Raw genomic sequence first — 53,759 nt, 5'->3', positions numbered from 1 at the left:
GGCCGACTTCGCGACGTTCAGCGAGCCGTCGAACGTCCGTGAGTACCTGAGCCTGCACCGAGCCGTTGGCCTCGAGGCGGGCGACAGCGTCCTGGACCTCGCCTGCGGTGCGGGCCTGGCGCTGGAGCTGGCGTCGCTGCGCGGCGCCGACGTCGCCGGCATCGACGCCTCGCCCCGGCTGGTCGCGATCGCGCGCGACCGCAACCCCGACGGCGACCTCCGCGTGGGCGACATGAACCACCTGCCGTGGCCTGAGGCGAGCTTCGACGTCGTGACCAGCTTCCGTGGCGTATGGGCCACGACGCCAGATGCGCTCACCGAGGCGCTGCGCGTGCTGCGACCCGGTGGTCGGTTCGCGATGACCGTGTGGGGTCATATCAAGGCCTCGCCCGGCGCGTGGTCGCTCGCGCCGTTCGCCCTGGCCGCGGCGCCCACGGTGAGCAACCAGGCCGCGATGAACCAGATGGGCCGGCCGGGGGTGGGGGAGCGGTTGTTGGTCGAGGCCGGGTTCGCCGACGTCGAGCGCATCAGCATCCCGTTCGCCTGGGAGTTCGCCGACCCCGAAGCGTACGCGCGGGCGCTCGCCTCGACCGGACCCGCGTACGAGGCGATCGGTGAGGTCGGCGCCGAGGAGTTTCACCGACGCTGCGTCGAGCTGGCGAGCGAGCGAGTGCGCGAGGGACTGCCGCTGCGCGCGGAGATCGACGTCGCCGGCTTCACCGCCCGCCGCCGGCTCGACCTCCCGGAGTCCTACGACGACGCCTTCACCGGCAGCTTCTTGTCCGCGTACCCGCCGAACGAGACCGCCGAGCAGATGCGCCGAGAAGACCTGGACGACGACGGCTACGTCTCCACGGTCACCAAGCTCTGGGCCCGGATGCCGGGTGCGTTCGACCAGCTCTTCGCCCTCCAGCGCAGTGCCGCCGCTTTCGGCGGGCTGTCGCTGCGCCACCGCGGGGTGCTGACCACCGCGACCGCGGCCACGCTCGGCGACTCGGCGTGCGCGTACGCCTGGGGTGGCAAGCTCGCCGGCTGGGCCGAGGACCCGCAGGTGCCGGCGAGCGTCCTGCGCGGTGACGACGAGGCGCTCACCGCGCAGGAGAGGGTGCTCGCACGCTGGGCCCGTCAGGTCGTCGGTGACCCCAACTCCACGACAGAGACCGACCTCGAGGCGTTGCGCGCCGCCGGCTTCGACGACGACCAGATCTTCGCCGCGACACTGTTCGTGGTGCTGCGGCTGGCGTTCTCGACCTTCAACGACGCCCTCGGGCTGCGGTTGGACCGCGCGGTCGTCGAGGCCCTGCCCGCCGTCGTGCGCGACGCCGTGACCTGGGGCCGCGAGAGCGTCTGAGGGCACCCCGTCGGCGCCGGGTCAGTCCTCGGGTCAGTCCTCGGGTCGGTCCTCGGGCGGCTCCGCGTCTTCGCTTCTCGCCGCGAGCCAGGCCCGGGCCACGCGGGAGACGTCCTCGGCGGAGCCCTGCTCGAGGGCCCCGAGGCGCAGGAAGTGGCGGCCGAGCGTCAGCCCCAGGATCGCGCAGACCGTGAGGGCGGCGCGCAGCTCGGCGTCCGGACCGGGCGTCGACCGGGCGAGGTTGGCCACCCGGTCGTCGAGGTACTCGCGCATCGCGTCGGTGGCCTCGGGAACGGTCAGCATCGAGCGGACCAGGGCGTGCAGCTCGGGCGGCAGACCGGCCACGCGGGAGGCCACGACGTCGTCGAGATGGCTTCCGACCTCCTCGGACGTCACCGCGTCGAGGCGCGCGGCGCTGCGGAACAGGGCCGCCTTCGACCCGTGGTGCTGCATCACCAGGGCGGGGTCGACGCCGGCGCGGGCGGCGACGGCGCGGATGGTGGTGCTCTCGTAGCCGTGGGCGGCGAACTCGGCGCGCGCGGCGTCGAGGATGCGTCGCGCGCTGGCGGCCCGCTGCTCGGCGCGGGTGGGGGACGACGGCACGCGGTCGACTCTACAGATGTTGAGCGACGAGCTAGGTTGGCTCAACAAGCGATGAGTAGATGAGGTGGAGCGATGGCGTCGAAGCAGGCCCTGATCGTCGGGGCGTCGAAGGGTCTCGGGCTCGGGTTGACCGAGCGGCTGGTGGAGCGGGGCTGGTCGGTCACGGCCACCCGCCGGAGCGCGACGAACGAGGCACTGAGCGACCTGGCGGACCGCGCGGACGGCCGCGTGCACATCGCGGAGGTCGACATCGACGACCCGGGCCGGGTGCGGGCCCTGCACGACCAGCTTCATGATCAGCTGCACGACCAGCCGGCCGGCGCCGCGTTCGACCTGGTGCTGGTCAACGCCGGCACCACCCACGACCGCTGGGAGACGATCGCCGACGTCTCCACGGAGACCTTCGAGCGCGTCATGGTGACCAACGCGCTCAGCCCGATGCGCTTCATCGAGCAGTTCCGCGACCTCGTCTCTCCCGGCGGCACGCTCGCGGTGACCTCGTCGGGGCAGGGGAGCATCGCCAACAACACCCGGGTGACCGGATGGGAGATCTACCGGGCGAGCAAGTCGGCGTTGAACCAGCTGATGCGCAGCTTCGCGGCCCGCCGCGCAGACGAGCTCGCAGAGGACGGACACACGCTGCTGCTGCTGGCTCCGGGCTGGGTGCGTACGGACCTGGGTGGTCCCGAGGCGGCACTGAGCGTCGAGGAGAGCACGTCGGGGCTGGCCGAGGTGATCGAGGCGTACGCGGGCCGCGGTGGCCTGCACTTCGTTGACCATCGAGGCGTCGTCGTCGCCTGGTGACGCCGGCACGGCCTCACGGACGTTCCGACAGGAATCCAGACGATCGCTGCCCGAAATGCGAAGGTCTGTTTACCCTGGTCAGGTGGACAGGTCCCGCGCGGTAGCCCGGACCGCTGCGCTCGTGAGCGAGCGCACGGAGCAGGGGCTCATGCAGCGACTCGCCGAATCCGCGGCCGAGCTGACCGACTCCTGGGGTGCGCTCGCGCTGCTCGTGGGCGCCGATGGGCGCCCCGTCGTCATCGCCCAGCACGGCCTGAGCCGCGAGACGGTCGCGGTGATGAACCTGCTGCCGCGACCCGACGGCCTGCTCGGCAGGGTGCTCGCCGGGGAGCCGGTGCAGCTGGAGCGATGGACCGACATCGTGGACCCGTCGTCGCCGCTCACCCCCGACGGCCTGCGGCTGATCGAGGCGATCGGCAACCACACGGGCGCCTTCCTCGGCGTCCCGATCCTCGACGGCCGCGAGGTGCTCGGTGCCGTCTACGTGGGGCGCACGCCCGAGCAGAGCGCCTACGACCAGTCCGACCTGTGCGCGGTGCAGTCGTTGGTGGGTGCCACGGCCGGCTTGGCCCTCGCCCTACGCCACCGCAGCGCGACCGACCTCCTGCTCGACCGCCTCGGCCGGGTCGAGGCCAGGCGGGTCGGCGACGACGCTGGCGCCGCCTCGTTCACCGTGCGGCGGCTGCTCTCCTCGGCGCGGAGGGTGCTCGACACCGACCTGGCCTACCTGACCCAGATGACGTGCGAGACCGAGACGGTGGTCTACGTCGACGCCGGTCCGGGCGCCCCGCCGCTGCAGGAGGGGGAGAAGCTGCCGCGGTCGGAGACCTACTGCGGGCTGCTCCTCGACGGGATCATCCCGGCGTCGGTGCCCGACCTGCGGGCCCATCCGGCCACCGCGGCGATGCGCGTCACCGAGCTCCTGGGTGCCCGCTCGTACTGCGGCACCCCGGTCACCCTGCCCGACGGCACCTTCTACGGCACGCTGTGCGGGCTCTCGGGAGACTCCGGCGGCGAGGTGTCGTCAACCCAGCTGGCCGGACTGCGCGTCCTGGCCGAGCTGATCGGCGTGGAGCTGAGCCACGAGCAGCAGCGGGAGCGGTCCCGGCGCCAGCAGCTGGCCGAGTTCGAGCTCTCGGTCCAGCCCGAGCGCCGGGCCATCCACCTGCAGCCGATCGTCGACCTGGCCACGGGACGGCCGCTGGGGTTCGAGGCGCTGAGCCGGTTCACCGACGCCAACGACAATCCGCGACGTCCCGACCTGGTCTTCGAGCGTGCGGCCCGGCTGGGCATGGGCGTCGAGCTGGAGCTGCAGGCCGCCGAGGAGGCGCTGCGACTGATGCCGATCGTCCCGGACGGGTGCTACCTCTCGGTGAATCTCTCGCCGCAGGCCCTGATCTCGCCGGCTGCCTTCGGCCTGCTCACCCGTGCAGTGGCCGAGCACCCCGGCCAGGTGGTGGTGGAGCTGACCGAGCACGAGCGGGTCAGCGACTACCCGGCCCTGCTCGACGTACTCGCCGGACTGCGTGAGCGCGGGCTGCGGCTGGCCATCGACGACACGGGGGCCGGCTACGCCAGCCTGCAGCACGTGACCCGGATGAACCCTGACATCGTCAAGCTCGACATCGCCTTCGTCCGCGACGTGCACCTCGATGCCGGCCGCCGAGCAGTGGCGCGCGCACTCATCGCCTTCGCCGGCGACGTCGGCGCCGAGCTGGTGGCCGAGGGCGTCGAGACCGAGGCGGAGGCCGCCGAGCTGCGACGGCTCGGTGCCCGGTTCGCCCAGGGCTACCTGTTCGGTCACCCGCAGGCCGCACCCGACGCCGTCCGCACCTCGACCGTGGCCGGCGTCTGAGCCGTCGGCCCAGCCCGGGGAATCAGCTCGGGAGGTAGCTCCGGCAGTTGCCGCAGACGCCGAAGAGCTCCACGGTGTGGTCGAGCTCGACGTAGCCGAAGCGGCGTGCGGTCTGGGCCGCCCACCGCTCGACCGGCCCGCCCTCGACCTCCTCGGCGCGTCCGCAGTGGCGGCACACCAGGTGGTGGTGGTGCTCGCCGACGTGGGACTCACCGCAGTAGCGGTAGGTGGCCTCGCCGTCGCCGTCGTGGATGACGTCGGCGATGCCCTGGGCCGCGAAGGACTGCAGGTGCCGGTAGACCGTCGAGAGTCCTATTCGGTGGCCGGCCGCGCGCAGGTCGGCGAACACGTCCTGCGCGCTGCGGAACCCGTCGTGGGCCTGCAAGGCGTCGCGGACGATGCTCTGCTGCGCCGTCGCTCTGGTCACCGCCATGGGATCACCCTACGGCCCAACTGGGAATGATTCTCATGTTCGGTGTACGTTATCGCTCATGAGAATCATTCCCAGTAAGCGACCGGCGCTCCGACGACCCGCCCTGGCGCTGACAACGATTCTCGTTCTCGCGCTGGCCGCGGGCTGCGGCTCCTCGTCATCGAGCAGCGACGCGAAGGTCGACGTGGTCGCCTCCACGGACGTCTGGGGCAGCGTGGTCGAGCACGTCGCGGGCGACCTGGCCGGCTCGGAGGTCCAGATCACCTCGATCATCACCGACCCCTCGGCCGACCCGCACTCCTACGAGGCCTCCGCCCGGACCCAGCTGGCCGTCTCGAAGGCCGACCTGGTGGTGGAGAACGGCGGCGGCTACGACGACTTCGTGCACCGCATGCTCAAGGCGCACCAGAAGTCCGGCGTCACCGTCCTGGACGCGGTGGACATCTCGGGGAAGAAGGCCAGCGGCGGGGCCGAGCTCAACGAGCACGTCTGGTACGACTTCCCGACGGTGGCGAAGGTCGCCGACCGGGTGGCCTCCGCACTGTCGAAGGCGGACCCCGACCACCGCGCCACGTACGAGAAGAACGCCGCCACCTTCCGCGGCCAGCTCGAGCAGCTGGAGCAGACCGAGGCGACGGTCAAGGCCGCCCACGCCGGGGTCGGAGTGGCGATCACCGAGCCCGTGCCCCTCTACCTGCTGAGCGCGTGCGGGCTGGTCAACCAGACGCCGGCCGACTTCAGCGAGGCGGTGGAGGAGGGCACCGACGTCTCGCCGCAGGTGCTGCAGCAGACCCTCGCGCTGTTCAGCGGCCACCGCGTGCAGCTGCTGGCCTACAACGAGCAGACGTCGGGCGCCGAGACCGAGTCCGTGCTCAAGGCGGCGCGGCAGGCGGGGGTCGCCGTCGTGCCGGTGACCGAGACGCTGCCGGCACACGAGGACTACCTGGAGTGGATGCGTGGCAACCTGGCTGCCGTGCAGAAAGCCCTCTCGTGAGTGCCGTCCTCGAGCTGCGTGACGCCGCGCTCGGCTACGACGGTCGTGTCCTGTGGTCCGGTCTCGACCTCGACGTCGAGCCGGGCGAGTTCGTCGCCGTGCTCGGCGCCAACGGCTCGGGCAAGACCAGCCTGCTGCGCGCGGTGCTCGGGCTGCAGCCGCTGACCAGCGGCACGCTGCGCGTCGGGGGACGGCCCGCGCGGCGTGGCGACCGGGCGATCGGCTACGTGCCGCAGCAGCGCCGGCTCGAGCCGACGACGCCGATGCGGGCCAAGGACGTGGTGCGACAGGGGCTCGACGGCCACCGGTGGGGCATCGGCCGACCCGGCCGGGTCGGCTGGGACCAGGTGGCCCGCGCCCTCGAGGCGGTCGAGGCGACGTCGTACGCCGACGTGCCGGTCGGGGTGCTCTCCGGCGGTGAGCAGCAGCGGGTGCGCATCGCCCAGGCGCTGGTGGCCGACCCGAGCCTGCTGCTGTGCGACGAGCCGCTGCTGTCCTTGGACCTGGCCAGCCAGCGCACCGTGACCACGCTGGTCGACCGTCGCCGTCGCGAGCACGGCTCGGGCGTGCTGTTCGTGACCCACGAGATCAACCCGGTGCTCCCGTACGTCGACCGGGTGCTCTACCTCGCCGGCGGCCGCTTCTCGGTGGGCACGGTCGAGGAGGTGCTGACCTCAGGCACGTTGAGCGACCTCTACGACGCCCCGATCGAGGTGGTGCGCACCGGCGGCCGGATCCTGGTCGCCGGCATCCCCGACACCCCCGACAACGCCCATCACCACGAGCACCACCACGACCACCGCGGCCAGGTGCAGGAGGCCGCCCATGGCTGAGGTGTGGCAGCGGATCTTCGACTTCTCCGACTACGGCGAGCTGCTCGGCCTGGTGCACAACTCGCTGCTCGCCGGGGCCGCGCTGGGCCTGGTGGGCGGACTGGTCAGCTGGTTCGTGATGATGCGCGACCTGCCGTTCGCGGTGCACGGGATCTCCGAGCTGTCGTTCGCCGGCGCCTCGGGGGCGCTGCTGCTGGGGGCGAACGTCGTCGCCGGCTCGCTGGTCGGCTCGCTGCTGGCGGCCGCCGTGATCGGCGGGCTGGGCAGCCGCGCCCGCGACCGCAACTCGATCATCGGCGTGCTGATGCCGTTCGGGCTCGGGCTCGGGGTGCTGTTCCTCTCGCTCTACCAGGGCCGGTCGGCCAACAAGTTCGGGCTGCTCACGGGGCAGATCGTCGCCATCGACGACCCGCAGCTGGCCTGGCTGCTGGCCACCGGCGCCGTGGTGGTGGTGGCCCTGCTGGTGATGTGGCGCCCGCTCGCCTTCGCCAGCACCGACCCCGAGCTGGCGGCCGCGCGCGGCGTGCCCGTCGCGCTGCTCTCGCCGCTGTTCATGCTCGTCCTCGGGCTCGCGGTGGCCATCTCGATCCAGGTGATCGGTGCGCTGCTGGTGCTCAGCGTCATCTGCACGCCGGCGGCGGCCGCGATGCGGGTGACGTCCTCACCGCGGCTGGTGCCGCTGCTGAGCATGGGGTTCGGGGTCGTCTCGGTGGTCGGCGGCATCCTGCTGGCACTGGGCAGCGACGTCCCGATCAGCCCCTACGTCACCACCATCTCGTTCCTGATCTACCTGGTGTGCCGCGCGATCGGACCGCGGGTCACCGCTGCCCGCGTCGGGGCCGGCCGGCTCAGAGCCAGCCGGCTCCCTGCCCGATGAGCAGGGCACCGAAGATCGCGAACAGCGCGGCGGCGCCGTAGGTGATCGCGCGTTCGGGCAGCTTGCGGCCGAGCACCGCGCCGACGCCGATGGCCAGCGCGTCGGCGACCACCATTCCCAGCGTCGAGCCGATCCAGGTTCCGAACCAGCCCTCCTGCGTGGCCAGCGTGATGGTGGCCAGCATCGTCTTGTCACCCAGCTCGGCCAGGAAGAACGCCGTGCCCACCGCGACCAGCGCGATGCCACGGCTCGACGCGGCCTTGGCCTCCTCCTCCTCGCTGAGGCTGTCGCCGCGCAGCGTCCACAGCGCGAAGCCCAAGAAAGCGATGCCGGCGATCACCTCGATGGTCGGCTGGTAGCCGGCGAAGGCGTCGCCGATCCAGTAGCCGATGCCCACCGAGGCCAGGTGCACCAGGGCGGTGGCCACGGTGATGCCGACGAGCACGTCGCGCACCTTGTAGCGCGTGGCGAAGGTCATGGCCATCAGCTGGCTCTTGTCGCCCAGCTCGGCGACGAAGATGACGGCGGTACTGATCAGGAAGGCTTCCACGGTCGGTCCCTCTCCGGCGCCGGCCGGAGGGCTGCGACCCGGTCGGGGACGTCCCTTCGACCAGGCGCCCGAACGTTGCGGCAACTGGTCGAAAGTCTCGTCCGCCACGACGCTGCATGGCCCGCGGCGCCGGATCCTCCCTGGTGGGAGACGGATCAGCATGTCGACGCCGCTGTTGGGGACTACTCCCTTTCCTGCCTCATCGTACCGGCAGGCCCCTACCCTGGAGGCGTGGGGCACGACCACGCGCACGCGACGCCGGACCATCGGGGCCGACTGGCCCTCGTGCTCGCCATCTCGTTGACCGTGCTCGTCGTCGAGGTCGTCGGCGCCGTGGTCTCGGGCAGCCTGGCCCTGCTGGCCGACGCCGGGCACCTGCTCACCGACGTCGCCGGGCTGACGCTGGCGCTGGTCGCCGCGGGCCTGGCCCGACGGCCGGCCACCGAGGCACGCACCTGGGGCTTCAAGCGCGCCGAGGTGCTGGCCGCGGCCGCGCAGGCCGCGGTGCTGCTCGCGGTCGGGGGCTTCGTGCTGGTCGAGGCCGTGCACCGGCTGGTCGCACCGCCGCAGGTGACCTCGGGAGCGATGGTCGTCTTCGGCGTGGTGGGACTGCTGGGCAACCTGGTCGGGCTGGCCGTGCTGGCCGGCGGCCGGTCGGCCAACCTCAACCTGCGAGCCGCCTTCCTCGAGGTCACCAACGACGCCCTGGGCTCGGTGGCCGTGCTCGCGGCGGCCGGCGTCATCGCCGCCACCGGCTGGACCCGCGCCGACGCGGTCGCCTCGCTGATCATCGCCGCGCTCATCGTGCCGCGCACCCTGCGGCTGCTGGCCGAGAGCCTCAACGTGCTGCTGGAGAGCACGCCGCCCGGCCTGGACCTGACCGAGGTACGGCAGCGCCTGGTGGCCCATCCGCACGTGCACGACGTCCACGACCTGCACGCCAGCCGGGTCGCCACCGGCCTGCCGGTGCTCACCGCGCACGTGGTGGTCGACGACTCCTGCTTCCGCGACGGCCACCTGGCCCCGATGCTCGACGAGCTGCAGCACTGCTTGGACCGCGACTTCGACATCGAGCACTCCACCATCCAGTTCGAGGCCGCCGGTCACGCCGACCACGAGCACGAGACGCACGCCTGAGGGGCCCCTCCAGGCGCCGCTCGGGGCCACCCCCGGGGTGGTTGCCACCAGCGGACGGGCGCGGTTTGCTCGACGCAGACCGTTCCGCTGAACCGAAGGAGCTTCCATGGCCGACGACGGACACAACCTCAAGGTGCGCGACTCCGGCGGCGACGGCCGCCCGGTGGTGCTGATCCACGGCTGGCCGCTCTCGGGGGAGTCGTGGTCGGAGCAGGTGCCGGCGCTCAAGGACGCCGGGTTCCGGGTCATCGCCTACGACCGCCGCGGCTTCGGCGACTCCGACCCCGGCGACTCCTACGGCTACGACGTCCTCGCCGACGACCTGAGCAACGTCATCGACGAGCTCGACCTCAACGACGTCAGCCTGGTCGGCTTCTCGATGGGCGGCGGTGAGGTGGCGCGCTACGCCGCCAAGCACGGCACCTCGAAGCTGCACTCGGTGGTCTTCGCCGCCGCCGTGCCGCCCTACCTGCTCAAGAGCGACGACAACCCCGACGGGCCGCTGACCGAGGAGGCGGCCCAGGAGATGGAGTCGGGCCTCAAGGACGACCGCGACGCCTTCTTCGACGACTTCACCACCCAGTTCTTCTCCGCCGGTGACGAGCTGAAGGTCAGCGAGGACCAGCGTCAGGACGCGGTGCGGATGTGCCGCCAGTCCGACCAGGAGGCGGCGGTGGGCTGCATGGAGGCCTTCGGCACCACCGACTTCCGCGACGACCTGACCAAGGTCGACGTGCCCACCCTGGTCATCCACGGCGACTCCGACGGCATCGTGCCGTTCGAGGGCTCCGGCAAGCTGACGCACGAGGCCATCGACGGCAGCGAGCTCGTCGTGGTCGAGGGTGGTCCGCACGGCCTCAACGTCAGCCACGCGAGCGAGTTCAACGACGCGCTGGTGGCGTTCCTCAAGAAGTAGGCCGCCGACCCGTCGCCGCGGCAGACGCCGAGGCGACGGGTCAGCGTCACCTACAGGTCGACGACCTCGTTCTCGCCCTCGGCCCGCTCACCGCTCAGCCGGGTGCGCACCAGGTTCACCAGCTGCGTCACCTTGCTGCCGCCCGGCGCCGACCAGTACTCCGCGGTGCCGGGCTCGACCTCGATGAGCACGTTCTCGGGGTCCTCGGGACCGCCCTCGAGCCAGGCGTCGGTGAAGGTGTCCCACAGCTCGGCCAGCTTCGCCTCGTCGTTGACGATCTTCGCCGTGCCGGCCACCGAGAGCCACGAACCGCTGCCGGCGTAGGAGACGTTGACCGCCGGGTGGTCCAGGAGGTCCTGCACCTTGTCGCTGGAGCGGCGGGCGATGAAGCGCAGCGTGCCGTCGTAGTCGACGTCCTGGGTGGCCATCGGATGGGAGACCAGTGATCCGGTGGCGTCGACGTGCGTCAGCATCGCCACGTGCGCCTGACGCATCAGGTCGATGACGGTGTCGTGGGCGTTCTCCTCGCTCATGCCGACACCCTCTCCGTGAGCGCCTTCTCGATGGCCTCGATGAACGCCGGCAGGTCGTCGGGATCGCGGCTGGTGATCAGGTTCTCGTCGACGACGACCTCCTCGTCGACCCACTCGGCGCCCGCGTTGCGCAGGTCGTCGGCGAGGCTGGCGTAGCTGGTGAGCCGGCGGCCCTGGGCCAGGCCGGCCGAGACCAGCAGCCAGGGTCCGTGGCAGATGACGGCCAGCGGCTTGCCGGCGGCGTCCACGGCCCGGACGATCGCGCGGGCGTCCTCCTCGACGCGCATCCGGTCGGCGTTGACGGTGCCGCCCGGCACCACGACGGCGTCGACGGTGTCGACGTCGAGCTGGTCCAGCGTGCCGTCGACCTCGACCTTCTGCGTGGGCTGTGTGTCGCCCTCGACCGCCTGGATCGGCTCGTTCTTGGTGGAGTAGATGCGCACCTGTGCGCCGGCCTCACGCAGCGCGTCGCGCGGCGAGACCAGCTCGGCCTCCTCGAAGAAGTCGGTGGCGATGATGGCGACGGTCTTCCCGTTCAGGTCACTCATGCCCGGCTGGGTACCCGTGCGCGCCCGCGGTATCCCCACCCGCACGTGCGAACCGACGTCACAGGTCGATGCCGCGCACCCAGCGCTCGCCGGCGTCGCCGCCCCAGGCGTCCCAGGCCACGCGGCCGGCCGACGGGAAGCCCTTGGTGCCGCGCTTGAACCCGTCGGCCGCCTTGTCGACCTTGTGTCGCTTGAAGTAGGCCTGCATCTTCTTCACCTCGGCGTCGGAGAGCGCCTTGCCGTCGGCCAGCTGGTGGGCTCGGTGGCGCCCGACGTCGGTGAAGTTGCGCCCGGCCTTGCCGTCCTCGATCCAGCCGACGGCGCGCTTGCCCACCTGCTGCACGCCCTTGGGCGGGGTGTGGCCGTCACTCACCGAGCACCTCGGCGACCGAGACGTCGCCGCCGTGCTGCTCGATGGCCTGGGCCAGCGCGCTGACCTCGGCGTCGCTGAGCTCGAGCCCGGCCTCGTCGGCACCCGAGCGCAGCTCCTTCTCCACCGTGCCCTCCGGGGCGCCGTCCTGGTAGGAGCTGACCCGGTCGACGACGTTCTGGATGGCTTCGTTGCGATCTGCGTCCATGGCGGATGCGTACCCGCCCGAGGGGTGGGCATGCCCGCCCGAACGGCGGGAACCGAGCGCCCATGACCCGATTCGGCTACACCTTGATGACCGAGCAGAGCGGCCCGAAGGACCTGGTGCGCTACGCGGTGGCCGCCGAGGAGGCGGGGTTCGACTTCGAGGTCTCCAGCGACCACTTCTCGCCCTGGCTCACCGAGCAGGGCCACGCGCCGTACGCCTGGACGGTGCTGGGCGCGGTGGCCCACGCCACCGAGCGCGTCGAGCTGATGACGTACGTGACCTGCCCGCTGATCCGCTACCACCCGGCGGTGGTGGCCCAGCAGGCGGCGACGCTGCAGCTGCTGGCCGACGGCCGGTTCACCCTCGGGCTGGGGGCGGGGGAGAACCTCAACGAGCACGTGGTGGGGCAGGGCTGGCCCTCGGTCGACGCACGCCAGCAGATGCTGGTCGAGGCCATGCAGGTGATCCGGGAGCTGCACACCGGCGACCTGGTGACCTTCGACGGCGCGCACTACCGCGTCGACTCCGCCCGGATCTGGGACTGTCCCGACGGCGGGGTGCCCATCGCCGTCGCCGCCAGCGGCGACAAGGGCATCGAGCGGTTCGCGCCGCTGGCCGACCACCTCGTCGCGGTCGAGCCCCGCGCCGACCTCGTCGCGTCGTGGAACGCGATCCCCGACGTGCCCGACATCGGGAGCGGCGAGGGGTCGGCGCGCGCGATCGGGCAGATCCCGATCAGCTGGGACCCCTCGTCCAAGGACGCCGCGGTGGAGCGGGCGCACGAGCAGTTCCGCTGGTTCGCCGGCGGCTGGAAGGTCAACTCCGACCTGCCCACGCCGGCCGGCTTCGCGGGCGCCTCGCAGTTCGTCCGTCCCGAGGACGTGGCCGAGGCGATGCCGTGCGGGCCCGACCTGGACGAGATCGTGGCCAAGGTGGCGCCGTTCTGGGAGGCCGGCTTCACCGACGTCGCGCTGGTGCAGATCGGCGACCAGACCCAGGACCGGTTCCTGGCCGAGGCCGCCGGCCCGCTGCTGGAGCGACTCCGCGCCGCGGCCGGGAGCAGCTGACCCCGCCGGGGAGCCGCCCCCGCAGCTGCGCTCAGCTGTCGCGCAGCGCCTCGATCAGCTCGTCCTTCGACATCTTCGAGCGACCCGGGATCCCGATCTCCTTGGCGCGCTCGACCAGGTCGGCCTTGGTCCAGTCCTCGTACGTGCCCGACCGGCCGCCCTTCTTGCCGACGGCCTTGCGGCTGGAGTTGGCGGCGGCGTTGGCGATGCGAGCCGCCTTCTGCTTGCTGGCGCCGTCCTCGCGCAGCGCCTCGTACATCTCGGCGTCCTTGACCGACGGGCCGGGGCTCTTCTTGGCAGGCATGGGCGGCCGGTACCCGCTCAGCGGGCTCGCATCCGCCGGGTGTCATCGGCCAGCCGCACCGTGCGACCGGTGCGGTCTAGGTAGGTCAGCAGCGGCAGCACGACCCGGCGGCTGGTGCCCAGCGCCTGCCTCGCCTGGCTGGTGGTGAACGGCGCGGGCAGCGTGGCCAGCACCTCGACGGCGCGCTCGTCGGAGCCCGGCAGCATCACCGTGCGAGCGTCGAGACGCAGCAGCTCACCGTCCGCCCCGAGGGCGGCGAGGTCGGCGGCGTCGAGACCAAGGTCGGCCAGGGTGGTGGCGTCGGGGGCGTCGAAGCCTGCGAGGTGCTCGCGGATGATGGCGGCGGCCTCGGAGAGCCGGGGAGTCAGCGCAGGGGTTCGCTGCTCCGGCTCGTCGACGACGGCCACGGGCGGCTCAAAGGGCCCGTCGGCGAGCTCGGCTGCTCGGCGCGCGGCGGCACCACGGCGGCGCAGCGGCGCCGGGTCGAGGGCCAGCACGTCGACCCCCCACACCGTGCGGGCGCCGGGGTCGCGCAGGAGCACCCGGTCGCCGACGACGAGCGGGAGGGGCCGCTCGAGTCGCAGCCGGGCGTACCCGTCGGCCAGCGGGCGTACCTGCACCGAGGTGGCGGTGGCGCCGACGTGGAGCAGCGGCCGGCCGGGTGGGTCGCCCGCCACGGCGACGTCGACGACGCTGATGTCACCGAACGCGCCCGGCGTGACCAGCACGCTCTCACGGTCCAGGCCGTCGGGGACGTGGCCGCCGAGGGCCAGTGCCACCCGGGCGACGCCGCTGACGGTCTCGACGGGCCGTTCCAGCGACTGCAGGCCGCGGATGCGCACCTGCTCCTCGTGCCACGCCAGCCGGTCGCCGACCCGCAGCGTGCCGGCCTGCAGGGTCCCGGTGACCACCGTGCCGGTGCCGCGCACGTGGAACGCGCGGTCGAGCCAGAGCCGCACCGGGGCGGCGGGGTCGGGCTCGGCGAGAGTGGGGATCATCCCCGCCAGGGCGCTGCGGAGCCGGTCGAGGCCCTCGCCGGTCCGGCCGCTGACCACCACCTCGGGCACGCCGGCCAGCGAGGTCGCAGCGAGCCGCCGGCGCGCCAGGGCCAGGGTGGGGCCGGGATCGGCCAGGTCGGCACGCGTGACGACCAGGACGCCGTGGCTCACGCCGAGCGCGTCGAGTGCGGCGAGGTGCTCCTCGGCCTGGGGCATCCACGGGTCGTCGGCGGCCACGACGAACATCACCGCCGGCACCGGCCCGAGCCCGGCCAGGGTGGTGGCCACGAACCGTTCGTGACCGGGGACGTCGACGAACGCCACGTCGTGGCCGCCCAGCTCGGTCCAGGCGTAGCCGAGCTCGATGCTCAGCCCCCGTCGCTGCTCCGCGGGTAGCCGATCGGGCTCGGCGCCGGTGAGGGCACGCACCAGCGTCGACTTGCCGTGGTCGACGTGCCCGGCGGTGGCTACGACGTGCATGCCCGCACGGCGTCGACCAGCACGGCGTCGTCGGCGGGATCCACCGCGATCAGGTCGAGCAGCAGCCGGCCCTCGTTCACGTGGCCGACGACCGGTGCGGCGCCGGTCCGCAGCGGTGCGGCGAGCTCGGCCGGCAGCGCCACGGCGGCGCTGGGCAGCACGACGCCGGGCGCGCCGCCACCGCCGACGGCCGCCTGCGAGGTCACAACCTCGGCGTCGAGCTGCGAGGCGATGCGCCGGGCACGGGCGAGCAGGTCCTCGGGCCGGGTGTCGAGGGCGCGGGCGACGGGCGGCGGTGGCCCGGTCAGCGTCGCCTCGAGGGCGGCCAGCGTCAGCTTGTCGACCCGCATCGCCCGCGCCAGCGGGTGCCGCCGCAGCCGCAGCACGAGCGCGGCATCGCCGAGGAGCAGTCCGCACTGGGGTCCGCCGAGCAGCTTGTCGCCCGACGCCGTGACCAGGCAGGCGCCCGCCCGCAGCGTCGTCGCCGCGTCGGGCTCCTCGGGCAGCCGCGGGTGGGGTCTGAGCAGGCCCGAGCCGATGTCGGCGACGACGGGCACGCCCAGCCCCGCGAGCCCGGCCACCGGCACGGTGGAGGTGAACCCCTCCACGCGGAAATTCGAGGGGTGCACCTTGAGCACGAAGGCCGTGTCGGGGCCGACGGCCCGCTCGTAGTCCTCGACCCGCACGCGGTTGGTGGTGCCGACCTCGCGCAGCCGGGCGCCGACCGACTCCAGCAGCTCGGGGATGCGGAAGCCGTCGCCGATCTCGACCAGCTCGCCACGGGCGATGACGATCTCTCGGCCGGCGGCCAGCCCGCAGGCGGCGAGCGCGAGCGCCGCCGCGCCGTTGTTGACCACGTGCACCCGCCCGGCGTCTGGCACGGCGGCGGCCAGTGCCGCGAGGGTCGCCTCTCCCCGCGGACCGCGGGTGCCCGCGACGAGGTCGAGCTCGACGTCGGTGGCGCCCGCGGCCACCGTCACGGCCTCGACCGCGGCCGAGGACAGCGGCGCCCGGCCGAGGTTGGTGTGCACCACGACGCCGGTCGCGTTGACCACGCGCCGCAGCGACACCGGCGAGCCCGGCAGCGAGGCGACGACCGTGGCCACCACCTCCTCGGGCCGGAGCCCGCCGCTACGACAGGTGTCGAGGACATCGGCCACCAGCGCCTTCACCCGGTCGCGCCCGAGCCGCTCGACGGCTGCCGCGACGTCGGGATCGGCCAGCACCGCATCGGTGCGCGGGGTGAGCCGGCGGACGTCGCTCATACGGGTGAGCCTAGATCGCGCCCGGCGTGGATATCGTGGCTACGTGGTGGACTTCCTGGGCTGGCCGTTGGTACGCCAGCTGACGGGCGCCGACCGCCTCGGACGGGGTGCCGCGGCCCAGTCGCCCCGCAGCCGCGACCTCGAGCCGCGCACGAGGTCCGCCGACCGCGTGGTCGACAGCGTCTGTCCCTTCTGCGCGGTCGGCTGCGGTCAGAAGGTCTTCGTCAAGGACGGACGCGTCGTCCAGATCGAGGGCAACCCGGCCAGCCCGATCTCGCGGGGCCGGTTGTGCCCCAAGGGCAGCGCCAGCAAGCAGCTGGTCACCTCGCCCACCCGCGTCACGACGGTGCGCTACCGCCGACCACACGGCACCGAGTGGGAGGACCTCGACCTCGACACCGCGGTCGACATGATCGCCGATCGCGTGATCGCCACGCGCAGGCAGTTCTGGCGGTGGGAGGACGAGCAGGGCCGTCGCACCCGGCACACCACCGGCTTCGCGAGCCTGGGAGGAGCGACCCTCGACAACGAGGAGAACTACCTCATGAAGAAGCTCTACACGGCGCTGGGTGCCATCCAGATCGAGAACCAGGCCCGGATATGACACTCCTCGACGGTGCCCGGTCTGGGTGCCTCGTTCGGCCGTGGTGGCGCAACGACCAACCTGATGGACCTGCAGAACGCTGACTGCATCCTCATCGAGGGATCGAACATGGCCGAGGCCCACCCCGTGGGCTTCCAGTGGGTCATGGAGGCCAAGAAGCGGGGCGCCACGGTGATCCACGTCGACCCGCGCTTCACCCGTACCTCGGCGGTGGCCGACCTCCACGTGCCGATCCGGGCGGGATCGGACATCGCGTTCCTGGGCGGCTTGGTCAACCACGTGTTGAGCAACGACCTCGACTTCCGCGAGTACGTGGTCGCCTACACGAACGCGGCCAACATCATCACCGAGGACTTCGCCGACACCGAGGACCTCGAGGGACTGTTCTCGGGGTGGGACCCCGAGACCAAGCGGTACGACCCGGTGAGCTGGCACTACGAGCCACCGGCGCGGATGAGCGACGACGACGTGGCGAACATCGAGGACGTGCAGGACGGGGAACCGGTCTCCCACGAGGCGGCGCAGTCCGACACCCACGGCTCGGGTGGCTCGCCCCTGCCGTGGAAGGGCCGGCGTGACGAGACCCTGCAGCACCCCCGCTGCGTGTTCCAGATCCTCAAGCGCCACTTCGCCCGCTACACCCCGCACATGGTCGAGGAGACGTGCGGCATCCCGGCCTCGGAGTTCGCCAAGGTGGCCGATGCGCTGGTGGCCAACAGCGGCCGGGAGCGCACCACCGCGTTCTGCTACGCGGTGGGCTGGACCCACCACAGCACCGGCGCCCAGATGATCCGCACGTCCGCGATCCTGCAGACGTTGCTGGGCAACATCGGTCGCCCGGGCGGCGGCATCCTGGCGCTGCGCGGCCACGCCAGCATCCAGGGCTCCACCGACATCCCCACGCTGTTCAACATCCTCCCCGGCTACATCCCGATGCCGTTGGCCCCGCTGCACCAGTCGCTGGACGCCTGGGTCGAGGACGACGAGGGCAAGGCCGGGTTCTGGGGCAACATCCGCTCCTACTCCGTGAGCCTGCTGAAGGCCTACTGGGGCGATGCGGCCACCGCCGAGAACGACTTCTGCTTCGACTACCTGCCCCGGCTGACGGGGGACCACTCCACCTACGCCACCGTCAAGTCGATGATCGACGGTGGCTGCAAGGGCTACTTCATCGTGGGGGAGAACCCCGCGGTCGGTTCGGCCAACGGCAAGATGCAGCGACTCGGCATGGCCAACCTGGACTGGCTGGTCGTGCGCGACCTGCAGATGATCGAGTCGGCCACCTTCTGGAAGGACGGCCCGGAGATCGAGACCGGAGAGCTGGTGACCGAGGAGATCGGCACCGAGGTGTTCTTCCTCCCGGCCGCCACGCACGTGGAGAAGTCGGGGTCCTTCACCCAGACCCAGCGGATGCTGCAGTGGCGCGACAAGGCGGTCGAGCCACCGGGGGACTGCCGCAGCGAGCTGCAGTTCTACGTCGACCTGGGCAACCGGATCCGCGAGAAGCTGGCCGACTCCACCGACGAGATGGACGCCCCGGTCCTGGAGCTGGCGTGGGACTACCCGGTCGACGAGACCGGCGAGCCGGACGGCGAGTCGGTGCTGCGCGAGGTCAACGGCACGGGCCCGGACGGGGCCGTCTCCTCCTACCTGGATCTCAAGCCCGACGGATCGACCGCCTGCGGCTGCTGGATCTACGCGGGCGTGTACGCCGACGAGGTCAACCAGGCGCGGCGCCGCAAGCCGCACTGGGAGCAGGACCAGGTGGCCGCCGAGTGGGGCTGGGTCTGGCCGGCCAACCGCCGCATCCTCTACAACCGGGCCTCCGCCGCCCCCGACGGCACGCCGTGGAGCGAGCGGAAGAAGTACGTCTGGTGGGACCCCGAGCAGGGCAGGTGGGTCGGCAAGGACGTCCCCGACTTCGTGCCCGACCGGGCGCCCGACCACACGCCCGCGCCGGACGCTCACGGGCCGGACGCGATCGGGGGGCAGGACCCGTTCGTGATGCAGACCGACGGCAAGGCCTGGTTGTTCGCGCCGCTGGGGGTGGCCGACGGACCCCTTCCCGCCCACTACGAGCCGGCCGAGTCCCCGGTGGCCAACCCGCTGTACCCGGTGCAGAGCAACCCCGGTCGCAGGTCGCTGAAGACGCCGAGCAACCCGATCAACCCCAGCCGGTCCGAGGTGTTCCCCTACGTCTTCACCACCTACCGGCTCACCGAGCACCACACCGCCGGTGGCATGAGCCGCACGCTGCCGTACCTGACCGAGCTCCAGCCGGAGCCGTTCTGCGAGGTCTCACCGCGGTTGGCGCGGGAGCGAGGCCTGGTGCACGGGGAGTGGGCCACCATCATCAGCGCGCGGACCGCCATCGAGGCGCGGGTGCTGGTCACCGACCGGTTGCGCTCGCTGCGGCTCGGCGACCGGTTCGTCGAGCAGGTCGGACTGCCGTACCACTGGGGTGGCAACGGGCTCAGCACGGGTGACTCCGCCAACGACCTGGTCAACGTCACCATGGACCCGAACGTGTTCATCCAGGACAAGGTCGGTACCTGCGACGTGCAGCCCGGCCGACGCCCCCGGGGACCGGCGCTGGTCGAGTACGTCGCGCAGTACCGGCGCCGCGCCGGTGTGCCCGAGGAAGGAGACCTCTGATGGGACGCCTGTCGGGCCCGCTGCACGATGTGGCGCAGGACGCCGGTTACGAACAGCCACCGCCGCGCATGGGCTTCTTCACCGACACCTCGGTGTGCATCGGCTGCAAGGCCTGTGAGGTGGCCTGCAAGGAGTGGAACGAGGTGCCCGAGGACGGGTACCTGCTCACCGGCATGTCCTACGACAACACCCAGGCGCTCTCGGCGAGCACATGGCGCCACGTCGCCTTCGTGGAGAAGGCCGACGGGCCTGCCCTCACCGACCTGGGGATGCCCGGGGTCGGACTTCCCGGCGCGGCCACCGCCGGCACCGTCCACGAGGACCAGGAGACGGCCTCGGGCGACAGTGCGGTCCGGTGGCTGATGAGCTCAGACGTGTGCAAGCACTGCACGCACGCCGCCTGTCTCGACGTGTGTCCGACCGGGTCGCTGTTCCGCACCGAGTTCGGCACGGTGGTGGTCCAGCCCGACATCTGCAACGGCTGCGGGTACTGCATCCCGGCCTGTCCCTACGGCGTCATCGGCAAGCGCGAGGACGACGGCCGTGCCTTCAAGTGCACGCTGTGCTACGACCGGCTCAAGGAGGGCCAGAAGCCGGCCTGCGCCCAGGCCTGCCCCACCGAGTCCATCCAGTTCGGCGAGCTCGACGTGCTGCGCGAGCGCGCCGACGCCCGGCTCGCCGAGCTGCACGCCCAGGGGGTCGAGGTCGCGCAGCTCTACGGCCGCGACCCCGAGGACGGCGTCGGGGGTGACGGTGCCTTCTTCCTCCTGCTCGACGAGCCCGAGGTCTACGGCCTGCCGCCCGATCCGGTGGTCACCACCCGCGACCTCGGGTCGATGTGGCGTCACGTGGGGGCGGCCGCTGCCGTTCTCGTCGGCGTGGGGATCGCCTCCTTCGCCGGGAAGCGGGGCTGATGGCCCGCGGTGGAGGTCGGGCCGAGCAGGCGATGGTCCCCGACGTCGAGTTCGAGTCCTACTACGGACGGCCGATCCTCAAGGAGCCGGTCTGGAAGACCCCCGACGTGCCGCTCTACCTGTTTCTCGGCGGCCTGGGCGGCGCGTCGGCGCTGCTGGCCGAGGGGGCGGCGTTGCGAGGCCTGCCGGCCCTGGAGCGCACGACGCGCCTGGTGGCCGCGGCCTGCGCCGCTGGGGGCACCGTGTTCTTGATCCACGACCTGGGCCGCCCCGAACGGTTCCTACACATGCTCAGGGTCCTCAAGCCGACCTCCCCGCTGTCGGTCGGCTCCTTCATCCTGGCGCCGTTCGCGACGCTGTCCTCGGTGGCCGCCGGCTCACAGCTGACCGGGCTGTTCCCGCGGCTGGGCCGGCTCGCCGGCCTGGGCGCCGCCGCCTTCGGTCCGCCGTTGGCGACCTACACGGCTGCGCTCTTCGCCGACACCGCCGTGCCGATCTGGCACGAGGCGCACCGCGAGCTGCCGTTCGTGTTCGCCGGGTCCGGCGCGGCCGCGGCAGGCGGTCTGGCCATGGTGCTGGTCCCGATGGAGCAGACCGGCCCCGCGTGGCGGATGGCCGTGGTCGGCGCCGTCGCCGAGACCGCCGTGGTGGAGGTGATGGAGCGTCGGCTCGACATGCTGGCCGAGCCCTACAGCAAGGGCTTCGCCGGGCGCCTGATGCGCAGCGCCCGCCTGCTGACCCTGTCCGGGGTCGGGCTGGCCGTGCTCGGCCGACGCTCGCAGTGGTGGCGCCGTGCGGCCGGGGTCGCGCTCGTCGCCGGCTCGGTGACCACCCGGTTCGGCGTCTTCGAGGGCGGCATGGAGTCGGCACGCGACCCGAAGTACGTGGTGGTGCCGCAGAAGGCGCGCAAGGCGGCACGCGAGAGCGCCCGATGGGCCGAGCGGACGGCAGCTCCCCGGACCGGCTGAGCGAGCACGCCTTCAGCGTCCCCGCGCGCTGTAGACGCGGCGCACCACGTCCTCCACGTCGGGCTCCTCGACGGCCAGGTCGCGCACCTCGACCCGCTCGGTGACCGCGGCCAACACGCGGGCGGCGGTGGTGTGCTCGGGGTCGAAGGCCAGCCGCTGGCGCAGGCCGCCCGCCTCGCTGCCGAGGTGCTCGGTGTCGGCGATCGCGAGGTCCGGCGTCGGCTCGGCGAGGTCGACGACCAGCACGCGCTGGGCGCCGACGGTGCGCGAGAGGCCGGTCAGGGTGCCGTCGAAGACCAGCCGGCCGCGATCGACCAGCAGCACCCGGTCGCAGAGCCGCTCCACGTCGCCCATGTCGTGGGTGGTGAGCAGCAGCGTCGTGTCGTGGGCGGCCCGCTCGGCCAGCAGGAACTCGCGCAGCCGCTGCTTGGAGAGCACGTCGAGCCCGATGGTGGGCTCGTCGAGGATGACCAGCCGCGGCGAGTGGAGCAGCGCGGCGGCCACCTCGGCGCGCATCCGCTGCCCCAGCGAGAGCTGACGCACGGCCGTGCCGAGGAACTCCCCGACCTCGAGTCGCTCGACCAGCTCGTCGGTGCGCCGACGCTCCCGCTCGGGGGAGAGCCCGTGGATGGCGGCGAGGATGGAGAACGACTCGCGCACCGAGAGGTCCCACCACAGCTGCGAGCGCTGCCCGAAGACCACGCCCACCTCGCGCGCCAACCGCCGACGGTCGGCCACCGGCCGCAGCCCGCAGGTGCGGGCGGCCCCGCGCGTCGGCACGAGGATGCCGGTGAGCATCTTGATCGTGGTCGACTTCCCGGCCCCGTTGGCGCCGATGTAGCCGACCGACTCACCGGCCTCGACCCGCAGGCTGAGGTCGTCGACGGCCACCACGGTGCGACGCCGTAGGCCGTCGCGCACCGAGAAGTCGCGGCCGAGGGCGTCGGTCTCGATGATCGGCTCGCTCATCCGCCTGCTCCTTGGTAGTGACGTACGCCGAGGCGCCAGGAGCCCAGCGCCAGCAGCCAGACCCACCCGGCGGCCAGTGGCGTGCACCAGGCCAGCCACGCCGGCAACCACGCGGGCCCGCTCAGGCCGAGGACGGCGACGGTGGGCAGGTAGCCGGTGAAGGCCATCGGGAAGAGGAAGCCGAAGAGGGCCTGCAGCGGGCGCGCCCACACCGACGCCGGCTGGGTGGCGGCGTAGCGGCCGCCGTAGACGAAGGCGTTGGTGGCCTCGGCGCCGTCGACGAGGAAGAACTGCGCGCCCGCGGCCCAGACGTACATCGCGGCCGAGATGGCGATGCCGCAGGGCACCGCGAGCAGCAGCACCGCCACGTGGCCCGGCGTCCAGTCGATGTCGTTGACCACCAGTCCCACCACCAGCGCCGCCAGACCGACGCCGGCGCGGGCCAGCCGGCGCAGCGAGATGTCGGAGGTGATCAGCTGCAGCAGCAGCGGCTGCGGGCGCAGGTAGAACACGTCGATGGTGCCCGCCCGCAGGTACGTGGGCAGCGTGTCGCAGTGGCCGACGGCGAGGTCGGCGATCGAGTAGGTGAGATCGGCCAGGCCGAAGACCAGCAGCACCGCGCTCAGGTCGAGCCCGCCGATGCGGTGGACGCTGGTGTAGAGCACGGCCACCTCGGCCAGCTCGACGATCCCGACCAGCAGCGAGCTGCCGAGGTCGAGCCGGAAGTTGAACCGGTAGGTCCGCTGCGAGCGCATCCGCGACGCCAGCACCGCCCGGTAGGCAGCAAGATCACCCACGGAGGTCACCCACCCTGCACCTCCAGTTTGTGCCGGCCGGCGCGGGTCATCGCCTGCCCGGCCGCCAGCGTCAGCACCAGCCAGACCAGCTGCTGGCCGACCAGCCCGAGTGCCGCGGCGCCGACCACGCGACCCGAGAGCAGGTCGACCGGGTACATCAGCATCGACGGGAACGGCGTCAGCGCGGCGGTCGTCCGCAGCCAGTCCGGGAACAGCGAGATCGGCACGAACAGGCCGGCCAGGAAGCCGGAGAGCACCAGGTAGAACACCTGCAGCCCGCGCGTCTCCACCAGCCAGAAGCCGCAGGCGCCCACCAGGAACACGGTGGCGCCGGAGATCACCAGGCCGAGCAGCAGCGCGGCCGCGCCGAGCGCGTACCCGGTGACGCCGTGCGGCACGTCCATGCCCACCAGCAGCACGCCGATCGCCAGCGTCGGTAGGCCGCGTGGCACCAGGTTGAACAGGGACCGGCCGAGCTCGGTCGTGATCGCCGCGGCGTGGACGTCGAGCGGGCGCAGGAAGTCGACGACCACGCTGCCGTCCTTGATGCGGTCGGCCAGGTCCGTGCGGCCGTTGAGGTTCACCGAGCCCAGCAGCCCCTGGGAGAGCCAGATGTAGGCGCTCATCGCGCCGACGTCGTAGCCGCGCAGCTGGCCGCCGGCGGCCCGGACCGCCGCGAACAGCACGGCCACCTTGAGCAGCCCGAAGGTGGTGTTCGCGACCAGGCCGCCCAGCGCCGCGAGCCGGTACGTCGACTGGCGCCGGATGCCCGCGAGCAGCAGCCGCCAGTAGGTACGCACAAGGGCGAGAACTTACCTTCTCGGCGACCGGGTCGCTACGGTCGTGACGTGCGGTTGACCCAGTACGCGTCCGGTGGTGGCTGTGCCTGCAAGGTGCCGCCCGGCGAGCTCGAGCGCGTGGTCGGCTCGCTGCCGGCCGTCGGCGGCGAAGACCTCCTGGTTGGTCTCGACACCGGCGACGACGCCGCGGTCGTGCGCATCGAAGAGGGTCGTGCGGTGGTGGCCACCACCGACTTCTTCACCCCGGTCGTCGACGACGCCTACGACTGGGGCCGGATCGCCGCGGCCAACGCCCTCTCCGACGTCTACGCGATGGGCGGCACCCCGCTGGTGGCGCTGAACCTGCTCTGCTGGCCGCGCGACCGGATCCCGTTCGAGCTCGCCGCCGAGGTGCTGCGCGGCGGCGCCGACGTCTGTCGCCTCGCCGGCACCCACCTGGCCGGCGGTCACAGCATCGACGACCCCGAGCCCAAGTACGGCCTGGCCGTCACCGGGCTGGCCGACCCGGCCCGGCTGATGCGCAACGACGCCGGTGAGGCCGGGCTGCCGCTCACGCTGACCAAGCCGCTTGGTCTCGGCGTGCTGAACAACCGGCACAAGGCGACCGGCGAGGTCTTCCCCGACGCCGTGACGACGATGACGACGCTCAACCGCAACGCCTCGCGGGCGGCCCTGGACGCCGGCGTCGTGTGTGCCACCGACGTCACCGGCTTCGGGCTGCTGGGCCACCTGTTCAAGCTGTGCCGGGCCAGCGGCGTCTCCGCCGAGGTCGACGCCGCGGCGGTGCCCTACCTCGACGGTGTGCGCATCTCGCTCGCCGACGGCTACGTGCCGGGCGGCTCGCGGCGCAACCTGGACTGGGTGCGCCCGCACCTCGACGCCGCGGTGACCGACGACGAGCTGCTGCTGCTGGCCGACGCCCAGACCTCCGGAGGGCTGCTGGTGGCCGGCGAGCTGCCCGGCCACCCAGTGGTCGGCCGGCTGGTAGCCCAGGACGGTGGCCCCCGCATCGCCGTGAGGTGACCGGCTCCTCGAAGCTGCGAGGGCGTGAGCGAGAGTGAGGCGTGAGTGGCTGGGTACGGGACGCGCATGAGCGAGCAACAGCCCGAACGCATCGACGCCGACATCACGCCCGACGACAGTGTCGACGGCACGGCCACCGGCAACCCCGTCGCCGGCGTCCAGATCGACGAGCAGGAGGCCGAGCGGGCCGTGGAGCCCGACGACAACAGTGCCCTCGAGGTCGACGGACCGCAGCAGAGCCACCCGTGAGCAAGCAGGTGTCCGAGGCCGGCGGCGCGGCGGGCGACCCGAACGACCTCGAGGCGCAGGCCGGCGGCGCCGACGCCGTGCCCGACAAGTCGACCGGCTCCGCGACCGGCGACGAGGAGGCCAACCTCGATGAGTGACCCGCGCTCCATCGACCCCGAGCAGGCCGAGACCGACGAGGTCGACGTCGCCGAGCAGGACGGCTCCTCCTCGGCGCCCGAGCAGGACCCCGGCGACTCCGGGTCGGAGGCGGCCGACCGGGAGGCGCTGCGCGAGATGCCCGAGGGCACGGCCGAGGAGCAGGACCAGGTGGGCGAGGGGGAGTAGCCCCGCTCAGCCGCCGAGCACGGAGAAGCCGACCGGCAGCGACTCTCGTCCGGTGAGCGCCAGCAGCACCGCGACCTGCCGTTCGACGGGCAGTAGCCGGGCGCACAGCTCCAGGGCCGGCGCTGCCGTGGCCGCGATGACGTCGGGCACCGGCCGGTCCAGCGCTCGGGCGAGGTCGAGAGTGTGCACGGTCAGCTCGAAGGCACGGGTGGGTAGGTAGCCCTCCAGAATCATCAGGCCCACGGGCGTGGCCACGGGCGCCTCATCGGGCGTCGACACCACCAGCTCCGCCACCCGCGTGGCGATCGCGAGCGCCGCACCACGCGGGTCCTCACCCAGCGCCGCGCCGGCGTCGACTCCGCGCTGCCGCACCTGGGCGGGGTCCGCGAGCCCGGCGGCGACGGCGCGGAAGTAGTCGGCCGCTCCGGTCAGCGTCGGACCACCACCTGGTTCGGCTGGGGCCAGGTAGCTCTCGACGGTCAGGAACGCTCGGCAGGTGTGACCCAGCAGAGCGCGGACGTCCCAGTCGCCGAGGCCGGGGGAGTCCAGCCGAGCATCCTCCGGGCCCCCGACGACCTCCCCGAAACCCCGAGGCCGCACCGGCGAACCACTCGCGCGGGCTCACGCCGCCTCCGTGACGTCGGCGACCCCGGCCGCGAGCGCCACGATCGCATCGGCCGCCTCCAGGGTGGCGCCGACGCCGTGCGCCCCCGCGCCGATCGAGATCGTCCCGGTGACCCGCTCGTCGGCGACCACCGGCCAGGCATGCGTGGCGCTGAACGGCGTGATGGTGCCGCGTTCGTAGCCCGTCGCCTCCTGCGCCACCGCGGCGTCGGGCATGGAGAGCCGGCTGACACCGAGGAGGGTGCGCAGCTTGGGCCACGAGATCTGCCGGTCGCCGGGCACGAGGACGAGCACGTAGTCGTCCTCGGCGCGGCGGACCACGAGCGTCTTGACGATGCGGTCGGGCGTCACGCCGCGGGCCCGGGCCGCCTCGGCGTGCGAGCCGACCGGGCCGTGCCGGGTGATCTCGTAGGCGATGCCCGACGCCTCCAGCGCCGCCACCGCTCGCTCCTCGGACACGTCGGCGAGCCTAGTGCCGCGGGCACGAGCTCATGGGACGGTCGGCGCCGCCATGGCACGCACCCCGCTGCGCTGGCATCGCTAGGAAGACGCCCCGGTGTGCCGACGCGACGCCGCGGACGACGCGAACCGTTCCAGCACGTCGCACCCGCGCCACTAGGCGGCCTCGGCGAGCTCCTCGCGGTACGCGGCGACGACGGGCTGCCGCCGCGGTCGTAGCCGCAGCGCCACCGGCACCATCAGCACGCCGACCACGGCCAGCAGCAGGCTGACGATTTCCAGGGCGCGGCCGGCGCCGAGCGACCCGCCGGCCAGCGCCAGGTAGAGGGTGCCCACGGTGGCGGCGCCCAGCGCCAGGCAGGTCTGCTGGGTGGTGATGAGCAGGCCGCTGGCCAGTCCGGCCTGGTGCGTAGGCACCTGGCCGAGCACAACACCCATCAGCGGCAGCATGACCAGGCCGTTGCCGAGACCGACCAGGACGAGCGGGCCGGCCAGGTTGACCGGGTCCACGTGGGGCCACACGCCCGCGGCGACGCCGGCGGTCGCGGCGTAGCCGACGGCGGAGAGCACCCAGCCGCGGGCGATGATCGAGGGCCCCCAGCGCCGCTGCAGCCGCGGGCCGGCGATCGAGACCACGAGGAACGCCAGCGCGAACGGGCCGAGCGCGAGCCCGCCCTCCAGCGGGGACAGCCCTGCACCGGTCTGGGTGGCCAGCGCGAAGACGAACATGAAGCCGCCGAAGCTGGTGAAGAAGGCCAGCCCGTTCGCCAGGCCGATCCGCATCTCGCGCAGCGCCAGCACCGACGGCGGCACCAGCGGGGTGCGGCCCAGCCGCTCGGCGCGGGTCTGGTGGTAGCCCAGGCCGACCCCGATCGGGACGACGACGGCCAGCACGGCCCAGATCCAGAACGGCCAGTGCAGCGGCCGCCCCTCCGAGAGCGGGAACAGCAGCACGACCAGGGTGCCGCCGAGCAGCGTGGCGCCGGTGGCGTCCACCGGCAGCCGGTCCTCGGCCCGGGTCTCGGGCACCGTGCGGCGGGTCAGTGCCAGCGCGACCAGGCCCACCGGCACCGCGACCAGGAAGTTCGCGCGCCAGCCCAGCCCGGCCACGTCGGCCTCGACCAGCCAGCCGCCCAGCACCTGGCCGGCGGCCGCGGCCAGCCCGGCCGAGGCGCCGAAGAAGCCGATGGCCCGGGCCCGCTCCTCGCCCTGCCGGGTCGCGGTGATGGTGGAGAGCACCTGCGGGGTGAGCAGCGCGGCGAAGACGCCCTGGGCCGCGCGGGCGACGAGCAGCGCCGGCAGCGTCGGCGCGAAGCCCGAGAGCAGCGCGGTGACCGTGAAGCCGGTGAGCCCGACGACGAAGAGGCGCCGCCGGCCGAGCCCGTCGCCGAGCCGGCCGCCGACGACCACCAGCGCCGCGTTGGTGATGCCGTAGCAGGCGACCACCAGCTGCAGGGCCGCGGCCGAGGCGTGCAGGTCGCGGCCGATGGCGGGCAGGGTGACGTTGACGATGAAGAAGGACATGACCGGGAGGAACGCGCCGATCAGCAGCACGACCAGCCCGGGTCCGGTGAGTCCGAGAGGGCCGTTCGAGCGGTGCAGCGGGGCCACCGCGGAGCGGGAGAGAAGAGCCATGACACCACGTTGGCGGAATCTGAAACTGGTACCAAGACACTGTTTATCCTGTTACCGGGAGCACCTGGCTACCTGGCTCGTCACCGCGCAGGATGGGGTCCGTGAGCATGTCAGCACCAGTCGTTCAGCCGACCCCGCCCTCGTCCGTGGCGGGTCCGGCGTCCCCGGAGGCCGACCGCCGCCAGGAGCTCGCCTCCTTCCTGCGCAGCCGCCGTGAGCGGATCCGGCCCGAGGAGGTCGGGCTGCCCCCGGGTGGGCGGCGTCGTACGCCGGGACTGCGACGCGAGGAGGTCGCCCAGCTCGCCGGGGTCGGGGTCACCTGGTACACGTGGCTGGAGCAGGGCCGCGACATCAACGTCAGCGCCCAGGTCGTCGACGCCATCGCCCGCACGCTGCGGCTGAGCCGGCCCGAGTGGTCGCACCTAGCGCTGCTGGCCGGCACCAGCCCCACCACCGCCGACCCCGGGTGCGCGGCGCTCTCACCGGTGACGCGGGCGGCGGTCGACGCCCTCGACCCGCTGCCGGCCCTGGTCCTCAACGACCGCTACGACATCCTCGCCCACAACGCCGCCTACTCCCGTGCCGTGACCGACGTCGACGCGCTGCCGGTGCACGAGCGCAACCTGGTGTTCCAGGCCTTCACCCGCGGCCGCATCTGCGACGTCATGGTCGACCCCGACACCGCCCGGGCGCGGATGGTCGCGGCGCTGCGGGCCGCCGCCGCCAACCACTTCGGCGACAGCTCCTGGCAGCGGTTCATCGCCGGCATGCAGAGCGCGTCGCCCCAGTTCGCCGACCTGTGGGAGCGCCACGACGTCGCCCCGGTCGCCCAGCAGACCAAGCGCGTCCTGCACCCCGAGCTGGGCACCCTGACCTTCGAGACCGCCAACCTCTACCCGCAGGTCAACGGCCACGTGCGCGTGGTCGTCTACGCACCCGCCGACGAGGAGACGCGCCAGAAGCTCGAGCGCCTCGCCGAGCAGGCGACGCCGCCGTCTCGCCCCGGTGGGTGAGGCGTGAGCGGGCCGGTGGGGGAGTAGCCTGCCCGGCGGGTTACATCGGGAGAGACCTAGGAGGCCATCGATGGTGCTGGCGACGGAGAGCGCGCTACGACTCGGGACGAACTGGGTCGACTACCTGCTCATCGCGATCTACTTCGTGTTCGTGCTGGGCATCGGGGTGATGGCGCGACGCGCGGTCTCCAGCAGCCTGGACTTCTTCCTCTCCGGACGCTCGCTGCCGGCGTGGGTGACCGGTCTGGCCTTCATCTCGGCCAACCTGGGCGCGGTCGAGATCGTCGGCATGAGCGCCAACGGCGCCCAGTACGGCATCCCGACGGTGCACTACTTCTGGATCGGCGCCGTGCCCGCCATGCTCTTCCTCGGCGTGGTGATGATGCCGTTCTACTACGGCTCCAAGGTGCGCTCGGTGCCGGAGTTCATGCGCATGCGGTTCGGGCCGACGGCCCACCTGGTCAACGCGTTGAGCTTCGCGATCGCGCAGCTGTTGATCGCCGGCATCAACCTGTTCCTGCTGGCCAAGATCGTCGAGGTCATCCTCGGCTGGCAGCTGTGGGTCTCGCTCATCGTCGCGGCCCTCATCGTGCTCGCCTACACCACGCTCGGCGGGCTGTCGGCGGCGATCTACAACGAGGTGCTGCAGTTCTTCGTCATCGTCGCCGCACTGCTGCCGCTGACGATCATCGGGCTGAACAAGGTCGGTGGCTACGGCGGCCTGAAGGACAAGATCACCGCCGCCGGCAACGGCCACGCGCAGCTCTCCTCGTGGCCCGGCACCAACCTGACCGCCATCGACAACCCGGTGCTCTCGGTGCTCGGCCTGGTCTTCGGCCTGGGCTTCGTGCTCTCGTTCGGCTACTGGACGACGAACTTCGTCGAGGTGCAGCGGGCCATGGCCAGCAAGTCGATCTCGGCCGCACAGCGAGCGCCGATCATCGGCGCCTTCCCCAAGATGTTCATCCCCTTCATCGTCATCTTCCCGGGCATGATCGCCGGCGTCCTGGTCTCGGCGGTCGCGAAGGCCAAGGCCGACTCGGGCTCGTCGTTCGACTTCAACAACTCGCTGCTCTACATGATCCGCGACCTGCTGCCCAACGGCATGCTGGGACTGGCGATCGCCGGCCTGCTGGCCTCGTTCATGGCCGGCATGGCGGCGAACATCTCGGCCTTCAACACGGTCTTCAGCTACGACCTGTGGCAGACCTACGTCGTGAAGGACAAGCCCGACGGCTACTACCTCTCGGTGGGCCGCTGGGCGACGCTGGCGGCGACGGTGGTGGCCATCGGCACGGCGACCTTCGCCTCGCAGTACCAGAACATCATGAACTACCTGCAGACCCTGTTCGGCTTCTTCAACGCCCCGCTGTTCGCCACCTTCATCCTCGGCATGTTCTGGAAGAAGATGACGCCGACCGCCGGCTGGACCGGCCTGGTCTCGGGCACGCTGGCCGCCATCGTCGTCTCGGTCCTGGGCACCGACGTGCTCGGCAGCCTCTCCACGGGCGTGTGGTCGCTCAGCGGTCAGGGCGCGAGCTTCGTGGCCGCGCTGGCGGCCTTCATCGTCGACGTCGTGGTCAGCGTCGTCGTCACGATGGTCACCGCACCCAAACCGGAGTCCGAGCTGCGCGGGCTGGTCTACAGCCTGACGCCCAAGGAGGACTTCCACGACGACAACGAGGGCGTGCTCACCTGGTACCAGAAGCCGACCGTGCTGGCCGGCATCGGAGCCGTGATGGTCATCGTCCTCAACATCATCTTCTGGTGAGGAGCAGCCATGAGTGAGCACGACAACCGCCACACCGCCGGTGCGTTCGACGTCCGTACGTTCATCGCGGCGTTGATGGGCGTCTTCGGCGTGGTGCTGGTCCTGACCGGCATCTTCGGCGGCAACGAGACCACCATCGGCACCAAGGCCGACGGCAACCCCAACCTGTGGGTCGGCATCGCGTTGCTGGTCTTCGCCGCCGTGATGCAGGGCTGGGCGATGGCGCGTCCCACGATCGTCGACGAGGAGCAGCTGGCCCGCGACGAGCAGGAGGGGCCGCCCGCCGGCCACTGACGTGCTCGAGAGCCTGGCGCCCGCACGGCGACGGCTGGTGATCGCCGTGGCGGGTGTCGTGGTGCTCGCGGTGGTGGTGGCGGTCGCCGTCGTGGTCGTCCGCCGGATGACGGGTGGTGGCGTGGCCGACCAGGCCACGCCCGGACCGGTGGTGCTGGTGCCGGGCTACGGCGCCGACCTCGCTGCGCTCGACCCGCTGGCGCGCACGCTGGTCCAGCAGGGCAGGACGAGCGTGGTCTTCCGGCCCGCCGACGACGGCACCGGGGACCTGCGGGCCGAGGCCCGGGCGCTGGGTCGCCTGGTGGACCGCACACTGACCTCCTCGCACGCGGAGTCCGTGGACCTGGTCGGGTACTCCGCCGGCGGGGTGGTGGCCCGCCTCTACGTCCGCGACGACGGCGGCCGGCACACGGTGCGGCGGGTGCTCACCATTGGCTCGCCCCACCACGGCACCGACGTCGCCCAGCTGGCTGAGGACGTCGCGGGCAGCTGCCCCACGGCCTGCGAGCAGCTGGCCACCGGCAGCGACCTGATCCAGCGCCTCGACGCGGGGGACGAGACGCCGACGGGCCCGCGCTGGGTCACCGTGCGGTCGAGCTCGGACCGTACCGTGGTGCCCACCGACAGCGCCGAGCTCGCTGGGGCGCTCAACGTGCTGGTGCAGGAGGTGTGCCCGGGCCGTACCACCAGCCACGGCGCGCTGCCCGGCGACCCGGTGGTGCTGGCCACCCTGCGCAGCGCGCTGGGTCGTGCCGTGCCGAGCCGCCCGCGCGCCGCGTGCGGGGGTTTGTCCGGTAGCGCGGATGGGTAGACCGGCGCCATGACGTCGCCGGAGGAGATGGAGCAGGCCGCCGACCGGCTGCGCGCCTGCGCTCGTACCGGGCGCGAGAAGGCCCAGGCGCTGGCCACCCAGCTCGACGCGGTGGTCACCACCTCCGGTGACGACGGCGTCTGGAAGGGGCCGTACCCCACCAAGGCCACCGCCGACCTCACCGCCGACCAGCAGGCCCTGGGGCGTGCTGCCGACCTGCTGCGCCAAGACGCCGCCGCCTGGGACCGCAAGGCCGACCACCTCGACGCCGACGCCGCTGACGCACGGGCCGAGGCGAAGAAGCAGGCCGCGGCGAGGTCGGCCGCCGACCAGCAGCCGGCGGGGGCGCACTGAGGTGGGCACCGTCGGATTCGACGTCACCCGGCTCTCCGCGCTGGCTACCTCGATCGCCACGGCCACGCCCGGCCTGGGCGATCTGGAGAGCGACATCGCCACGCTGCGCTCGAAGGCTGCCGACGACATGGGCGGCACGCCGGTGCCCTCGGACGCCGGGCTCACGACGCCGTCGATCAAGGACGTCGGGCTGGGCGCGCTCGACGTGTCCACGGAGATCAAGCGCCGGTTGCAGCTGATCCAGCAGGCGGCGTCGCTCAAGCGGCTGGGGATCGACATCGACGCCCAGCCGATGGCGCTCGACGTGGTGGACGACACGAAGGTCGACGACGCGGTCGACGCCACGAAGGGCCTGCTCGACAAGGACTGCGGCATCAACGGCAACCGCGACGACCTCGGCGCGTTGAAGGACCAGCTCGACCGGCTCAACCCCGAGGAGCTCGACCAGGTGCTCGACGGGCTCAGCGACCAGGAGCTGGCGCGGCTGGGCGACATGGCGCGCGACACCGACGACTCGGGCTGGTCGCCCTTCGACCACAACGGGCTGGAGCGGCCCGAGCGGTTCGAGTTCTTCGGCAGCATCCTCAGCCGGGTCTCGCCCAGCCGAATCCCGCGAGTGGTCGCGGCGTTCCCGGAGCTCAACCCCGGCTTCGACACCACCGACGGCGCGCTGGACGAGAACTCCCAGACCGGCGAGTCCGCCCAAGGCATGCACTACGGCGTCCCCGAGGGCCAGCTGTGGCGCTACGGCCCGGACGGGAAGCCGGTCGTCGACTCCTCGGAGTCCGAGCAGGGCAGCCTGGGCGACTGCTGGTTCATCGCCTCGATGCTCGCGGCGCAGGGAGCCGACAAGAACTTCATCCCCGACCACATGCAGCAGAACCCCAACGGCACCATCTCGGTGCTGATGGGTGACGAGGACGGCGACGAGCACTGGACCACCGTCACCAACGAGCTGCCGCTCAAGCCCGACGGCTCGGTCGCGATGGCCCGCGGCGACTACCTGTGGGGGTCGTACTACGAGAAGGCCTTCGCGCAGCTCTACACCGGCGACGACGGCGGCGCGCCGGACGGCAAGGAGGGCGACCCGGACTACGACAAGAAGGAGGTCGGCGACTACGGCGCCCTGGAGTGGGACTACAACGACAAGCCCGCGCCGTACATCTCGGGACACGGCGCCGACGATCTGGGTCACGACTTCGACGACATCCGCGACCACTTCCGCGACGGCGACCCGGTGATCATCTCGACCAAGTCCGACGCGCCCGACCCACCCTCGGAGTGGGGCAGCTCCTACAGCACCCGTCACGTGTACTTCGTCAAGAGCGTCACCGACTCCACCATCACCGTCGGCAACCCGTGGGGGCCGGACTACCCCGACATCACGATGACCCAGGACCAGTTCGACGACTACTACGACAGCGGCTCGGCGATGGACCTGGACCACTGATGGGCCGCCTGCAGATCACGGTGCGTCGCGGGACGCCGTTCGACCTCGACGGCGGCGCGCGCCTGACCATCAACGACATGCGCACCGACCCCGACCGGGCCGTGCTCGCCGTCACCGGCGCCGGCGACGCGGTGCGGACGACCGCGGCCACGGGCGACGTGGTGGACCTCGCCGGCCGCAGCTGGCTGGTGGAGAGCGTCATCGTGGGCGATCGTGGCAGCGTGGTGCTCGTGGGAGCTGAAGAGTGAGCCGCTGCCGCCCCGGTGCGGTGCCGGCCGGCCACGTGCTGGCGGCCGCCGCGCTGGTGGGGCTGCTGCTGGTGGCCGGCTGTAGCGGGTCGCCGTCGTCGGATCCCTCGGGTGCGGCGTCCACCGGCTCCTCGGGCGCGGCGTCGTCCTGCCCGGGCGGGGAGATCCGGCTGCTGCAGGGCCAGCCGGCCGACCTGCCCGGCGGAGGCAGCGCCGGCATCGGCCAGGTCAGCTCCAGCCGGCCGCCGACGGTGCGGCTGGCCATCGGCGGGACCGACGTCGACGCGGCGTCCGACCTGTCGGTCGGCGACCGGTTCTCCGTGGCCGGCAGCACCTACCAGATCACCTGCATCTCGCGCAGCAAGGTCACGGCCAAGCAGGTCAGCTCGTGACGTCCTTGGTCGCGAAGTTGGCCCAGGCCGCAGCCAGGAACACCACGAGGTAGGCCAGCTGCGCCGCGGCGCCGTGCAGCACGCCGGTCCAGCGGATGGGGTCGCGGAAGAGGTCCACGAAGGAGAGCCAGTACCGCGTGGGCAGGTAGTCGCGAATCGCGTCTGCCGCGTCGAGCCCGAGCAGCACGGTGGAGCCGATCAGCACCCCGATCGTGCCCAGCGCCGCGGCGACGGCCGACTCGGTGAGGGTGGAGAAGAACAGCGCGACCGCGGCCACGCTGAGCATCGAGAGCGTCACGTAGCCGAAGCTCATCGCGGTCCGCTCGAGCAGCTGGATGGTGGTCAGCGAGCTGCCGGAGACGCTGACGACGCCGGCGGTGGAGGTGTCGGTGCCCAGCAGCAGGACGCCGGTGACGTAACCGACCAGCGCCACCACCAGCGTCGTCAGGAAGACGAAGGCGACCACGCTGACCAGCTTCGCCAGCAGCAGCCGGCCGCGGCGCACCGGGCGCACCAGGAGGTAGCGCAGCGTCCCGGCCTGGGCCTCGCCGGCGATCGCGTCGCCGCCCACCACGGCCACGGCGACCGGCAGGAACAACGGCAGCACGATGCCCAGCGCGGCGAGCGGGTAGAGCGTGCCGTCGCTGAGCACGGCGGACAGGAACGGGGGACCGGTGCCCGGGCGCGGCGCCAGGTCGGTCACGGCCAGCAGGATCGCGACGACGACCGGCAGCACGTTGAGGGCCGCGATGGTGATCCAGGTGCGCGGCCGGCGCAGCATTTTGACCAGCTCGACGCTAACCACGGCCCGCCCCCGCTCCGACCTCGTCGTCGGCCACGGCACCCGGCGTGGCGCCGGGATCGGTGGCGGCCAGCACGACGTCCTCCAGCGACCGGCGCACCGGTCCGACCTCTGCCACCCGGCAGCCACCCTTCACCAGCCGGTCGGTGACGTCGGCGGCGTCCGGCGAGCTCACCACCAGCTCCGCCCCGTGGGAGCGGGCGCCGGGCAGCAGCGACCGGGCCAGCTCCTGGTCGGGGGTCACCACGCGCACGAGACCGGTGGGGGCGGTCAGCGTCGCCAGGTCGTCCTGCAGCACCAGCCGGCCGCCGGCCAGCACGCCGACCCGGGTGCACATCTGCTCGACCTCGGCCAGCAGGTGGCTGGAGACGAAGATCGTCGTCCCGTCGCGGTTGAGGCGCAGCAGCAGCTCGCGCATCTCGCGGATGCCCTGCGGGTCCAGCCCGTTGGTCGGCTCGTCGAGCACCAGCAGCTCGGGTCGTCGCAGCAGCGCGGCGGCCAGTCCCAGGCGCTGGCGCATGCCGAGCGAGTAAGTCCGCGTCGGACGGCGATCGGCCGGGTCGAGACCCACCTCGGCCAGCACCTCGCGGATCCGGCGCCGCCCGGATCGCGGGCCCGGCCCGGCGGCGTCGAACGTGGCCAGGTTCGCCCGCCCGGACAGGTGCGGGTAGGCACCCGGCCCCTCGACCAGCGCCCCCACGCGCGGCAGCACCGAGCCCGCGGCGCGCGGCATCTCCTCCCCGAGAACCTCCGCGCGGCCGGAGGTGGCCAGCACCAGACCGAGCAGCATCCGGACGGTGGTGGTCTTGCCCGAGCCGTTGGCGCCGAGGAAGCCGTACACGTCGCCGGCACGGCAGTCCAGGTCGACCGCGTCGACGGCGGTGAGCGAGCCGAAGCGCTTGGTCAGGCCGTAGGTGCGGATCGCGCCGGTGTCGGTCGATCGTCCGGTGCTCACCGCCGCTCCACCCCCACGCCCTCGCGCAGCTCGGGCACGGCGGTCAGCAGCTTCTGCGGGGTCACCGTGCCGGCGAGCAGGAAGTGGCCCGTGCGGTCGAAGACCAGCGCCACCGAGAGCGGGCCGAGCCGCAGCGTGAGCCGGGCCTCGGTGCGGCTGCGGGTCGTCGTCGCCGCCGGGCTCTGGGCCAGCTGGTCGTAGAGCTCGTGCGCGACCTGGTGGCGCAGCGGGATCACCAGGACGTCGGTGAGGCCGCGCCCGTAGATGCCGACCGCGCCGAAGTCGGCCGGGTCGCCGCGTCGCTTCATGCCCGCCAGCGAGGACGGCATCGTGAACGGGGCGAACGCGTTGGCGCCGGCCGCGTCGTCGATGGCGTAGCTGGTGTGCACCTTCACCCCTGAGGGGAAGTCGAAGCGGGTGGTCGAGGCCGACGGCGCCCCCAGGTGCACCGAGGAGGCCTGGGTGGTGAGGACGGGCACCCGGCTGCCCGCGGCGTACACCGCGACCCGCAGCGGCAGGCCGCTGGCCTCGTCGGCCCACAGGTCGACGTGGGAGATCGTCGTGCCGGCCTGGTCGGGCACCAGCCGGAGCCCGACGGCGCTGTGGCCGGCGATGCGCTGGGGGGCCAGCCGGGTGAGCTCGTCGTCCCGGGCGCCGGACAGCGCCCGCGCGGCCAGGGTGGGGGGCAGCAGGTCGGACTCGTCGGGGAGCCGGACCGGGCTGTAGCTGGTGGTGACGGCACGCCGGCTCTCGTAGGTCCAGCGCACGACCCGGTCGTCGTCGCGGGCGAGGTCGGACTCGCCGCTGCTACGGGTCCGGTCCACGCGCCAGCTCGTGGCGCTGCGCCACCAGACCCGTAGGTCGCTGGTGCCGCCCGCCAGGGAGGAGAGGTTGGCGAAGCCGGCGGTGCCGGGCACCTTCAGCGAGCCGACGGTGTGCACCTCGCCGCTCCAGCCGAGCTTCTCGGCGGCTCGCACGCGGTCGGCCACCTGGGCGGCGCTGAGGCCGGACCCCGACGCCGGCCAGAGCCGCAGCACGGTCGGGGGCGCTGCGACGGCCACCGCCACCAGCGCCACCAGCAGCCAGCGCAGGGAGGCGGTCATCCGTCGAACCTACGTGCCCCCTCCACGTGGTGAAAGGTTCAACCACGGCCCTTTGGTTCAGGTGATGGTGATACCTCCGTCCACCGCCAGCGTCTGTCCGGTCACGTAGCCGCCCGCCGGCGAGACCAGCCAGACCAGGGTCGCGGCGAGCTCGGCCGGGTCGCCCTTGCGTCCCATCGGCACGCGCTGCATGGCCAGGTCGAGGTAGCCGTCGGGGTACTGGTCGGTCATCTCGGACTCGAAGAACCCGGGGGCCAGCGCGTTCACCCGGATGCCCTTGCGGCCGGTCCACTGGGCGGCCAGGTCGCGGGTCAGCCCCACGAGTGCCGCCTTGGACGCTGAGTACGCCGCCTGCGGGAGCCCGGCGGTCGTCAGGCCCAGGATGGAGGAGATGTTGACGATGCTCGACCCCGGCTCCATCACCCGGCCACAGGCCTGCGCCATCCAGTAGCAGCCGTTGAGGTTGACGTCGATGACCTGCCGGAACTGCTCGGGCGTCTCGCGCGTGGCCGGCACCGCGGTGCCGACGCCGGCGTTGTTGACCAGCACGTCGACCCGGCCCAGCCGCTCGACCGCGGCGTCGACCAGCGCCTGGCAGGAGTCCGGATCGGCGACGTCGGTGGCCACCGCCTCGGCGCGACGGCCCACCGACTCCACCAGCTCCTTGGTCTGCGCCAGCCGGTCGACGCGGCGCGCCCCCAGCACCACGTCGGCGCCGGCCTCGGCCAGCGCCTGCGCGAAGGCGACGCCCAGTCCGGAGGACGCGCCCGTGACGATGGCGACCCGGCCGTCGAGGCGGAACCGGTCCAGCGTGGTCGGCTCACTCATAGCCCAGCACCTGCTCTCGCTTGTCGGCCCAGGCCAGCGCCGAGGCGATGGCGTCGTCGATGCTCTCGGTGGCCGACCAGCCCACCACCTCGCGGATCTTGTCGACTGCTGCGAAGGCGCCGACGGCATCACCCGGCCGTGGCGGGGCCTCGCGGATCGGCACCTCGGCGCCGAAGACGCGCTCGAAGGCGGCGACCAGCTCGCGCACCGTGGTGCCGTCACCGGTGCCGATGTTCATCACCGAGCTGGTCGAGCCCTCGGCGGCGATGACGTCGTCGAACCGCTCCACGACGGCGACGTGCGCGCGGGCGACGTCCCAGACGTGGATGTAGTCGCGGATGCCGGTGCCATCGCGGGTCGGCAGGTCGGTCCCGGTGATGGTGAAGGCGTCCTGCTGGCCGCGTGCGGCGAGCACCAGCTGGCCCAGCACGTGCGAGGGCTCCTTGGCGTAGATGCCGGACTCCAGGTCCGGGTCGGAGCCGATGGGGTTGAAGTACCGCAGGATCACCGCCCGCAGGTCGGTGGCCGCCGCGATGTCGCTCAGCGCCATCTCCATCATCAGCTTGGTCCGGGCGTAGGGCGACCCCGGCGCGAGCGGGTCGGTCTCGACGACCTCGAAGTCGTCCTTCAGCGCGTACAGCGACGCCGAGGAGGAGAACAGCACCCGCGGCTTGCCGAGCTGCTGGAGCTGGTCGAAGAGCTCCAGCGACTTCGCCACGTTGTCGCGGTAGTACTCATAGGGCTGGGCCACCGACTCGGGCACGATGATGCGCGCGGCCATGTGGATCGTCGCGTCGAGGTCGGGGTGCTCCTCGACGACGCGTGTCAGCAGGCTCCGGTCGCCGATGTCGCCCTCGTAGAAGATCCGGTCGCGCACGAACGCCCGCGGACCGGTGAGCAGCGAGTCGAGCACCACCGGCGTGTGGCCGGCCTCCTCGAGCGCCTTGCAGACCGTGGACCCGATGTAGCCGGCGCCGCCGGTGACGAGGACCTTCACCGTGGCCCTCGCAACGTCTTCCGGGGGAGCGGAGCAGCGGTGCGAGACGTCACGGGATGGTCCATGACTGTGACCCTAGCGAGGCGCGCTGGCTCGGCGCTGGGCCCGGCCTGTGACACCTCGTGGCAGGCTCAAGCGGCTCCCTCGACGATCTGCCTGATGCGGGCCAGCGTGGCCGGGATACCGGTGAGCGCCTCCTGCCGGCGGTCGTCGATCACGCGGTCGGCGTGCTCGCCGTACTTCTCGACGAACACCTGCTTGGTGGCGTCGTTGATGGCCCACGACTCGCTCAGCTCGGTGCCGCCCTCGACCGCGCGCAGCCGGTAGGCCCACGCCACGAGGTTGCCGTCGACCTGCCAGGCGAAGGCGACGCCGGGCTCGGCCTCCTTCACCTGTGAGCGGGTCTCCCAGACCCGGCCGCCGGACTCGTTGCGGCCGCCGAACCAGGCGCCGACGCCGCGCTCGGCGTCGTCCTCCCACCAGCAGGCGCGGCACACCGGGCTCCACTCGCCCACGCGCGTGACGTCGGAGACGACGGCGTAGACGTCGGCGAGCGGTGCGGCGATCACGATCGAGTCCTCGTGGCGGTCGACGCTCATGGGGTCAGTTAACATGGGCCCGTGCAGACGTCCCTGCTCCTTGCCTAGCCGCGCCGGGTTCTCACCCCGCGCGGCCGCCCTCCCATGTGGAGGGCTTTGTCATGTCAGGAGCAGATGAGAGAGAGCGACCAGATGAGCGAGCAGGACACCTTCCGTGCCGACCCGTCCGAGGCCGACCGCTACGACGTCGCGGCCGTGCAGGCGAAGTGGCTGCCGGTGTGGGACGAGCTGGAGCCGTTCAAGGCCGACGACGACTCGGCCGCGGAGAAGCGCTACGCATTGACGATGTTCCCCTACCCCAGTGGCGACCTGCACATGGGTCACGCCGAGGTCACCGCGCTGCACGACGTGATCTCGCGCTACTGGAAGCTGCGCGGCTTCGAGGTGCTCAACCCGATGGGCTGGGACTCCTTCGGGTTGCCCGCGGAGAACGCCGCGATCCGCAACGACGAGCACCCCGCCACCTACACCTACGCCAACATCGAGACCCAGTACGAGTCGTTCAAGCGCTACGCGGTCGGCTTCGACTGGACCCGGCGGCTGCACACCTCCGACCCCGAGTACTACCGCTGGACGCAGTGGCTGTTCTTGAAGTTCCGCGAGCGAGGGCTGGCCTACCGCAAGCTGGCGCCGGTGAACTGGTGCCCCAACGACCAGACGGTGCTGGCCAACGAGCAGGTCGTCGACGGCCGCTGCGAGCGCTGCGGCGCCGAGGTCACCAAGCGCGAGCTGAGCCAGTGGTACTTCAAGATCACCGACTACGCCCAGGCGCTGCTGGACCGGCTCGACGACTTGGAGGCGACCTGGCCCGAGCGCGTCGTCACCGCGCAGCGGAACTGGATCGGCCGCTCCGAGGGTGCGCACGTCGACTTCGTGGTGGGCGATCGGGTCGTCACGGTCTACACGACGCGGCCCGACACCCTCTACGGCGCCACGTTCATGGTGGTCGCGGCCGATGCCAAGCTGGCCGCCGAGCTGGTCACCAATGAGCAGCGGCCGGCCTACGAGGCGTACGTGGAGCAGGTGCGCAAGGCCTCCGACATCGAGCGGATGTCGACCGAGCGGCCCAAGACCGGCGTCGACCTGGGCGTCACTGCCACCAACCCGGTGACCGGCGAGCAGGTCCCGGTGTGGGCGGCCGACTACGTGCTGGCCGACTATGGCACCGGCGCGATCATGGCCGTCCCCGCGCACGACCAGCGCGACCTGGACTTCGCCCGTGAGTTCGGGCTGCCGGTGCGGATGGTGGTCGACACCGGCGAGGAGGACCCGGCGGTCAGCTTCGTCGCCACCACCGGCAACGGCAGCTACGTGAACTCCGGGCCGCTGGACGGGCTGAGCGACAAGGCCACCGGCATCCGCACGGTCATCGAGCAGTTGCAGGCCGACGGCGTCGGCGAGGGCACGGTGAACTTCCGGCTGCGCGACTGGCTGCTCTCGCGGCAGCGCTACTGGGGCGTGCCGATCCCGATCGTGCACTGCCCGACCGACGGCGAGGTCGCCGTGCCTTACGAGGAGCTGCCGCTGCAGCTGCCCGACCTGCGCGGCGCCGACCTGAAGCCCAAGGGCGTCTCGCCGCTGGCCGCCGCGGACGACTGGGTCAACGTCAGCTGCCCGCAGTGCGGCGGCCCGGCGAAGCGCGACACCGACACAATGGACACCTTCGTCGACTCCTCGTGGTACTTCCTGCGCTACTGCTCGCCGCACTTCGAGGACGGCCCGTTCGACGAGGACCTGGTGCGGGCCTGGATGCCGTGCGACATCTACGTCGGGGGCGTCGAGCACGCGGTGCTGCACCTGCTGTACGCGCGGTTCTTCACCAAGGTGCTGCACGACATGGGCATGGTCGACTTCGAGGAGCCGTTCGCCGCGCAGCTGAACCAGGGCATCGTCATCAACCAGGGTAAGAAGATGTCGAAGTCGCTGGGCAACGGCGTCAACCTGGGCGCGCAGCTGGAGGAGTTCGGCGTCGACGCCGTACGGCTGACGCTGGTCTTCGCCGGCCCGCCCGAGGACGACATCGACTGGGCCGACATGTCGCCCGCGGGGTCGCTGCGGTTCCTGCAGCGGGCGTGGCGGCTCTCCGGCGACGTCACCAGCGCTCCGGGGACGGTCGACGGCGGGGACGTCTCACTCCAGAAGGCCCGCGCCCGGACGGTGCACGACGCCGCCGAGCTGGTGGAGAGCCACCGCTTCAACGTCATGGTGGCGCGCGTCATGGAGCTGGTGAACGCCACCCGCAAGGTGATCGACGCCGGCGGTGCCGCCGACCCCGCCGTCCGCGCCGCCACCGAGACCGTCGCCCAGCTGCTGTCGCTGGTGGCGCCCTACGTGGCCGAGGAGATGTGGGAGCGGCTGGGCCACCAGCCGCCGATCGCCCGCACCAGTTGGCCGACCTACGACGAGGCGCTGCTGGTCGAGGACACCGTCACCGCGGTCGTCCAGGTGCAGGGCAAGGTGCGCGGCCGCGTCGAGGTCCCTGCCGACGTCTCCGACGCCGACCTCGAGGCCGCGGCGATGGCCGACCCAGCGGTGCAGAAGGCGCTGGAGGGCGCCACGGTGCGCAAGGTGATCGTCCGGGCTCCGAAACTGGTCAACGTCGTCACGGGGTGAGGCGGGGCGGGTTCTGGGCGGTCTCGGCGGCGCGGGGTTTTGCCGGGTGCCCGGCAAAACCCCCCGAATTTCGCTCCAGAAACGGTCGATGAGACGAGTTCCGTGGGGTCACAGTCCGATGTGCCTGGAGTGTCCCCACGGCCTCCCGGGTCCAGATCTCGGTGGCGGGGGTTTTGCCGGGTGCCCGGCAAAACCCCCCGGAAATCCGCTCCAGAAGCGGTCGCCGAGACGAGTTTCGGGCAGACACCGTCCGATCTGGCCCGTTCTGCGTACCGAGTCAGCTTCAGACCGTGAAGTGCACGCCTGAGAACCCGCTGCGCCAGGCGGTGACCTCCGGCGCGACGGACTCCGGGTCGTCGCCGAGTCCGCGGGCGATGAAGCCGGCCAGCGTGGGCATGTCGTCGGGGCCCATGCCCAGGCGCGTGATCTCCGGGGTGCCCAGGCGCAGGCCGGCCAGGTCTCCATTCACCAGCAGGTCCGCCGCCACCGGGAGGCCGATGCCGCAAGCCAGCAGGTTGGCCCGGCGCAGGCGTCGGGCCGCAGTCTGCCCCCCGCCGTAGCGGGCGGCGAGCACCGCGAGCTGGTGCGACCGGGTGGCGCCGCGCGCGGCGGCGAAGAGGGGCACGCCGAGCTCGGTCAGAGCCGCGGCGAGGGCCGCGGCGTTGGCCACCATGGCCGCGGCGTACGCCCGGCCGTGGGCGCGCCAGTCGAGCATCGTCACCGCCAGGGCGGCCACCCGGCCGGCGTCGAAGTTGGCGGTGAGACCGGGGTAGGCGATCTGGTCGATCCGCTCGGCCAGGTCGGGATCGTCGGTCACGACCAGTCCGCCGGCGGGGCCGCCGAGGCTCTTGTAGGTGCTCATGGTCATCAGGTCGGCACCCTCGCGCAGCGGGTGCGGCCAGCTGCCGCCGGCCACCATCCCGCACAGGTGGGCGGCGTCGAAGAGCACCCGGGCGCCCACCTCGTCGGCCACCTGGCGCACCTCGGCCACCGGGTGCGGGAAAAGGTTGAGGCTGCCACCGACGGTGATCAGCGCCGGCTGCACGCGGTGCACGAGCTCGCGCAGCGCCTCGACGTCGACGGTGTAACCGTCGGCCGACACCGGCGCCGGCACCACCTCGAGGCCGTAGAGCCCCGCGGCGCCGGCGGTGTGGTGGGTGACGTGACCGCCGATCGTCGCCGGCGGCGCGACGATGGTGTCGCCGGGCCGGCAGGTGGCCAGGAACGCGTACAGGTTGGCGATCGCGCCCGAGGGCACCCGGACCTCGGCGAATCCGGCATCGAACACCTCGGCCACCAGCGCGGCCGCGACCGACTCGATCTCCTCGATCGCCTCCAGCCCGGTCTCGTACTTCTCCCCGGGGTAGCCCAGCGACGCCCGCGTGCCCAGCCCGGCGGAGAGCATCGCCTCGGCGCGCGGGTTCATCACGTTCGTGGCCGGGTTGAGGTTAAGGCACTCGACGTCGTGGATGCGGTGGTTCTCCTCGACCAGGCCGTCGAGCAGCGCCAGCACGTCGGCGTCCTCGGCACCGGCGACCCTCGACGCTGTCGCGCCGACCTTGGTCTCGACGTCCGCCGGCACCCAGGACCGCGGCGAGAGGCGCATCAGCCGAGACGCAGGTCGTGGCCGGTGACCCGGAAGACCATGCCCTCGGGGAGCATCGTCACCTTCGTCGGGTGGACGCCGAACGGGAACCGGCCCAGCTCGAAGCGACCGGAGAAGATCTGCTCCAGGGTCTTCAGGTCCGCGGACGGGAGGCCCTTCTGGTCGGTGGTCGTCACCTGATGGAAGACCAGGGCGCCGTCGCTGACCTCGGGCCGGGCCGAGACCGAGGGCCGGTAGGTGCGACCGTCGACCGTCGTCTTCGAGGTGACGCTGATCCGGTCGGCGCCGGCGAACACCACCCGCTTGCCGAGCCCCTTGCTCAGGCTTCGGTAGCCGATCCGGGCCGTGCCCGTCGCGCGCTCGACCGTGGCGTCGGCGAACCCGCCGTGCGTGTGGACGCCGTACAGCGAGAGGCGCATGGGGTGCACGTCGAGGTCCGCGTCGCCGCTGGTGCGGGCGGGGTCGGCCTGCACCGTGATGTAGCGGTAGCTGCCGCGGATGCCCTGCAGCACGAACGGCCAGCCGTTGATGTGCACGTACGGGCTGGCGGGCAGGTGCTGGCTGGCGACGAAGGCGTCGGCCGCCTTGTGGTTCTGCACGGATGCAGCGGCGACGTCGGCCACGAGCAGCACGATGACGACGATGATCGTGACCACGATCGACTTCCTCGACACCGGATCAGCGTGCCAGATCCACTGCCTCGCTTCGCTCACGCCACCCGAGGTGGGTTGCCGTGAGACGGTCGTCTCCTTGCGGGTTCAGGAAATCCCCAGCAAGAACCGGGCCGCGAACCGGACGAGTGGGACGACATTCGGGGCGGATCGGACTCCTTCTGAGGTTTCGCTGAGGTTTCGATCGTGTGACGTGACAGTCCTCACGTGTCGGCACGGGGTCGGCCACGCAACAGGGGAGATTTCCTAGTGAACAAGTCCAGGACCGCCCGGCTCGCCGGGTTCATCGGAGCGCTCGGCTGCTCCGCAGCGCTCGTGGGTGCGGCCGTGCACACCACCGGTGCGTACTTCACCGACAGCAAGGACGGGTCGATCAACACCAGCACGGGCAGTGTGAAGGTCTCATCGCCCAGTGGCACCACCCTGAACTTCAGCGATCTCCTGCCCGGCGACTACAAGACGCAGACCGTCAGCTTCCGCAACGACGGCACTGCCCCGGAGGACATCTGGATGGTCATGCCCGCGGGGTCGGCGCTGACCGGGGACCAGAGCTCGAACGCTCTGGGTCGCTACGGCCACTTCAAGCTCACGAGCGAGGGTGGCGCGCACTTCGTGTCGAACAACCTCCGTAGCTACGACGACACCGGCCGTGTCGACTGCAAGGTCGACAGCAGGGGCTGGGGAGGCAGCAACGAGGAGGCGACGAGCGCCTCGCAACCGCCGATCGCCGAGTGCGGCGCACCGCACGCCATCCTGCTCTACAGCGCACTGCCGTCCGGGTCGACCAAGACCGCGACCGTGGAGTTCGGGTTCACGAAGCTGCTGACCGGCCCCCAGGGCGCGCCCAGCACGAGGCTGGCGACCTACAAGATCGTGGCGACCCAGCACGGCGTCCGACCCGACGACGTCAACAACTGAGCCACTCCGTCGGCCGGGCTCGGGCCCGGCCGACGGGTCACCGCGGAGGGGGGACGACATGGTGCTGACCGGCAGCGCGCTCTGGGCGAGACGGGCCGTCCAGGTGCTGATGGTGTTCGGCCTGGGCTTCGTGCTCACCTACGCCGGTCTGGGCTGGCACGCGGGCTACCGGCCCTACATCGTGCATACCGGCTCGATGACGCCGACCTACCGCAGCGGCGACCTGGTGCTCATCAAGCGTCACGAGGCCTACGCCGTGGGCAGCGTCATCACCTTCAGCCACGGCGAGGGCGACGACGACCTGGTCACCCACCGCATCGTCAAGGTCACCGCGGCCGGCATCTCCACCAAGGGCGACGCCAACGCGACGGACGACGCCTGGACGATCGCGCCGGACCAGGTGCGAGGCGTCGCGGTGGGCAGTCTGCCCGCGATGGGCTACGTCGCACGCTTCCTGCAGGTGCCCGCGGGCATCGGTGCCCTGCTGACCAGCGTGCTGTCGGCCCTGCTGCTGTGGGGGCTGTTCTTCCCCGCGCCCGCACCGGTTCGCGCACCGCGGGCCCGGGCTCGCAGACCCAGGATCCCGCGCCAGCGGTCCCGCTCGAACGCGCTGGAGGACCTGCTGCGGCCGGTGCGCTCCTAGGACGAGCCGGTGTAACGCAGCCCGGTGCCCGAGAGCGTCAGCGTGATCCCGGCGTCGGAGACCGCCAGTCGCTTCACCCGGACGTCGAAGGGCAGTCCGGAGAGGTCCAGTCGCTTGCCGAAGGCCTGCCGCAGCACGGCCTGCACGGCGGCGGGCAGCTCGCCGACGCCGTTGATGGTGGCGTCGGCGAAGGTGAGCACCTCGCCGCTCAGGCGCGGCGTCACGGTGGCCGACGGCTTCAGCGTCGCGCCGCCGACGGTGAAGGTCTTGGTGACCCGGATGCGTCCGTCGCCGGCGTAGCCCAGAGTGACGCCGAGCGCCGCACCGAGGTCGGTGTAGGAGATCACGGCGGTGGCGCGACCGGCCCGTGCGGTGAAGGTGCGGAAGTCGCGGCTCGCGGTGACGTCGCGGAAGCTCAGGTCGAGCCGGCTCAGCTTTAGCCCGGTCTCGGCGACCGGCACCTCGCTGGCCGTGGCGGTCACGTGCGCGTAGCGACCGGAGGCGAACTGGGTCAGGAACGGGAAGCCCCGGATGTCGACCGTCGGGTCGCTCGTCAGCTGCTGCGTGGTCCTGATCCGGCTCGCCACGACGTGGTCGGCGGCGAAGACCGCCACCCGGTCGGCCGCGGCGACCAGCACCAGCAGGACGACGACCGCGACGAGGAGCTTGCGCACCCGCCGATCCTGGCAGGTCCGACCCAGCCGCCCGGCTCGACGGTGGCTACGCGGCCGGGCGGCGCCGCAGCTCGCGGCGGCCCCGCTTGGTGGCCAGCAGCGTCACCGACGACGCCGGGGCCTCCATGAAGCCGTTGGGCAGCGAGAGCCGGAACACCTTGTGCCACGCGCTGGCGACCTGGGCGACCAGGGGAGCGGAGTGGTAGCGCAGGCCGTACTCGTCGAAGAGGGCCCTCACCTGCGGGGCGATCTCGGCGTACCGGTTGCTGGGCAGGTCGGGGAACAGGTGGTGCTCGACCTGGTGGGACAGGTTGCCGGTCATGAAGTGCATCGCCTGGGAGCCGGAGATGTTGGCCGAGCCGAGCATCTGGCGCAGGTACCACTCGCCGCGGGTCTCGCCGTCGATCGAGGTCTTCTCGAAGGTCTCGACGCCCTCGGGGAAGTGACCGCACATGATGACCGAGTGCGTCCACAGGTTGCGCACCAGGTTGGCGGTGAAGTTGGCGCTCAGCGTGGTCAGCGCCGAGGGACCCGAGAGCAGCGGGTGCAGCACGTAGTCCTTGGTCATCTGGTTGCGGATCTTCTTCAGCGTCACCTTGGCGCGCGCCTTGAAGTCGGGGCTGCTGCGACGCTTCTTGCTGGCCAGGTTCTTGCCCAGCTCGAGGTCGTAGGCCGCGATGCCGTACTCGAAGAAGCAGGCGTTGATGAAGTTCCACAGCGGCTGCGCCAGGTACATCGGGTGCCAGCGCTGCTCCTCGTCGACGCGCATGATGCCGTAGCCGAGGTCGTTGTCCTTGCCCACGACGTTCGTGTAGGTGTGGTGCAGCTCATTGTGGGAGTGCTTCCACTGGTCGGCCGGCGAGGCGTTGTCCCACTCCCAGGTGGTGGAGTGGATCTTGGGGTCGCGCATCCAGTCCCACTGGCCGTGCATGACGTTGTGGCCGATCTCCATGTTCTCGATGATCTTGGCGATCGCCAGGCCGGTGGTGCCGACCACCCACGCCGGCGGCAGGATCGAGAAGAGCAGCACGGCGCGCGAGCCGAGCTCGAGCTTGCGCTGGGCGTCGATGACGCGGCGGATGTAGGCGGCGTCGCGCTCGCCGCGGGTGTCGAGCACCGACTGCCGGATCTCGTCGAGCCGGCGGCCGATCTCCTCGACGTCCTCGGGGGAGAGGTGGGCGGCGGGGTTGGCGGCCTTCTTCTGGATCGTGGTCATGCGTCGTCTCCTAGATCTCGAGCTCGCAGGGACCGGCGGCGGCGTTGATGCAGGTCTGCACCACGACGCCGTCGCCGGGTTCGGCGGTGGTGACCTCCCCGTTGCGGAGGTCGCGGACCGAGCCCTGCCGCAGCGGCAGGACACAGCCGAAGCAGACGCCCATCCGGCATCCGCTGGGCATGAGGACGCCGGCGGCCTCGCCGGCGTCGAGCAGGGCGGTGGCGCCGTCGGCCTCGACGACGGTGCCGGTGCGGGCGTAGGTGACCGTGCCGCCCTCGCCCACGACGCGGGTGGTGGGCCGGAACTGCTCGGTGAACAGCTCCAAGCCGCGGCCGGAATGGTGCGCCTCGAGGGCGTCGAGCAGCCCGGCGGGCCCGCAGGCGAAGGTGGTACGCGCGTCGAGGTCGGGCACGAGGCGGCTCAGGTCCTCGACGTCGAGCACGCCGTGCACGTCGTCGTAGCGGGCGATCAGGTCGATGGCCCCGGCGGCGGCGAGGGCGCGCAGGTCGGCGGCGAAGATCGAGTGCGGCTCGCCCGGCGCGACGTGGAGCACGGTGATGTCGAAGGCGTCGCTGCGGGGGAGCCGAACGACGCCGTCGTCGGTGACCGGGAACAGGTTGCGCAGCATGCCGATGACCGGGGTGATGCCCGACCCGGCGGTGACGAAGAGCAGCTTGCCGCCCTCGGGGGGCAGCACGAAGTCGCCGGTGGCCTGCTCCAGGTGCACCAGGCTGCCCACCGGCATCCCGTGGACCAGGTGGTGGCTGACCTTGCCGTCGGCGACCGCCTTGACGGTGATCGAGATCCGGCCGTCGGCGCGCGGGCCGTGGGTGAGCGAGTAGGCCCGCCACAGCCGTACGCCGTCGACGTCGATGCCCAGGCGCACGTACTGGCCGGGCACGTGGCCGGCCCAGTCCGCGCCGGGGCGGATGACGATGGTGGCGGCGTCGGCCGTCTCGGGCTGGACGTGCTCGATGCGTCCGCGCAGCGGCGCGCCGGAGCGCAGGGGGTGGAAGAGGTCGAGGTAGTCGGCGGGCAGCAGCGGCGTGGTGACCGCCTCGGCGACCCGGGTGACCCGGTCGCGGACCCGCATCCTTGCCATGACTCCATCGTGACCGCTGCCGGAGGTAAACTCATCATCATGAACGGTGAACTCGACCCGGTTTCTTGTTCGCAGTGAACAAGTCAGAGGTGGCGTTGCAACCGCTGGTGGCCGAGGCCATGCGGGGTGACCTGCGGCGCACCGGAACCGAGGTGGTGGCGGCCATCGTCGCCGAGGTGCCCGACTACCGCGACGCGTTCGCCGGCCCGATGGGCGCGACCATCGAGCAGGCCGTCGCCCTCGCCCTCGACGGCTTCCTCGAGCTGGCCGGCCGCGGGATCGAGCCCGAGGGCCAGCAGGCCATCGAGACCGTGGTCGAGGGGGCCTACCGGCTGGGCCAGGGCGAGGTGCGCTCGGGCCGGTCGATGGAGGCGCTGCTCGCCGCCTACCGGGTGGGCGCGAGGGTGGCGTGGCGTTCGCTGGCGGGGCGCGGTGTCGCGGCCGGGCTGCCCGCCGAGCAGGTCGCCGCCTTCGCCGAGCTGGTCTTCGCCTACATCGACCAGCTGTCGGCCGCCAGCGCCGCCGGTCACGCCGACGAGCTCGAGAACTCGGGCCGGGTGCGCCAGCGGCTGCTCGAGCGGCTGGCGCGCCAGCTCCTGGCCGGCAGCCCCGAGGCCACCGTCGAGGTGGCCGCCCGACGGGCCGAGTGGTCGCTGCCCACCACGCTGACCGCCGTGGTGCTGCCGACGTCGCAGGTGCGCGGTGTGCTGCCCGCGCTGAGCTCGGCGACGCTGGTAGCGGTGGAGGACCTGCCCGGCGTCGACGACCCCGAGGCTGCTGTGCTGGTCGTGCCCGACGTCCACCGGGCCGTGCTGCTGCGCGCCCTGGAGGGGCGCCGCGCGGTCGTGGGCCCGACGGTGGGGTGGCGCGAGGTGAGCGGCTCCTACCAGCGCGCGCTGCGCGCCCGCGCGCTCGAGGTGGTCGGCGACACCGACGCCGAGCTGCCGCGCCTGGTGCTCGCCGCCGATCGTCAGGCCCTGGCCGACCTGCGCGCCCGCGCGCTGGCCCCGCTGGCCGAGGTGCGCGAGAGCACGGCGGACAAGCTCGGCGAGACGCTGCGCGCCTGGCTGCTGTGCCGCGGCCGTCGCGAGCAGGTGGCCGAGCTGCTGCACGTGCACCCGCAGACAGTGCGCTACCGCGTCGGCCGGCTGCGCGAGCTCTTCGGCGACGACCTCGACGACCCCGAACGGGTGCTGGAGCTGGTGCTGGCGCTGGGGTGAGGCCGGTTGCCGCGGTCGGTAGGTTGCCGACATGCCCGTTGCCCTCGTCACGGACTCGACGGCGTCGCTGCCCGAGGGTTTCGCCGACGAGCACGGCGTGGTCGTGGTGCCGCTGCAGGTGGTCATCGGCACCACCTCCTTCGACGAGGGCTCCGAAGAGGCCTCGCCGGCCGTCGTCGCCAAGGCGCTGCGCGAGAAGGTGCCGGTCAGCACCTCACGCCCCACGCCGCGCGTGATGCGCGCGGTCTACGAGCAGGCCGCGGCGTCGGGGGCGACGGCCGTGGTGTCGGTCCACCTCTCCGCCGACCTCAGCGGCACCTTCGAGTCCGCCCAGCTGGCGGCCCAGGAGGCGTCGCTCCCGGTGGAGGTGGTCGACTCCCGCCAGGTCGGCCCGAGCCTGGGCTTCGCCGTGATGACCGCCGCGGCCCGGGTCGCCGACGGCGGCGCCCCCGCCGACGTCGCCGAGGCCGCCCGCTCGCGCGCGCTGGCCACGACCTCGCTGTTCTACGTCGACACCTTGGAGTACCTGCGCCGCGGCGGCCGCATCGGCGCCGCCCGCGCCATGCTGGGCTCGGCGCTCGCGGTCAAGCCGATCCTCGCCCTGCAGGACGGCCGGGTCGGCCCCCTCGAGCGCGTCCGCACCTCCGGGCGGGCCCTGGCCCGGCTCGAGGACCTCGCGGTCGAGGCCGGCACCCGTGGAACCGGGGGGACTGGCGGCACCGTGGATGTCGCCGTCTCGCACCTGGCCGCCGCCGAGCGCGCCGAGCACCTCGCGGCGTCCCTCGCGACCCGCCTGGAGGGCGCGCTCGAGGGCCGGCCGGTGCACGTCAGCGAGCTGGGCGGGGTCCTCGGCGCCCACGTGGGGCCGGGGTTCGTCGCGGTCTCCGTCGCGCCGGTGGTGTAGGTCCGCCTCGCGTGCCAAAGTCGCGCACTTGCGAAGTTTTGTGCCGGACATATCGGTCATCCGGCCGGTGAACCCACGCAAGTGTGGAGTTTTGGCGGTCGGGTGCGGGTCCGCCGAATCTGCGCCAACTGCACACCCGGCACCCGGCACGCGGTCCGACGCCGATTCGGCGCGCCGACGTCGCACGTGTGCAGTTGGCGCACCTACACCCGCCGCAGCGCCTCGTCGATCTCCTGCTCGCCGTTGAGGAGGTCGAAGGTCTTGCCGACCGTCGACACCCGGTCCAGGCAGTGCACCAGCACCGCCGCCACGTCCTCGCGGGTCACCTCGCCTCGATCCAGCGAGCCGACCTGCACCAGCCCGGTGCCGGGCTCGTCGGTCAGTCTTCCTGGCCGCACGATCGTCCAATCCAGGTCGCGGCGACGCAGGTCGTCGTCGGCGGCCTGCTTGGCGCGCAGGTAGACCTGGAAGACATCCTCGCTGTCGGGGTCGGCGTTCTCGGTGCCCATGGCCGAGACCATCAGGTAGCGCCGCACTCCTGCCTGTTCGGCGGCGTCGGCGAGCATGATCGCGGCGCCCTTGTCGACGGTCTCCTTGCGGGCGGCGTTGCCGTCGGCGCCACCGCCGGCGGCGAACACGACGGCGCCGGCGCCCTCGACGATGCCGGCCAGGGTCGCTACGTCGGTGGCCTCCAGGTCGACGACGACGGCCTCGGCCCCGTTGTCCTCCAGGTCGGGGACCTGCTCGGCCCTGCGGACCATGCCGACCGCCTGGTGCCCGGCGGCCTGCAGCTCGCGCTCGAGGTGCTGGGCGATCTGGCCGTGTCCACCGGCGATGACGACGCGCATGAAGGTCCTTTCGTGTCCACAGACGAGGGTCGCCGGTGGTTGTCCACAGGCTACGAACTGACCCTGTCGCTCACCGCACCGCCTTCCTAGGTTCGATCGCATGCGCAGGAGAGAACGAGACGAGGCCGCCGTCGCCGCCCGACGCCGGCTCCAGCTGCTCGAGGCCGAGCTCGCCGGACTGCGGGGGAGCCGGGCGAAGGAGACCACGCCCTTCTTCGAGGAGCCCGAGCCGGTCTCGGCCGGCCCACCGGCCGGGCTCGACGCGCACCGCGACGTGCTCTACGCCCCGCACGGTCGTCCGCTCCCGCAGTCCCCGGCGCCGGTGCGGGCCCCGGGGCGTCACGCCGTGCCACGCCGCGGCACGAGCGACGGCTCGGCCGAGGTGGTGCCCGACTGGGTGCCGGACTGGGTGGGGGAGCGGGTCCCCTCGGCCTGGCGCGGTCGCGTCTCGCTGCAGGGACACCACCTCACGCTGCTCGCGGCGGTGCTGGCCGTGGTGCTCCTCCTCACCGGCTGGATGACGCTGCACCGGGGGCACGGCGAGACCGTCCCGGCCGCCCGGTTCGCCTCCGGCACGGCCACTACCACCGGGTCGGGCGCGGCCGCCTCGAGTGCTGCGTCACCGGCCAGCCCCGTCGCCTCGGGAGGCGCTGGTGCTCCGACCAGCGCGGGCGGCTCGGCGGGCACCGTGGTGGTCGACGTCGCCGGCAAGGTGCGTCGGCCGGGGGTCGTCACGCTGCCCACCGGCTCGCGCGTGCAGGACGCCATCAGCCGCGCGGGCGGCCTGCGGGTGGGCGTGGCCGCCGGCTCGCTCAACCTGGCGCGGGTGCTGGTCGACGGCGAGCAGATCCTCGTCGGCGTGCCGGGGGCCGCCGGGGCCGCGCCGTCGATGGCGAGCGCCACGACCGCGCCCGAGGGCGGTCTGGTCAACCTGAACTCCGCGACGCTCACCCAGCTGCAGGATCTGCCGGGAGTCGGTCCCGTCACCGCCCAGAAGATCATGGAGTACCGCACCGCGCACGGCGCCTTCACCTCCGTCGACCAGCTGCTCGAGGTCGACGGCATCGGCGACAAGACGCTGGCCGACATCGCCCCGCACGCCACCTTGTGAGCACCGATGAGGTCCCACGGTCGTCTCGCAGCCGGGCGCGCCACGACCTGCGGGCGGTGGCGCTGGGGGTGGTCGCGTGGGCGGCGGCCCTCGCGACGCTGCGGCTACCGCACGCCACGGTGGCGAGCGGCTGGTTGCTGGGGGCGGGCGCCGCGACCTGGTTCGCGGTCCGCCGCGGCCCGCGGCCGGAGCACCTGGCCTGGCTGGGCGTGGCCCTGGTCGTCGGGCTGGTCACTGCCCTGCGCGCCGGGGCCGTCCACGGGGGGCCGGTCGACACCCTCGCCCAGGAGCGGGCGGTGGCCCAGGTGACGCTGCGGGTGACCAGCGACCCGGCCGCCCGGGACGGTCGGTTCGGCGGCTACGTGCTGCTGCGCGGATCGGTGCGGCAGCTGGTGGCTCGCGGTCGCAGCTGGCAGGGGCTGCGCGAGCCGGTGCTGGTGCTCGCACCGCGCAGCTGGGCCGGCACCAG

General features: G+C 72.4%; 59 protein-coding genes (2 of these 59 cut by a window edge). 31 read left to right on the top strand and 28 right to left on the bottom strand.

Features of this window, described 5'->3' with window-relative positions; all coding sequences use genetic code 11:
* Positions 1 to 1,351 carry the 3' portion of a methyltransferase domain-containing protein gene (locus D9V37_RS07005; RefSeq protein ID WP_158604400.1) on the top strand. It extends 44 nt beyond the left edge of the window, so 1,351 of the gene's 1,395 nt are visible here — the last part of the coding sequence; its start codon lies beyond the left edge, outside the window; it ends in the stop codon at positions 1,349 to 1,351.
* 33 nt (positions 1,352 to 1,384) lie between these two features.
* On the opposite strand, the gene D9V37_RS07000 is transcribed toward D9V37_RS07005, so the two are convergent.
* Positions 1,385 to 1,954, bottom strand: coding sequence for a TetR/AcrR family transcriptional regulator (locus D9V37_RS07000; RefSeq protein WP_121805426.1), 570 nt, complete (start codon positions 1,952 to 1,954; stop codon positions 1,385 to 1,387).
* A gap of 72 nt (positions 1,955 to 2,026) precedes the next feature.
* Here D9V37_RS07000 and D9V37_RS06995 point away from each other — a divergent pair, with 72 nt between their 5' ends.
* Together D9V37_RS06995 and D9V37_RS06990 are read left to right on the top strand one after the other, a co-directional pair.
* The gene (locus D9V37_RS06995; RefSeq protein WP_121805425.1) at positions 2,027 to 2,758 is read left to right on the top strand and encodes an SDR family NAD(P)-dependent oxidoreductase; all 732 of its coding nucleotides are present in this window, start codon (positions 2,027 to 2,029) and stop codon (positions 2,756 to 2,758) included.
* 121 nt (positions 2,759 to 2,879) lie between these two features.
* A complete protein-coding gene (locus tag D9V37_RS06990; protein ID WP_158604399.1) occupies positions 2,880 to 4,613 on the top strand; it encodes an EAL domain-containing protein in 1,734 nt (577 codons plus the stop codon).
* A gap of 22 nt (positions 4,614 to 4,635) precedes the next feature.
* Here the strand turns inward: D9V37_RS06990 and D9V37_RS06985 are convergent, their stop codons facing one another.
* A complete protein-coding gene (locus D9V37_RS06985) occupies positions 4,636 to 5,046 on the bottom strand; it encodes a Fur family transcriptional regulator (protein ID WP_121805423.1) in 411 nt (136 codons plus the stop codon).
* Positions 5,047 to 5,104: 58 nt separating this feature from the next.
* On the opposite strand from D9V37_RS06985, the gene D9V37_RS06980 reads away from it, so the two are divergent.
* The 3 genes from D9V37_RS06980 to D9V37_RS06970 are packed head-to-tail and all read left to right on the top strand — an operon-like array spanning position 5,105 to position 7,750.
* Positions 5,105 to 6,040 (top strand): metal ABC transporter solute-binding protein, Zn/Mn family, encoded by a 936-nt coding sequence (locus D9V37_RS06980; RefSeq protein ID WP_121805422.1) that lies wholly within the window; start codon positions 5,105 to 5,107, stop codon positions 6,038 to 6,040.
* Positions 6,037 to 6,873: a metal ABC transporter ATP-binding protein gene (locus D9V37_RS06975; protein ID WP_198412428.1), complete on the top strand. Its 837-nt coding sequence runs from the start codon at positions 6,037 to 6,039 to the stop codon at positions 6,871 to 6,873. Before D9V37_RS06980 ends, D9V37_RS06975 begins: the two co-directional genes overlap by 4 nt.
* Positions 6,866 to 7,750: a metal ABC transporter permease gene (locus tag D9V37_RS06970; protein WP_121805420.1), complete on the top strand. Its 885-nt coding sequence runs from the start codon at positions 6,866 to 6,868 to the stop codon at positions 7,748 to 7,750. The genes D9V37_RS06975 and D9V37_RS06970 overlap by 8 nt, the downstream gene beginning before the upstream one ends.
* Here the strand turns inward: D9V37_RS06970 and D9V37_RS06965 are convergent.
* Positions 7,722 to 8,300 carry a TMEM165/GDT1 family protein gene (locus D9V37_RS06965; protein ID WP_121805419.1) on the bottom strand — a complete coding sequence of 193 codons (579 nt, stop codon included), beginning with the start codon at positions 8,298 to 8,300 and terminating at the stop codon, positions 7,722 to 7,724. The genes D9V37_RS06970 and D9V37_RS06965 overlap by 29 nt on opposite strands.
* A gap of 231 nt (positions 8,301 to 8,531) precedes the next feature.
* On the opposite strand from D9V37_RS06965, the gene D9V37_RS06960 reads away from it, so the two are divergent.
* Together D9V37_RS06960 and D9V37_RS06955 are read left to right on the top strand one after the other, a co-directional pair.
* On the top strand, positions 8,532 to 9,437 hold the full coding sequence (locus tag D9V37_RS06960; RefSeq protein ID WP_121805418.1) for a cation diffusion facilitator family transporter: 906 nt from the start codon (positions 8,532 to 8,534) through the stop codon (positions 9,435 to 9,437).
* A gap of 106 nt (positions 9,438 to 9,543) precedes the next feature.
* A complete protein-coding gene (locus D9V37_RS06955; RefSeq protein ID WP_121805417.1) occupies positions 9,544 to 10,353 on the top strand; it encodes an alpha/beta fold hydrolase in 810 nt (269 codons plus the stop codon).
* Positions 10,354 to 10,403: 50 nt separating this feature from the next.
* Here the strand turns inward: D9V37_RS06955 and D9V37_RS06950 are convergent, their stop codons facing one another.
* The 4 genes from D9V37_RS06950 to D9V37_RS06935 are packed head-to-tail and all read right to left on the bottom strand — an operon-like array spanning position 10,404 to position 12,012.
* Positions 10,404 to 10,886 (bottom strand): pyridoxamine 5'-phosphate oxidase family protein, encoded by a 483-nt coding sequence (locus tag D9V37_RS06950; RefSeq protein WP_121805416.1) that lies wholly within the window; start codon positions 10,884 to 10,886, stop codon positions 10,404 to 10,406.
* On the bottom strand, positions 10,883 to 11,434 hold the full coding sequence (locus D9V37_RS06945; protein ID WP_121805415.1) for a type 1 glutamine amidotransferase domain-containing protein: 552 nt from the start codon (positions 11,432 to 11,434) through the stop codon (positions 10,883 to 10,885). The genes D9V37_RS06950 and D9V37_RS06945 overlap by 4 nt, the downstream gene beginning before the upstream one ends.
* A 58-nt stretch (positions 11,435 to 11,492) precedes the next feature.
* Entirely contained in the window at positions 11,493 to 11,807 is a 315-nt protein-coding gene (locus D9V37_RS06940; protein WP_121805414.1) for a hypothetical protein, read from the bottom strand.
* Positions 11,800 to 12,012 (bottom strand): hypothetical protein, encoded by a 213-nt coding sequence (locus tag D9V37_RS06935; protein ID WP_121805413.1) that lies wholly within the window; start codon positions 12,010 to 12,012, stop codon positions 11,800 to 11,802. The genes D9V37_RS06940 and D9V37_RS06935 overlap by 8 nt, the downstream gene beginning before the upstream one ends.
* A 62-nt stretch (positions 12,013 to 12,074) precedes the next feature.
* Here D9V37_RS06935 and D9V37_RS06930 point away from each other — a divergent pair, with 62 nt between their 5' ends.
* Positions 12,075 to 13,079: a TIGR03557 family F420-dependent LLM class oxidoreductase gene (locus D9V37_RS06930; protein WP_121805412.1), complete on the top strand. Its 1,005-nt coding sequence runs from the start codon at positions 12,075 to 12,077 to the stop codon at positions 13,077 to 13,079.
* Positions 13,080 to 13,110: 31 nt separating this feature from the next.
* On the opposite strand, the gene D9V37_RS06925 is transcribed toward D9V37_RS06930, so the two are convergent.
* From D9V37_RS06925 to selA, 3 genes are read right to left on the bottom strand one after another with little or no spacing between them, the layout of a single operon-like run.
* Positions 13,111 to 13,383, bottom strand: a complete 273-nt coding sequence (locus tag D9V37_RS06925) for a DUF7218 family protein (RefSeq protein WP_121805411.1) — start codon at positions 13,381 to 13,383, stop codon at positions 13,111 to 13,113.
* Positions 13,384 to 13,400: 17 nt separating this feature from the next.
* Positions 13,401 to 14,861, bottom strand: coding sequence for a selenocysteine-specific translation elongation factor (locus tag D9V37_RS06920; RefSeq protein ID WP_121805410.1), 1,461 nt, complete (start codon positions 14,859 to 14,861; stop codon positions 13,401 to 13,403).
* Positions 14,849 to 16,126 (bottom strand): L-seryl-tRNA(Sec) selenium transferase, encoded by a 1,278-nt coding sequence (selA, locus tag D9V37_RS06915; RefSeq protein WP_121805409.1) that lies wholly within the window; start codon positions 16,124 to 16,126, stop codon positions 14,849 to 14,851. The genes D9V37_RS06920 and selA overlap by 13 nt, the downstream gene beginning before the upstream one ends.
* Positions 16,127 to 16,169: 43 nt before the next feature.
* Here selA and fdh point away from each other — a divergent pair, with 43 nt between their 5' ends.
* From fdh to nrfD, 3 genes are read left to right on the top strand one after another with little or no spacing between them, the layout of a single operon-like run.
* A complete protein-coding gene (gene fdh / locus D9V37_RS06905; protein ID WP_269778370.1) occupies positions 16,170 to 19,385 on the top strand; it encodes a formate dehydrogenase in 3,216 nt (1,071 codons plus the stop codon).
* The gene (locus D9V37_RS06900) at positions 19,385 to 20,299 is read left to right on the top strand and encodes a 4Fe-4S dicluster domain-containing protein (RefSeq protein WP_121805406.1); all 915 of its coding nucleotides are present in this window, start codon (positions 19,385 to 19,387) and stop codon (positions 20,297 to 20,299) included. The genes fdh and D9V37_RS06900 overlap by 1 nt, the downstream gene beginning before the upstream one ends.
* Complete coding sequence (gene nrfD / locus D9V37_RS06895) at positions 20,299 to 21,267, top strand: NrfD/PsrC family molybdoenzyme membrane anchor subunit (RefSeq protein WP_121805405.1); 969 nt, start codon at positions 20,299 to 20,301, stop codon at positions 21,265 to 21,267. Before D9V37_RS06900 ends, nrfD begins: the two co-directional genes overlap by 1 nt.
* 12 nt (positions 21,268 to 21,279) lie before the next feature.
* Here the strand turns inward: nrfD and D9V37_RS06890 are convergent, their stop codons facing one another.
* The 3 genes from D9V37_RS06890 to D9V37_RS06880 are packed head-to-tail and all read right to left on the bottom strand — an operon-like array spanning position 21,280 to position 23,833.
* Positions 21,280 to 22,236 carry an ABC transporter ATP-binding protein gene (locus D9V37_RS06890; protein WP_121805404.1) on the bottom strand — a complete coding sequence of 319 codons (957 nt, stop codon included), beginning with the start codon at positions 22,234 to 22,236 and terminating at the stop codon, positions 21,280 to 21,282.
* Positions 22,233 to 23,033, bottom strand: a complete 801-nt coding sequence (locus tag D9V37_RS06885) for an ABC transporter permease (protein ID WP_232524792.1) — start codon at positions 23,031 to 23,033, stop codon at positions 22,233 to 22,235. Before D9V37_RS06885 ends, D9V37_RS06890 begins: the two co-directional genes overlap by 4 nt.
* Before the next feature lie 5 nt (positions 23,034 to 23,038).
* Positions 23,039 to 23,833 (bottom strand): ABC transporter permease, encoded by a 795-nt coding sequence (locus D9V37_RS06880; protein WP_121805403.1) that lies wholly within the window; start codon positions 23,831 to 23,833, stop codon positions 23,039 to 23,041.
* Positions 23,834 to 23,881: 48 nt separating this feature from the next.
* On the opposite strand from D9V37_RS06880, the gene selD reads away from it, so the two are divergent.
* The 4 genes from selD (at position 23,882) to D9V37_RS06865 (ending at position 25,429) form a co-directional block, all read left to right on the top strand.
* A complete protein-coding gene (selD, locus tag D9V37_RS06875) occupies positions 23,882 to 24,856 on the top strand; it encodes a selenide, water dikinase SelD (RefSeq protein ID WP_121805402.1) in 975 nt (324 codons plus the stop codon).
* A 66-nt stretch (positions 24,857 to 24,922) separates the two neighbouring features.
* Complete coding sequence (locus D9V37_RS06870) at positions 24,923 to 25,105, top strand: hypothetical protein (protein WP_121805401.1); 183 nt, start codon at positions 24,923 to 24,925, stop codon at positions 25,103 to 25,105.
* Positions 25,102 to 25,242, top strand: a complete 141-nt coding sequence (locus D9V37_RS20190) for a hypothetical protein (RefSeq protein WP_158604398.1) — start codon at positions 25,102 to 25,104, stop codon at positions 25,240 to 25,242. Before D9V37_RS06870 ends, D9V37_RS20190 begins: the two co-directional genes overlap by 4 nt.
* Positions 25,235 to 25,429, top strand: a complete 195-nt coding sequence (locus D9V37_RS06865) for a hypothetical protein (protein ID WP_121805400.1) — start codon at positions 25,235 to 25,237, stop codon at positions 25,427 to 25,429. The genes D9V37_RS20190 and D9V37_RS06865 overlap by 8 nt, the downstream gene beginning before the upstream one ends.
* Before the next feature lie 6 nt (positions 25,430 to 25,435).
* Here D9V37_RS06865 and D9V37_RS06860 read toward each other — a convergent pair whose 3' ends face one another.
* The 3 genes from D9V37_RS06860 to D9V37_RS06850 all read right to left on the bottom strand — a co-directional run bounded on the left by D9V37_RS06860 (position 25,436) and on the right by D9V37_RS06850 (position 28,147).
* Positions 25,436 to 26,029, bottom strand: coding sequence for a maleylpyruvate isomerase N-terminal domain-containing protein (locus tag D9V37_RS06860; protein ID WP_121805399.1), 594 nt, complete (start codon positions 26,027 to 26,029; stop codon positions 25,436 to 25,438).
* Between the two features lie 21 nt (positions 26,030 to 26,050).
* The gene (locus tag D9V37_RS06855) at positions 26,051 to 26,512 is read right to left on the bottom strand and encodes an aminoacyl-tRNA deacylase (RefSeq protein WP_121805398.1); all 462 of its coding nucleotides are present in this window, start codon (positions 26,510 to 26,512) and stop codon (positions 26,051 to 26,053) included.
* Positions 26,513 to 26,668: 156 nt separating this feature from the next.
* On the bottom strand, positions 26,669 to 28,147 hold the full coding sequence (locus tag D9V37_RS06850) for an MFS transporter (RefSeq protein ID WP_121805397.1): 1,479 nt from the start codon (positions 28,145 to 28,147) through the stop codon (positions 26,669 to 26,671).
* Positions 28,148 to 28,254: 107 nt separating this feature from the next.
* Here D9V37_RS06850 and D9V37_RS06845 point away from each other — a divergent pair, with 107 nt between their 5' ends.
* From D9V37_RS06845 to D9V37_RS06810, 8 genes are all read left to right on the top strand, one after another.
* The gene (locus D9V37_RS06845; protein WP_121805396.1) at positions 28,255 to 29,160 is read left to right on the top strand and encodes a helix-turn-helix transcriptional regulator; all 906 of its coding nucleotides are present in this window, start codon (positions 28,255 to 28,257) and stop codon (positions 29,158 to 29,160) included.
* Between the two features lie 70 nt (positions 29,161 to 29,230).
* A complete protein-coding gene (locus tag D9V37_RS06840; RefSeq protein WP_121805395.1) occupies positions 29,231 to 30,931 on the top strand; it encodes a sodium:solute symporter family protein in 1,701 nt (566 codons plus the stop codon).
* Between the two features lie 9 nt (positions 30,932 to 30,940).
* Positions 30,941 to 31,225, top strand: coding sequence for a hypothetical protein (locus D9V37_RS06835; protein ID WP_121805394.1), 285 nt, complete (start codon positions 30,941 to 30,943; stop codon positions 31,223 to 31,225).
* Between the two features lies 1 nt (position 31,226).
* Positions 31,227 to 32,036 (top strand): PGAP1-like alpha/beta domain-containing protein, encoded by an 810-nt coding sequence (locus D9V37_RS06830; RefSeq protein WP_121805393.1) that lies wholly within the window; start codon positions 31,227 to 31,229, stop codon positions 32,034 to 32,036.
* Between the two features lie 9 nt (positions 32,037 to 32,045).
* Positions 32,046 to 32,390 (top strand): hypothetical protein, encoded by a 345-nt coding sequence (locus D9V37_RS06825; RefSeq protein WP_147455881.1) that lies wholly within the window; start codon positions 32,046 to 32,048, stop codon positions 32,388 to 32,390.
* 1 nt (position 32,391) lies between these two features.
* Positions 32,392 to 33,840: a calpain family cysteine peptidase gene (locus tag D9V37_RS06820; protein WP_121805391.1), complete on the top strand. Its 1,449-nt coding sequence runs from the start codon at positions 32,392 to 32,394 to the stop codon at positions 33,838 to 33,840.
* A complete protein-coding gene (locus D9V37_RS06815) occupies positions 33,840 to 34,088 on the top strand; it encodes a DUF6406 domain-containing protein (RefSeq protein ID WP_121805390.1) in 249 nt (82 codons plus the stop codon). Before D9V37_RS06820 ends, D9V37_RS06815 begins: the two co-directional genes overlap by 1 nt.
* Complete coding sequence (locus D9V37_RS06810; protein WP_121805389.1) at positions 34,085 to 34,480, top strand: DUF6406 domain-containing protein; 396 nt, start codon at positions 34,085 to 34,087, stop codon at positions 34,478 to 34,480. The genes D9V37_RS06815 and D9V37_RS06810 overlap by 4 nt, the downstream gene beginning before the upstream one ends.
* Here D9V37_RS06810 and D9V37_RS06805 read toward each other — a convergent pair.
* The 6 genes from D9V37_RS06805 to D9V37_RS06780 all read right to left on the bottom strand — a co-directional run bounded on the left by D9V37_RS06805 (position 34,470) and on the right by D9V37_RS06780 (position 39,764).
* A complete protein-coding gene (locus D9V37_RS06805; protein ID WP_121805388.1) occupies positions 34,470 to 35,285 on the bottom strand; it encodes an ABC transporter permease in 816 nt (271 codons plus the stop codon). The genes D9V37_RS06810 and D9V37_RS06805 overlap by 11 nt on opposite strands.
* Positions 35,278 to 36,237 (bottom strand): ABC transporter ATP-binding protein, encoded by a 960-nt coding sequence (locus tag D9V37_RS06800; protein ID WP_198412425.1) that lies wholly within the window; start codon positions 36,235 to 36,237, stop codon positions 35,278 to 35,280. The genes D9V37_RS06805 and D9V37_RS06800 overlap by 8 nt, the downstream gene beginning before the upstream one ends.
* Complete coding sequence (locus D9V37_RS06795; protein WP_121805387.1) at positions 36,234 to 37,340, bottom strand: LolA-like protein; 1,107 nt, start codon at positions 37,338 to 37,340, stop codon at positions 36,234 to 36,236. The genes D9V37_RS06800 and D9V37_RS06795 overlap by 4 nt, the downstream gene beginning before the upstream one ends.
* A gap of 57 nt (positions 37,341 to 37,397) precedes the next feature.
* Positions 37,398 to 38,168, bottom strand: coding sequence for an SDR family NAD(P)-dependent oxidoreductase (locus tag D9V37_RS06790; protein WP_121805386.1), 771 nt, complete (start codon positions 38,166 to 38,168; stop codon positions 37,398 to 37,400).
* Positions 38,161 to 39,165, bottom strand: a complete 1,005-nt coding sequence (gene galE, locus D9V37_RS06785; RefSeq protein ID WP_121805385.1) for a UDP-glucose 4-epimerase GalE — start codon at positions 39,163 to 39,165, stop codon at positions 38,161 to 38,163. The genes D9V37_RS06790 and galE overlap by 8 nt, the downstream gene beginning before the upstream one ends.
* A 131-nt stretch (positions 39,166 to 39,296) precedes the next feature.
* Entirely contained in the window at positions 39,297 to 39,764 is a 468-nt protein-coding gene (locus tag D9V37_RS06780) for an SRPBCC family protein (RefSeq protein WP_121805384.1), read from the bottom strand.
* Positions 39,765 to 39,896: 132 nt separating this feature from the next.
* Between D9V37_RS06780 and leuS the strand changes: the two genes are divergently transcribed.
* On the top strand, positions 39,897 to 42,377 hold the full coding sequence (gene leuS / locus D9V37_RS06775; RefSeq protein WP_121805383.1) for a leucine--tRNA ligase: 2,481 nt from the start codon (positions 39,897 to 39,899) through the stop codon (positions 42,375 to 42,377).
* 283 nt (positions 42,378 to 42,660) lie between these two features.
* Here the strand turns inward: leuS and D9V37_RS06770 are convergent, their stop codons facing one another.
* Together D9V37_RS06770 and D9V37_RS06765 are read right to left on the bottom strand one after the other, a co-directional pair.
* A complete protein-coding gene (locus D9V37_RS06770; protein WP_121805382.1) occupies positions 42,661 to 43,983 on the bottom strand; it encodes a serine hydroxymethyltransferase in 1,323 nt (440 codons plus the stop codon).
* Positions 43,983 to 44,657, bottom strand: coding sequence for an LmeA family phospholipid-binding protein (locus D9V37_RS06765; RefSeq protein WP_158604397.1), 675 nt, complete (start codon positions 44,655 to 44,657; stop codon positions 43,983 to 43,985). The genes D9V37_RS06770 and D9V37_RS06765 overlap by 1 nt, the downstream gene beginning before the upstream one ends.
* A 246-nt stretch (positions 44,658 to 44,903) precedes the next feature.
* On the opposite strand from D9V37_RS06765, the gene D9V37_RS06760 reads away from it, so the two are divergent.
* Complete coding sequence (locus tag D9V37_RS06760) at positions 44,904 to 45,572, top strand: hypothetical protein (protein WP_121805380.1); 669 nt, start codon at positions 44,904 to 44,906, stop codon at positions 45,570 to 45,572.
* Positions 45,573 to 45,630: 58 nt separating this feature from the next.
* Positions 45,631 to 46,215 (top strand): signal peptidase I, encoded by a 585-nt coding sequence (locus D9V37_RS06755; RefSeq protein WP_121805379.1) that lies wholly within the window; start codon positions 45,631 to 45,633, stop codon positions 46,213 to 46,215.
* On the opposite strand, the gene D9V37_RS06750 is transcribed toward D9V37_RS06755, so the two are convergent.
* The 3 genes from D9V37_RS06750 to D9V37_RS06740 are packed head-to-tail and all read right to left on the bottom strand — an operon-like array spanning position 46,212 to position 49,207.
* Positions 46,212 to 46,889, bottom strand: coding sequence for an LmeA family phospholipid-binding protein (locus D9V37_RS06750; RefSeq protein WP_158604396.1), 678 nt, complete (start codon positions 46,887 to 46,889; stop codon positions 46,212 to 46,214). The genes D9V37_RS06755 and D9V37_RS06750 overlap by 4 nt on opposite strands.
* A 46-nt stretch (positions 46,890 to 46,935) precedes the next feature.
* Complete coding sequence (locus tag D9V37_RS06745) at positions 46,936 to 48,105, bottom strand: fatty acid desaturase family protein (protein WP_121805377.1); 1,170 nt, start codon at positions 48,103 to 48,105, stop codon at positions 46,936 to 46,938.
* 10 nt (positions 48,106 to 48,115) lie between these two features.
* Positions 48,116 to 49,207, bottom strand: coding sequence for a ferredoxin reductase (locus D9V37_RS06740; protein WP_121805376.1), 1,092 nt, complete (start codon positions 49,205 to 49,207; stop codon positions 48,116 to 48,118).
* A gap of 89 nt (positions 49,208 to 49,296) precedes the next feature.
* Between D9V37_RS06740 and D9V37_RS06735 the strand changes: the two genes are divergently transcribed.
* Both D9V37_RS06735 and D9V37_RS06730 read left to right on the top strand, forming a co-directional pair.
* A complete protein-coding gene (locus D9V37_RS06735) occupies positions 49,297 to 50,427 on the top strand; it encodes a PucR family transcriptional regulator (RefSeq protein WP_232524791.1) in 1,131 nt (376 codons plus the stop codon).
* Positions 50,428 to 50,458: 31 nt separating this feature from the next.
* Positions 50,459 to 51,331, top strand: coding sequence for a DegV family protein (locus D9V37_RS06730; RefSeq protein WP_121805375.1), 873 nt, complete (start codon positions 50,459 to 50,461; stop codon positions 51,329 to 51,331).
* Positions 51,332 to 51,534: 203 nt separating this feature from the next.
* Here the strand turns inward: D9V37_RS06730 and D9V37_RS06725 are convergent, their stop codons facing one another.
* On the bottom strand, positions 51,535 to 52,179 hold the full coding sequence (locus D9V37_RS06725; RefSeq protein WP_121805374.1) for an SDR family oxidoreductase: 645 nt from the start codon (positions 52,177 to 52,179) through the stop codon (positions 51,535 to 51,537).
* Positions 52,180 to 52,279: 100 nt separating this feature from the next.
* Between D9V37_RS06725 and D9V37_RS20405 the strand changes: the two genes are divergently transcribed.
* The gene (locus tag D9V37_RS20405; protein ID WP_198412424.1) at positions 52,280 to 53,290 is read left to right on the top strand and encodes a ComEA family DNA-binding protein; all 1,011 of its coding nucleotides are present in this window, start codon (positions 52,280 to 52,282) and stop codon (positions 53,288 to 53,290) included.
* A protein-coding gene (locus D9V37_RS06715; protein ID WP_121805373.1) for a ComEC/Rec2 family competence protein crosses the window boundary here: on the top strand, positions 53,287 to 53,759 show its 5' end (the start). The gene runs 1,888 nt beyond the window's last position; 473 of the gene's 2,361 nt are visible here — the first part of the coding sequence; the start codon lies at positions 53,287 to 53,289; the stop codon falls past the right edge of the window. The genes D9V37_RS20405 and D9V37_RS06715 overlap by 4 nt, the downstream gene beginning before the upstream one ends.

The organism is Nocardioides mangrovicus (assembly GCF_003674065.1).
Lineage (GTDB): Bacteria > Actinomycetota > Actinomycetes > Propionibacteriales > Nocardioidaceae > Marmoricola > Marmoricola mangrovicus.
Note: the sequence above shows the minus strand (reverse complement) of the source record. Positions and strands in the feature narration are given on the sequence as shown.

Excerpts from the sequence above, each read along its gene's own strand:
- D9V37_RS06795 (WP_121805387.1), bottom strand. The coding sequence starts at position 37,340 with ATGACCGCCTCCCTGCGCTGGCTGCTGGTGGCGCTGGTGGCGGTGGCC.
- D9V37_RS06840 (WP_121805395.1), top strand. The coding sequence starts at position 29,231 with ATGGTGCTGGCGACGGAGAGCGCGCTACGACTCGGGACGAACTGGGTC.
- D9V37_RS06755 (WP_121805379.1), top strand. The coding sequence starts at position 45,631 with ATGGTGCTGACCGGCAGCGCGCTCTGGGCGAGACGGGCCGTCCAGGTG.
- D9V37_RS06900 (WP_121805406.1), top strand. The coding sequence starts at position 19,385 with ATGGGACGCCTGTCGGGCCCGCTGCACGATGTGGCGCAGGACGCCGGT.
- D9V37_RS06730 (WP_121805375.1), top strand. The coding sequence starts at position 50,459 with ATGCCCGTTGCCCTCGTCACGGACTCGACGGCGTCGCTGCCCGAGGGT.
- D9V37_RS06995 (WP_121805425.1), top strand. The coding sequence starts at position 2,027 with ATGGCGTCGAAGCAGGCCCTGATCGTCGGGGCGTCGAAGGGTCTCGGG.
- D9V37_RS06825 (WP_147455881.1), top strand. The coding sequence starts at position 32,046 with ATGACGTCGCCGGAGGAGATGGAGCAGGCCGCCGACCGGCTGCGCGCC.
- leuS (WP_121805383.1), top strand. The coding sequence starts at position 39,897 with ATGAGCGAGCAGGACACCTTCCGTGCCGACCCGTCCGAGGCCGACCGC.
- D9V37_RS06850 (WP_121805397.1), bottom strand. The coding sequence starts at position 28,147 with ATGGCTCTTCTCTCCCGCTCCGCGGTGGCCCCGCTGCACCGCTCGAAC.
- D9V37_RS06745 (WP_121805377.1), bottom strand. The coding sequence starts at position 48,105 with ATGACCACGATCCAGAAGAAGGCCGCCAACCCCGCCGCCCACCTCTCC.
- D9V37_RS06980 (WP_121805422.1), top strand. The coding sequence starts at position 5,105 with ATGAGAATCATTCCCAGTAAGCGACCGGCGCTCCGACGACCCGCCCTG.
- D9V37_RS06790 (WP_121805386.1), bottom strand. The coding sequence starts at position 38,168 with ATGAGTGAGCCGACCACGCTGGACCGGTTCCGCCTCGACGGCCGGGTC.
- D9V37_RS06845 (WP_121805396.1), top strand. The coding sequence starts at position 28,255 with ATGTCAGCACCAGTCGTTCAGCCGACCCCGCCCTCGTCCGTGGCGGGT.
- D9V37_RS06740 (WP_121805376.1), bottom strand. The coding sequence starts at position 49,207 with ATGGCAAGGATGCGGGTCCGCGACCGGGTCACCCGGGTCGCCGAGGCG.
- D9V37_RS06950 (WP_121805416.1), bottom strand. The coding sequence starts at position 10,886 with ATGAGCGAGGAGAACGCCCACGACACCGTCATCGACCTGATGCGTCAG.
- D9V37_RS06770 (WP_121805382.1), bottom strand. The coding sequence starts at position 43,983 with ATGCGCCTCTCGCCGCGGTCCTGGGTGCCGGCGGACGTCGAGACCAAG.
- selA (WP_121805409.1), bottom strand. The coding sequence starts at position 16,126 with ATGAGCGACGTCCGCCGGCTCACCCCGCGCACCGATGCGGTGCTGGCC.
- nrfD (WP_121805405.1), top strand. The coding sequence starts at position 20,299 with ATGGCCCGCGGTGGAGGTCGGGCCGAGCAGGCGATGGTCCCCGACGTC.
- D9V37_RS06780 (WP_121805384.1), bottom strand. The coding sequence starts at position 39,764 with ATGAGCGTCGACCGCCACGAGGACTCGATCGTGATCGCCGCACCGCTC.
- D9V37_RS06985 (WP_121805423.1), bottom strand. The coding sequence starts at position 5,046 with ATGGCGGTGACCAGAGCGACGGCGCAGCAGAGCATCGTCCGCGACGCC.
- D9V37_RS06920 (WP_121805410.1), bottom strand. The coding sequence starts at position 14,861 with ATGCACGTCGTAGCCACCGCCGGGCACGTCGACCACGGCAAGTCGACG.
- D9V37_RS06970 (WP_121805420.1), top strand. The coding sequence starts at position 6,866 with ATGGCTGAGGTGTGGCAGCGGATCTTCGACTTCTCCGACTACGGCGAG.
- D9V37_RS06930 (WP_121805412.1), top strand. The coding sequence starts at position 12,075 with ATGACCCGATTCGGCTACACCTTGATGACCGAGCAGAGCGGCCCGAAG.
- D9V37_RS06835 (WP_121805394.1), top strand. The coding sequence starts at position 30,941 with ATGAGTGAGCACGACAACCGCCACACCGCCGGTGCGTTCGACGTCCGT.
- D9V37_RS06945 (WP_121805415.1), bottom strand. The coding sequence starts at position 11,434 with ATGAGTGACCTGAACGGGAAGACCGTCGCCATCATCGCCACCGACTTC.
- D9V37_RS06870 (WP_121805401.1), top strand. The coding sequence starts at position 24,923 with ATGAGCGAGCAACAGCCCGAACGCATCGACGCCGACATCACGCCCGAC.
- D9V37_RS20405 (WP_198412424.1), top strand. The coding sequence starts at position 52,280 with ATGCGCAGGAGAGAACGAGACGAGGCCGCCGTCGCCGCCCGACGCCGG.
- D9V37_RS06935 (WP_121805413.1), bottom strand. The coding sequence starts at position 12,012 with ATGGACGCAGATCGCAACGAAGCCATCCAGAACGTCGTCGACCGGGTC.
- D9V37_RS06890 (WP_121805404.1), bottom strand. The coding sequence starts at position 22,236 with ATGAGCGAGCCGATCATCGAGACCGACGCCCTCGGCCGCGACTTCTCG.
- D9V37_RS06955 (WP_121805417.1), top strand. The coding sequence starts at position 9,544 with ATGGCCGACGACGGACACAACCTCAAGGTGCGCGACTCCGGCGGCGAC.
- D9V37_RS06725 (WP_121805374.1), bottom strand. The coding sequence starts at position 52,179 with ATGCGCGTCGTCATCGCCGGTGGACACGGCCAGATCGCCCAGCACCTC.
- D9V37_RS06925 (WP_121805411.1), bottom strand. The coding sequence starts at position 13,383 with ATGCCTGCCAAGAAGAGCCCCGGCCCGTCGGTCAAGGACGCCGAGATG.
- D9V37_RS06815 (WP_121805390.1), top strand. The coding sequence starts at position 33,840 with ATGGGCCGCCTGCAGATCACGGTGCGTCGCGGGACGCCGTTCGACCTC.
- D9V37_RS06865 (WP_121805400.1), top strand. The coding sequence starts at position 25,235 with ATGAGTGACCCGCGCTCCATCGACCCCGAGCAGGCCGAGACCGACGAG.